This is a genomic window from Streptomyces sp. NRRL F-5126 (genome assembly GCF_000721265.1).
Taxonomy (GTDB): domain Bacteria; phylum Actinomycetota; class Actinomycetes; order Streptomycetales; family Streptomycetaceae; genus Streptomyces.
Genome location: NZ_JOFZ01000015.1, coordinates 173,015 through 230,685, shown reverse-complemented (window position 1 = coordinate 230,685; position 57,671 = coordinate 173,015). Strand labels below are relative to the sequence as shown.

At 72.1% G+C, this 57,671-nt stretch carries 44 protein-coding genes, 1 tRNA gene and 4 pseudogenes (2 of these 49 running past the window's edge); 17 read left to right on the top strand and 32 right to left on the bottom strand.

Annotated elements, in window-relative coordinates; translation table 11 throughout:
• The 5 genes from IH48_RS0130460 to IH48_RS0130440 form a co-directional block, all read right to left on the bottom strand.
• Window positions 1-1,529, bottom strand: partial view of a glycoside hydrolase domain-containing protein gene (locus IH48_RS0130460; RefSeq protein ID WP_158710376.1) — the 5' portion only. 811 nt of this gene lie to the left of the window's left edge; the window shows 1,529 of its 2,340 coding nt (coding positions 1-1,529); its start codon is at window positions 1,527-1,529; its stop codon lies beyond the left edge, outside the window.
• Window positions 1,530-1,729: 200 nt separating this feature from the next.
• Entirely contained in the window at window positions 1,730-2,095 is a 366-nt protein-coding gene (locus IH48_RS0130455; RefSeq protein ID WP_158710375.1) for a hypothetical protein, read from the bottom strand.
• A 210-nt stretch (window positions 2,096-2,305) separates the two neighbouring features.
• Window positions 2,306-3,169, bottom strand: coding sequence for a hypothetical protein (locus IH48_RS36425; protein ID WP_051840892.1), 864 nt, complete (start codon window positions 3,167-3,169; stop codon window positions 2,306-2,308).
• A 70-nt stretch (window positions 3,170-3,239) separates the two neighbouring features.
• The gene (locus IH48_RS0130445) at window positions 3,240-3,860 is read right to left on the bottom strand and encodes an RNA polymerase sigma factor (protein ID WP_030911849.1); all 621 of its coding nucleotides are present in this window, start codon (window positions 3,858-3,860) and stop codon (window positions 3,240-3,242) included.
• 55 nt (window positions 3,861-3,915) lie between these two features.
• The gene (locus IH48_RS0130440) at window positions 3,916-4,482 is read right to left on the bottom strand and encodes a TetR/AcrR family transcriptional regulator (protein WP_199810033.1); all 567 of its coding nucleotides are present in this window, start codon (window positions 4,480-4,482) and stop codon (window positions 3,916-3,918) included.
• A gap of 100 nt (window positions 4,483-4,582) precedes the next feature.
• On the opposite strand from IH48_RS0130440, the gene IH48_RS0130435 reads away from it, so the two are divergent.
• Complete coding sequence (locus tag IH48_RS0130435) at window positions 4,583-5,632, top strand: zinc-binding dehydrogenase (RefSeq protein ID WP_030911843.1); 1,050 nt, start codon at window positions 4,583-4,585, stop codon at window positions 5,630-5,632.
• Window positions 5,633-5,694: 62 nt separating this feature from the next.
• On the opposite strand, the gene IH48_RS37230 is transcribed toward IH48_RS0130435, so the two are convergent.
• Together IH48_RS37230 and IH48_RS0130430 are read right to left on the bottom strand one after the other, a co-directional pair.
• Window positions 5,695-6,033, bottom strand: coding sequence for a GNAT family N-acetyltransferase (locus IH48_RS37230; RefSeq protein WP_234434439.1), 339 nt, complete (start codon window positions 6,031-6,033; stop codon window positions 5,695-5,697).
• Window positions 6,034-6,057: 24 nt separating this feature from the next.
• Window positions 6,058-7,038 (bottom strand): annotated as a pseudogene (locus IH48_RS0130430) (pirin family protein); the annotation flags it as partial.
• Window positions 7,039-7,182: 144 nt separating this feature from the next.
• On the opposite strand from IH48_RS0130430, the gene IH48_RS0130425 reads away from it, so the two are divergent.
• Window positions 7,183-7,743, top strand: a complete 561-nt coding sequence (locus tag IH48_RS0130425) for a hypothetical protein (protein ID WP_030911836.1) — start codon at window positions 7,183-7,185, stop codon at window positions 7,741-7,743.
• A gap of 23 nt (window positions 7,744-7,766) precedes the next feature.
• On the opposite strand, the gene IH48_RS0130420 is transcribed toward IH48_RS0130425, so the two are convergent.
• From IH48_RS0130420 to IH48_RS0130350, 15 genes are all read right to left on the bottom strand, one after another.
• Window positions 7,767-8,774 carry a sugar phosphate isomerase/epimerase family protein gene (locus tag IH48_RS0130420; RefSeq protein WP_030911834.1) on the bottom strand — a complete coding sequence of 336 codons (1,008 nt, stop codon included), beginning with the start codon at window positions 8,772-8,774 and terminating at the stop codon, window positions 7,767-7,769.
• A gap of 31 nt (window positions 8,775-8,805) precedes the next feature.
• Window positions 8,806-10,212 carry an alkaline phosphatase family protein gene (locus tag IH48_RS0130415; protein WP_030911831.1) on the bottom strand — a complete coding sequence of 469 codons (1,407 nt, stop codon included), beginning with the start codon at window positions 10,210-10,212 and terminating at the stop codon, window positions 8,806-8,808.
• Window positions 10,209-11,375 carry a metabolite traffic protein EboE gene (gene eboE / locus IH48_RS0130410; protein WP_030911828.1) on the bottom strand — a complete coding sequence of 389 codons (1,167 nt, stop codon included), beginning with the start codon at window positions 11,373-11,375 and terminating at the stop codon, window positions 10,209-10,211. The genes IH48_RS0130415 and eboE overlap by 4 nt, the downstream gene beginning before the upstream one ends.
• Before the next feature lie 2 nt (window positions 11,376-11,377).
• The gene (locus IH48_RS0130405; protein ID WP_030911825.1) at window positions 11,378-12,250 is read right to left on the bottom strand and encodes a TatD family hydrolase; all 873 of its coding nucleotides are present in this window, start codon (window positions 12,248-12,250) and stop codon (window positions 11,378-11,380) included.
• Window positions 12,250-12,945 carry an EboA domain-containing protein gene (locus IH48_RS0130400; RefSeq protein ID WP_030911823.1) on the bottom strand — a complete coding sequence of 232 codons (696 nt, stop codon included), beginning with the start codon at window positions 12,943-12,945 and terminating at the stop codon, window positions 12,250-12,252. The genes IH48_RS0130405 and IH48_RS0130400 overlap by 1 nt, the downstream gene beginning before the upstream one ends.
• The gene (locus tag IH48_RS0130395; RefSeq protein WP_051840889.1) at window positions 12,942-13,865 is read right to left on the bottom strand and encodes a sugar phosphate isomerase/epimerase family protein; all 924 of its coding nucleotides are present in this window, start codon (window positions 13,863-13,865) and stop codon (window positions 12,942-12,944) included. Before IH48_RS0130395 ends, IH48_RS0130400 begins: the two co-directional genes overlap by 4 nt.
• Entirely contained in the window at window positions 13,862-14,815 is a 954-nt protein-coding gene (locus tag IH48_RS0130390; RefSeq protein ID WP_051840887.1) for an SCO3242 family prenyltransferase, read from the bottom strand. Before IH48_RS0130390 ends, IH48_RS0130395 begins: the two co-directional genes overlap by 4 nt.
• Window positions 14,812-15,987: an inositol-3-phosphate synthase gene (locus tag IH48_RS0130385; protein ID WP_030911813.1), complete on the bottom strand. Its 1,176-nt coding sequence runs from the start codon at window positions 15,985-15,987 to the stop codon at window positions 14,812-14,814. Before IH48_RS0130385 ends, IH48_RS0130390 begins: the two co-directional genes overlap by 4 nt.
• A gap of 123 nt (window positions 15,988-16,110) precedes the next feature.
• Window positions 16,111-16,914, bottom strand: a complete 804-nt coding sequence (locus IH48_RS0130380; protein ID WP_051840884.1) for a ThuA domain-containing protein — start codon at window positions 16,912-16,914, stop codon at window positions 16,111-16,113.
• A 41-nt stretch (window positions 16,915-16,955) separates the two neighbouring features.
• Entirely contained in the window at window positions 16,956-18,023 is a 1,068-nt protein-coding gene (locus IH48_RS0130375) for a substrate-binding domain-containing protein (RefSeq protein WP_030911807.1), read from the bottom strand.
• Window positions 18,024-18,049: 26 nt separating this feature from the next.
• Complete coding sequence (locus IH48_RS0130370) at window positions 18,050-19,111, bottom strand: ABC transporter permease (protein ID WP_030911804.1); 1,062 nt, start codon at window positions 19,109-19,111, stop codon at window positions 18,050-18,052.
• On the bottom strand, window positions 19,108-20,670 hold the full coding sequence (locus IH48_RS0130365; RefSeq protein WP_078850142.1) for a sugar ABC transporter ATP-binding protein: 1,563 nt from the start codon (window positions 20,668-20,670) through the stop codon (window positions 19,108-19,110). The genes IH48_RS0130370 and IH48_RS0130365 overlap by 4 nt, the downstream gene beginning before the upstream one ends.
• Window positions 20,671-21,056: 386 nt before the next feature.
• The gene (locus IH48_RS0130360) at window positions 21,057-22,313 is read right to left on the bottom strand and encodes a Gfo/Idh/MocA family protein (RefSeq protein WP_051840882.1); all 1,257 of its coding nucleotides are present in this window, start codon (window positions 22,311-22,313) and stop codon (window positions 21,057-21,059) included.
• A gap of 87 nt (window positions 22,314-22,400) precedes the next feature.
• Window positions 22,401-23,582, bottom strand: a complete 1,182-nt coding sequence (locus IH48_RS0130355) for an ROK family protein (protein WP_030911796.1) — start codon at window positions 23,580-23,582, stop codon at window positions 22,401-22,403.
• Between the two features lie 233 nt (window positions 23,583-23,815).
• Window positions 23,816-25,666 (bottom strand): OmpL47-type beta-barrel domain-containing protein, encoded by a 1,851-nt coding sequence (locus IH48_RS0130350; RefSeq protein WP_051840880.1) that lies wholly within the window; start codon window positions 25,664-25,666, stop codon window positions 23,816-23,818.
• Between the two features lie 492 nt (window positions 25,667-26,158).
• On the opposite strand from IH48_RS0130350, the gene IH48_RS0130345 reads away from it, so the two are divergent.
• From IH48_RS0130345 to IH48_RS0130335, 5 genes and pseudogenes are all read left to right on the top strand, one after another.
• The gene (locus tag IH48_RS0130345) at window positions 26,159-27,148 is read left to right on the top strand and encodes a multicopper oxidase domain-containing protein (protein ID WP_030911790.1); all 990 of its coding nucleotides are present in this window, start codon (window positions 26,159-26,161) and stop codon (window positions 27,146-27,148) included.
• 85 nt (window positions 27,149-27,233) lie between these two features.
• Window positions 27,234-28,163, top strand: a pseudogene (locus IH48_RS37550) (ThuA domain-containing protein); the annotation flags it as partial.
• A gap of 18 nt (window positions 28,164-28,181) precedes the next feature.
• Window positions 28,182-30,359, top strand: a pseudogene (locus IH48_RS0130340) (ThuA domain-containing protein); the annotation flags it as partial.
• Window positions 30,360-30,368: 9 nt separating this feature from the next.
• Window positions 30,369-31,283 (top strand): 3-keto-disaccharide hydrolase, encoded by a 915-nt coding sequence (locus IH48_RS37225; RefSeq protein ID WP_267885334.1) that lies wholly within the window; start codon window positions 30,369-30,371, stop codon window positions 31,281-31,283.
• Window positions 31,284-31,543: 260 nt separating this feature from the next.
• A complete protein-coding gene (locus IH48_RS0130335; protein ID WP_234434432.1) occupies window positions 31,544-31,783 on the top strand; it encodes a LuxR C-terminal-related transcriptional regulator in 240 nt (79 codons plus the stop codon).
• A gap of 92 nt (window positions 31,784-31,875) precedes the next feature.
• Here the strand turns inward: IH48_RS0130335 and IH48_RS0130330 are convergent, their stop codons facing one another.
• A complete protein-coding gene (locus tag IH48_RS0130330; RefSeq protein WP_234434431.1) occupies window positions 31,876-32,871 on the bottom strand; it encodes a sugar phosphate isomerase/epimerase family protein in 996 nt (331 codons plus the stop codon).
• A 425-nt stretch (window positions 32,872-33,296) separates the two neighbouring features.
• Here IH48_RS0130330 and IH48_RS0130325 point away from each other — a divergent pair, with 425 nt between their 5' ends.
• On the top strand, window positions 33,297-35,723 hold the full coding sequence (locus tag IH48_RS0130325) for a PQQ-dependent sugar dehydrogenase (protein WP_051840878.1): 2,427 nt from the start codon (window positions 33,297-33,299) through the stop codon (window positions 35,721-35,723).
• 91 nt (window positions 35,724-35,814) lie between these two features.
• Here the strand turns inward: IH48_RS0130325 and IH48_RS0130320 are convergent, their stop codons facing one another.
• The 7 genes from IH48_RS0130320 to IH48_RS0130290 all read right to left on the bottom strand — a co-directional run bounded on the left by IH48_RS0130320 (window position 35,815) and on the right by IH48_RS0130290 (window position 43,561).
• Window positions 35,815-38,379 (bottom strand): ABC transporter permease, encoded by a 2,565-nt coding sequence (locus IH48_RS0130320; protein ID WP_030911776.1) that lies wholly within the window; start codon window positions 38,377-38,379, stop codon window positions 35,815-35,817.
• On the bottom strand, window positions 38,376-39,230 hold the full coding sequence (locus IH48_RS0130315) for an ABC transporter ATP-binding protein (RefSeq protein WP_030911773.1): 855 nt from the start codon (window positions 39,228-39,230) through the stop codon (window positions 38,376-38,378). Before IH48_RS0130315 ends, IH48_RS0130320 begins: the two co-directional genes overlap by 4 nt.
• A gap of 129 nt (window positions 39,231-39,359) precedes the next feature.
• A complete protein-coding gene (locus IH48_RS0130310; protein ID WP_030911770.1) occupies window positions 39,360-40,037 on the bottom strand; it encodes a response regulator in 678 nt (225 codons plus the stop codon).
• Window positions 40,034-41,350: a sensor histidine kinase gene (locus IH48_RS0130305; protein WP_078850153.1), complete on the bottom strand. Its 1,317-nt coding sequence runs from the start codon at window positions 41,348-41,350 to the stop codon at window positions 40,034-40,036. The genes IH48_RS0130310 and IH48_RS0130305 overlap by 4 nt, the downstream gene beginning before the upstream one ends.
• Before the next feature lie 171 nt (window positions 41,351-41,521).
• A complete protein-coding gene (locus tag IH48_RS0130300) occupies window positions 41,522-42,811 on the bottom strand; it encodes a M48 family metalloprotease (protein ID WP_030911765.1) in 1,290 nt (429 codons plus the stop codon).
• A gap of 1 nt (window position 42,812) precedes the next feature.
• Window positions 42,813-43,292 carry a hypothetical protein gene (locus IH48_RS0130295; RefSeq protein ID WP_158710373.1) on the bottom strand — a complete coding sequence of 160 codons (480 nt, stop codon included), beginning with the start codon at window positions 43,290-43,292 and terminating at the stop codon, window positions 42,813-42,815.
• A gap of 196 nt (window positions 43,293-43,488) precedes the next feature.
• Window positions 43,489-43,561: transfer RNA gene (locus tag IH48_RS0130290), tRNA-Arg, on the bottom strand.
• 319 nt (window positions 43,562-43,880) lie between these two features.
• On the opposite strand from IH48_RS0130290, the gene IH48_RS0130285 reads away from it, so the two are divergent.
• From IH48_RS0130285 to IH48_RS0130245, 9 genes and pseudogenes are all read left to right on the top strand, one after another.
• Window positions 43,881-45,476 carry a dynamin family protein gene (locus tag IH48_RS0130285; protein WP_030911761.1) on the top strand — a complete coding sequence of 532 codons (1,596 nt, stop codon included), beginning with the start codon at window positions 43,881-43,883 and terminating at the stop codon, window positions 45,474-45,476.
• Between the two features lie 5 nt (window positions 45,477-45,481).
• The gene (locus IH48_RS0130280) at window positions 45,482-47,722 is read left to right on the top strand and encodes a GTPase (protein ID WP_420705555.1); all 2,241 of its coding nucleotides are present in this window, start codon (window positions 45,482-45,484) and stop codon (window positions 47,720-47,722) included.
• Between the two features lie 245 nt (window positions 47,723-47,967).
• Window positions 47,968-48,334: pseudogene (locus IH48_RS37705) on the top strand (single-stranded DNA-binding protein); the annotation flags it as partial.
• A 652-nt stretch (window positions 48,335-48,986) separates the two neighbouring features.
• On the top strand, window positions 48,987-50,405 hold the full coding sequence (locus IH48_RS0130270) for a Cys-Gln thioester bond-forming surface protein (protein WP_037843714.1): 1,419 nt from the start codon (window positions 48,987-48,989) through the stop codon (window positions 50,403-50,405).
• Window positions 50,406-50,554: 149 nt separating this feature from the next.
• A complete protein-coding gene (gene ettA, locus IH48_RS0130265) occupies window positions 50,555-52,219 on the top strand; it encodes an energy-dependent translational throttle protein EttA (protein ID WP_030911752.1) in 1,665 nt (554 codons plus the stop codon).
• A 2-nt stretch (window positions 52,220-52,221) separates the two neighbouring features.
• Complete coding sequence (locus IH48_RS0130260; RefSeq protein WP_030911749.1) at window positions 52,222-52,674, top strand: acyl-CoA thioesterase; 453 nt, start codon at window positions 52,222-52,224, stop codon at window positions 52,672-52,674.
• Complete coding sequence (locus tag IH48_RS0130255) at window positions 52,664-53,410, top strand: hypothetical protein (RefSeq protein WP_234434430.1); 747 nt, start codon at window positions 52,664-52,666, stop codon at window positions 53,408-53,410. Before IH48_RS0130260 ends, IH48_RS0130255 begins: the two co-directional genes overlap by 11 nt.
• Window positions 53,411-53,491: 81 nt before the next feature.
• Entirely contained in the window at window positions 53,492-54,400 is a 909-nt protein-coding gene (locus tag IH48_RS0130250) for a hypothetical protein (RefSeq protein WP_030911743.1), read from the top strand.
• On the top strand, window positions 54,397-55,164 hold the full coding sequence (locus tag IH48_RS0130245; protein WP_030911740.1) for a hypothetical protein: 768 nt from the start codon (window positions 54,397-54,399) through the stop codon (window positions 55,162-55,164). Before IH48_RS0130250 ends, IH48_RS0130245 begins: the two co-directional genes overlap by 4 nt.
• A 33-nt stretch (window positions 55,165-55,197) precedes the next feature.
• Here IH48_RS0130245 and IH48_RS0130240 read toward each other — a convergent pair whose 3' ends face one another.
• Window positions 55,198-56,160, bottom strand: coding sequence for an ABC transporter ATP-binding protein (locus tag IH48_RS0130240; RefSeq protein ID WP_030911737.1), 963 nt, complete (start codon window positions 56,158-56,160; stop codon window positions 55,198-55,200).
• Window positions 56,157-57,671, bottom strand: partial view of an FtsX-like permease family protein gene (locus tag IH48_RS0130235; RefSeq protein WP_051840875.1) — the 3' portion only. 1,299 nt of this gene lie beyond the right edge of the window; 1,515 of the gene's 2,814 nt are visible here — the last part of the coding sequence; its start codon lies off the right edge, out of view; it ends in the stop codon at window positions 56,157-56,159. Before IH48_RS0130235 ends, IH48_RS0130240 begins: the two co-directional genes overlap by 4 nt.

The window sequence follows — 57,671 nt, the reverse complement described above, 5'->3', positions numbered from 1 at the left end:
AAGCCGTCGTTGGGGTCGCGCGGCCGGGTCACGCTGTCGAGACCGAGGTCCCGGCCGGAGGCGATGTCGTTGTCGATCTCCACCGCGCCGCTGGTGCCGGAGGCCAGGGTGAAGTCCTTGATCTGGTCGAAGGCCCAGTTGTCCGGGAGCGGGTAGCCGAGGTTGCCGCTGTAGCCGGTGGACATACCGCTGACGAAACTGCGGTTGGTGAGGCCGGCGTCCGAGAGGCGGCTGCAGACGTTGCGGCACCCGTACACGCCGATCGTGTACGTCCCGATGATGGGCATTCCGTCGTTGACGCCCTTGAAGTGCGGGATGATCGCGCTGTCGATGTCCGCGTCGGTGGCGTCGAAGTCCACGGAGAAGTAGATGACCGTACCGGCCGGGATGCCGAAGCTCTCGGCAGCCTGGTACGCGGCCTGTGCGGCCGCTTTGCCCTTGTCGTAGCCGAAGTCGCTCAGCTGGTTGCCCTCCTCCTGGTAGATCGGGAAGAAGGACATGCCGTTGTCGAAGATGAGCGCGATCTCGGAGTTGGTCAGCACCTTGCTGGTGCCGCCGGTGAGGTAGCGGCCGGCGATCGAGTACCCGTTGCCCTTCACCGTCTTGATCGTCGTGGGGTTCAGCGGGTACATGCAGTCGAACGCGATGCCCTTGCGGTCCGGGTCGCCGGTCGACACCAGCAGCGACATCCACGTGTCGTAGTCGCCCGTGCCGTTGGCGGTGAGCGCGCTGAACTTCTGGAAGGCCGTCACCGTGGCGGCCAGATCGGAGCCGTACGTCCCGCCGTTGTCCCCCCAGTGGTTGTCGTAGCCGTTGAAGGCGACAGCGCACTGGAAGAGCTGGACCCAGTTGCCCGTCGAGCCGTTGGAGACGTACGCGGTCGTCTTCAGCGCCCCTTCGGTGGCGGGTCCGATGGTGCCGGTCACCTGGGAGTCCGTCAGGCCCATCTGGTACTGGATGCCCAGGACCAGGGACTGCTGGACATTGCGGGAGAAGTGCCCGTCACACGGGCCGACGAAGAACTGGCCCCTGCTGTAGTACGCGTCGTTCAGCCACCGCTGGCAGGTCTGGATCATGTCCGAGCCGCCGTACGTCTGCACGTAGGCGTCCATGGACATCAGGGCCCTGAAGACCTTCGGATCCGCGTTGGCGACCAGGCTGCCGTAGTGCGACGCGATGCCCATGTCCGAGATCAGCGAGCCCAGTCCGCCGCAGGTGTCCAGGCCGAAGGCGCCGTCGATCTCGCCGCCGCTGTAGCCCTTGCAGTAGAGGGCGGCCTCCACGATGGTCCGCATGTTCATGTTGCTGGAACTCGCGCCGACCGGGCCGTAGGCCTGTAGGTCCGCCCAGGTCGTCGGGCCGAAGTTGTCGGACAGGGCGGTGATGCCGAGCTCGTGCTGGAGCGCCCGGATGAGGCTGTAGATCGTGTCCCAGCCGGTCATCCCGTTCTCGGTGCACGGGTTGTACTCCGGCACACCGGCGTACGTCGCGTTGACCCACTGCTGGGCCTTGAGCACCATCTGATCCATGAAGCGGTACTCCCCCCGTTGCCGGCTCGGGCCGCATCCAGGCGGACCGATCGCCGGTTCGGCGCTGACTGTAAGGCATTTCCGCGCCGCGTACATCCCCACGAATACACACTTTGGTGGAACAAGTCACGCTAAAACAAGAGGAGTTGGTGTCTGACGGAAACTCGCGGCCGGGACTGCGGACGGGGTGCTCCACGTCCTCATCCGTCCGCGGGGCCGTCCTCCCGGTCCTCGCGGTCCTCCCGGTCCGCCCGCCAGATCCTGATCGCCTCGCCCACCAGCGTCAGGATCAGCAGGACGAGGCAGCACCCGGCACCGAGCAGTCCGGCCGCGAGCAGGTAGAGCGGACGCGCGTCCACGCACTCGATGGCCGGTGAACAGCCGACGGTCCGCGGGTCGGCGGACGGCCCCATCGCATGCAGGCCGAAGGCGACGCAGAGCACGGAGACGACGGCCGCGGCCGACAGCAGGATCCACCGGACCCGCCGGGACCCCCACCACGACAGGATCCATGCCGCGATGATCACCACGGGCAGGATGAACACATAATCAGGGACTACGCTCACGCTGAATCGCTCCGCGACATCGAAGTACGGCCGGTCTGCCGCCGGGTGATGCGGTCGCCTGGGCCGATCGATCCTAACCGTTGCGTGTTCGACGCCGGCAGGCGCAGGCGAGTTGAGTCCACCGCAGGATGCTCGGGCCCGCCCCCGCGTTCAGGGATGCGGCCCGCGCCGGCTCGCCCGGGCGCCCGGTGGCCGACCTTCCCCGGCCGGTCACCGGGCGCCGGGACCTCCGCCGCGCGACACCCCGGCTCCCTGCCCCTGCGGAGAATGGCTCGGCGCCGTGCTCGCCGCCGAGTTGCCGTGGCCCTCCTGCTTCGCCTGCCCGGGCTTCTCGCTCGCCGGCGTGCTCTTCGGCTCCGCCTTCGTCCTCCCCTTGCCGTCCTGCTGCTTCCCGGAGCCGGAGCCGGGCAGCACTTGTGCACAGTAGGCGGACACATGGTCCTCGCCGCCGGCGGCCGCGATGAACCGCTGCCAGCCCGCCGAGTCCAGTGCCTTGCCGTTCCCCTTGACCGACGCGTACGCGCGGCAGTGGGCCTGGACGTCCTCGGCCGTCGGCGGGCGGCCCTCGGACCGCGGGCCAACGGCGGTGCCGGCGGAGCCGGAGGGCGAGGCACTGCCCGGCCCTGCCGTGGTCGCCGTGCCCGAGTGTGTGGGCGGGGAGGGTTTTGAGGATGCGGAGGGTCCGGGGCCTGACGGCCTCGGACCCTCGTGGTGTGTTCCACCGGAAGACCCGGGCAACTCGATCGCGGCGAACGCCGCGCCACCCAGGGCCAGGCTCGCGAGCAACACGGCCACGGCGATCCTCACCGAGCGCCGCACCGTTGTGCGCGGCGAGCGCCAGTCGTCACTCGTGCGCGTGCGTGCCTGCGTGTGCAGGCCCGCGTCGCGGGCCGCGCGGTAGGCGGCGACGGCCTGCTGCTGCGCGTGTGCGTCCAGCGTCTCGTCGCACATGGCGCTGCCGAGTGCCGCCTCCAGGTCGGCGGGGGTGGTCGGTTCGGCTGGTTCGGGCCTTGGGCCGGTCGGGCCAGCGGAATGACGGGCGTACGTTCCGCCCTCGCTGTCGTGGGTGCCCATGCCTGCTGCCGTCCGTCCTCGTGTGATTCCCGCACTCGCCTGTTGTCCTACGCGCTGGGCGTCGCGCCGCTCATATCGACCGCCTCAGCGTAAGGGGTTGTGCTCTCGTCTCCTCGGCGCCGCCGAGTTGGCGCGCCAGCCGCTTCAGCCCGCGGGAGGTGGCACTGCGTACGGCGCCGGGACGCTTGCCGAGCACACGCGCGGCGGACGGGCCGTCGAGGCCGACGACGACGCGCAGCAGCACAGCCTCGGCCTGGTCGCGAGGCAGGGTGCGGACCAGCCTGAGCGCGCGCTCGGTGGACAGGCCCTCGAAGGCCTGGTCGTACACGTCGTCCGGTCCCGGAACGTCCAGGAGGTCCGGATCGAGCGCGCTGGTGACGGGGCGGCTGCGACGCCGCCGCAGGTGGTCGAGCGCCCGATGGCGTGCGATGGTCGCGCTCCAGCCGCGAAAGCCCGCGCCGTCACCCTTGAACCGGCCCAGATCGCGGGCGATCTCCAGCCAGGCATCCGACGCCACGTCCTCCGCCTCATTGCCGACGAGCCCGCGCAGATAGCCCAGCAGCCTGGGGTGCACCATCCGGTACACGACCTCGAAAGCGGCGTCATCGCCGCCTTGCGCCCGCGCGACGGCGTCCCCCAACTCCCCGTCCCACCGCTCCGTCCCGCCGCGTGGCCCGCCTGCCTCGCCCACACTCATCCTTGTCCGTACCGTTCGTCGCGACACAGCCCATGCACAGTACTTCGCGTCATCGCAGGCGGCCAGGGGTGCCAAGTGCGCCTTCGACCAGGGCTCTGGCGAGGGCCGTGGTGCCGGTGAGGGTGTCGAGGGGGAGGGGCCGCGCGGCCAGGGCGCCCTCGTGCAGGACCAGGAGGCGGGTGGCGAGCGCGGCCGGGTGGGCGCAGCCCGCCGTCGTGGCGAGGTCTTCGAAGAGGTCGCGCAGCCACAGCTTCTGGCTCGCGGCGATGCGGTGACCGGGGTGCGCGGGATCCGGGAGTTCGGCCAGGGCGTTGATGAACGCGCAGCCCCGCGTGTTCGTCCCGCACCAGGTGCGCAGCGCCTCGAAGGGGGCGGTGACGGCGTCGGCGGCGCCGTCACAGGCGTCGATGGTGGCGCGGACCAGTGAGCGCCAGCGCTCGTCGCGTTGCGTGAGGTAGGCCGCCACCAGGTGGTCTTTCGAGCCGAACCGGTTGTACAACGTCCGCTTCGTGACCCCCGAGTGCTCGGCGATCAGGTCCACGCCCACGGCCGTGATCCCCCGGTTGTAGAACAGCTCCTCGGCTGCGTCCACGATGCGGTGGCCTGCCGGTGTCATGGGCCGCGGTTCCTGCATGATGTGCGCCCTTCACTGATCGGTGTACCGTGGTGTCGAGCAGAAGGTTCACAGATCAGTATAGTTGCGAGGAGGTCGGACGATGGCGGTGCCCGAGACCATGCGCGCGGTGCGCATCACGCGGCACGGGGGGCCCGAGGTCCTTGAGGCGGCCGAGGTGTCCGTGCCCGCGCCGCGGGCGGGAGAGGTGCTGGTGCGGGTCGGCGCGGTGGCGCTGAACAACACCGACCTGTGGACCCGCGAGGGTGCCTATGGCCGCCCGGGTGCGCCCAAGACGCTGTCGGGCTGGCGAGGGCCCATCGACTTCCCGCGCATCCAGGGCGCCGACGTGGCCGGCCGGGTCGCGGCAGTCGGCGCCGGTGTCGCGGAGAGCCTCGCCGGCCGCCGCGTGGTCGTCGACCCCGCGATCTACGACGGTGACGGGCCCGACGCCAACCCGGTGGGCCTGATGGGGAGCGAACGCGACGGCGGGTACGCCGAGTACGTGACCGCGCCGGTGGAGCGCGTGCACGACATGACCGGCTCCCCGCTCGCGGACGACCAGCTCGCCGCGTTGCCGACCGCGTACGGCACGGCGCTCGGCATGATCGCGCGCGGCCGGCTGCGGGAGGGGGAGACGGCGCTCGTCTCGGGCGCGTCCGGCGGTGTCGGCCTCGCGCTGGTGCAGATCGCCCGGGCCCGCGGCGCGCGGGTGGTCGCCGTCAGCAGCGGGGTCAAGATCGGCGCGGTGCACGACGCCGGCGCCCATGCCGTCGTCGACCGGGCGCGGGACGTCGCCGAGCAGGTGCGCGCCGCCGCCCCTGACGGGATCGACGTCGCGCTCGACGTCGTGGCCGGCGAGCTGGTGGGAGAAGGCCTCCCGCTGCTGCGCGAAGGGGGCCGCTGGGTCGTCGCCGGGGCGCTCGGCGGGTACGACCTGCGGTTCGATGTGCGCCGCCTCTACCTGCACAACGCGCAGGTGATCGGGTCGGCGATGCACACACCGACCCACTTCGGCCTGCTCATGGACCTGGCGCGCCGGGGCGCGGTACGGCCCGTCATCGCCGGCACGTTCCCACTGGAGCGGGCGGCCGACGCGCAGCAGGAGCTGGCACGCAGGGGACATGTGGGAAAGATCGTCCTGCGTCCGTGAGCGACGCGGTTGGCAACCGGTGAACTTCGGTCACGACGGCGGACGTTGAGACGCGAGGCCGGTCAGTCCCCGAGGACGGAACCGATCCACGTCAGCACGTCTTCGGTGACCGGATCGGTGACGTCGGCGAATTCATCGTGTTTCCGGATGAACCTCGCCACATAGGGGCAGACGGGCACGATGCGCTTGCCGGCGTTCCGCGCGTCGGTCAGGGCCTGCTGCACGAGATGGGAGGCGAGGCCCTGCCCGGCGTGGGCGTCGTCGATCTCGGTGTGATGGAAAACCCGCTGCGCGTCGCGGTCGCGGAACGCGGCGAACCCGGCGAGTTCCCCGTCGACGAGGATTTCGTAGCGGTGCTTGTCATCCACTCGTTCGACCACACGGCTGCTGGACTGCGTCATCGGGGACCTTCCACGAGGTTGGGAGCGAGGGTTCTTGCGTGGGGTGATGGTGGCATTCGGCAGGGCAGGCGCAAGAAGGCGGTCTCCCTCGTAGCCATCGACGTGGCCGAAGCGGTCGGCCGCGCTCTGCCACGCGTCCCTGGCCTGGACGATCTCGTCGTGGCTGCGTGCGACGAAGTTCCACCACATCACGCTCTGCTCCTCGAACGGCGCCCCTCCGAGCAGGATCATGCGGGCCGCACGATCGGTGGGGTTCTTGAGGGTCAGCGTTGCGCCGCCCGGCGCGAGGTAGCCGAGCTCCGACGGGCGTAGCGGCGTCCCCGCCATGAGTACGTCCCCGTGGTCGACGAGCAGGCCGTGCTCGAACCCGGGATCGATGGCCAAGGTCGTCTCGGCCCGCGGTTCCAGAGTGAGTTCGGCGCCGAGAAGCGGGCTGAAGGTGGGGACTGGTGAGGTGCCGCCCGCGAGGGAGCCGAGAAACACCCTTGCTTCGCCCCCGTCGAATGGGATCGCGCTCGGAACGTGGTGCTCGAACTTGCCGGCGGTGGCCCGATGCCCTTCGGGAAGCGCCAGCCAGAGTTGTACGCCGTGCAGGACGGTGGTGCCGGCGGTGGAGACCTCCGAGTGGCTGATGCCGTACCCGCCTGTCATGAGGTTCAGCTCCCCGGGCACCACGAAGGCATGGGTCCCGAGACTGTCCCGGTGCTCGATCTCGCCACTGAACAGCCAGCTGACCGTCTGCAGACCCGTGTGGGGGTGAGGGGCCACGTCCATGCCGCCGGTCCTGGCGACGTCGTCGGGGCCGTAGTGGTCGGCGAAGCACCAGGCCCCGATCAAGGTACGGGCTCGCTGCGGCAACGTACGCCGTACGGTCATCGCCCGTGGGCCGCCCAGCGGCACGTCCCTCGCCGAGAGGACCTCCACCTGGGATCCGCCCCTCGCGGACTCCTCCTCGGACACTGTCCCGCAACGCAGCTCGGTGAAATCGATCTCGGTATTGCTCACCGTGCGCCGCCTCCGCCCGCCATGTCGTTTGTGATTCAACAAGAGTAGGCGCTGACGCCGCGACGTGCATGACGGTCACCTCAACGAGGTCGGCCAGGACCTTGCGCGGTAGCCTCCGTGGAGCGATCACATCCGGGGGGATCCATGGACACCGCACGAACCGTGCGCCGCATGGCGCCGATACTGCTCGCGGCGTCGCTGCTCACGGCCTGCTCGGCCGGGCACGGCGGGACGTCGTCACCGGCCGCGGACGCCACCACCTCGCCCGCCGCGGTCCGCGCGCCCGCCTCGGCCGCGCCGATCGTCGCCGGTGACAGCGGCGCCACGGGTTCCGGCTCCCCGAGCCCCTCGGGGACGGCGGGCTATCCGACGACGGAACGCGCGCCCGGTTCGCAGGTGCCGGCGGTGCGTGACTCCTTCGCCGTACTCCAGGCCACCTACAACGACGGCTGCACGACCCCGGGGAACTGCGAGTACTTCCTCACCCGCCTGGTGAACAACCTCGACGACCTCTACGACTCGATGAAGGCGAGCCCGAAGGGCCACGCGCACTTCGCCGCGCCGATCGCCCGGATCCGGGCGATGCAGCACGACTTCAAAGGGGACTTCTCCTTCCCCAGCCTCAAGCAGCACAAGCAGCTGCTGACCGCCACACGGGACAAGGTCAACGCCTGGATGCAGGGACACCCGGAGGACTACCGGTAGCCCCGATCGCCGCGCGGTGTACCTCAGTTGCCGGAGGAGAACGCCGAGTCGAAGGACCGTTCCGACGGCTCGATCGCGGTGAGCCTGCGGATGAACCTCAGCGCGTCGGGCGCGCCGACCAGGCGGTCCATGCCCGCGTCCTCCCACTCCACCGAGATCGGTCCTTCGTAGCCGATGGAGTTGAGCACACGGAAGCACGCCTCCCACGGGACGTCCCCGTGCCCGGTGGACACGAAGTCCCAGCCTCGGCGCGGGTCCGCCCACGGCAGGTGGGAGCCGAGCCGCCCGTTGCGGCCGTTGAAGCGTTTGACCGACTCCTTGCAGTCCACGTGGTAGATGCGGTCCCTGAAGTCCCACAGGAAGCCGGCCGGGTCCAGGTCCTGCCAGACGAAGTGTGACGGGTCGAAGTTGAGGCCGAACGCCTCCCGGTGGCCGATCGCCTCCAGGGTGCGCACCGTCGTCCAGTAGTCGTAGGCGATCTCCGAGGGGTGCACCTCGTGCGCGAAGCGCACGCCGACCTCGTCGAAGACGTCCAGGATGGGGTTCCAGCGGTCGGCGAAGTCCGCATAGCCGCGTTCGATCATCTCCGGCGGTACGGGCGGGAACATCGCCACCGTGTGCCAGATCGACGAGCCCGTGAAGCCGATGACCGTCTTCACACCGAAGGCGGCCGCGGCCCGGGCGGTGTCCTTGATCTCCTGCGCGGCGCGCTGCCTTACGCCCTCCGGCTCGCCGTCGCCCCAGATACGGGCGGGGAGGATGCCCTTGTGGCGCTCGTCGATGGGGTGGTCGCACACGGCCTGGCCCGTCAGGTGGCAGGAGAGCGCCCAGCACCGCAGGTTGTACTTCTCCAGCAGGGCGCGGCGGCGCGGGATGTAGTCCTCGTCGGCAAGAGCCTTGCCGACCTCGAAGTGGTCGCCCCAGCAGGCGATCTCCAGCCCGTCGTACCCCCACTTCGACGCGAGCCGGCACACCTCCTCGAACGGCATGTCGGCCCACTGGCCGGTGAACAGGGTGATGGGGCGTGGCATCTGGGTTCCTCCCGGTGGTTCATCGGTTCTGTCACGCTGTACGGTGCCGTCGCACCGGCCCGTGCCCCATCTCCGCCAGGCGCAGCAGCAGGTCCTTGACCTCGGTGGCGTCGTAGTGGTCGCGGGCCTCGGCGGGACGGGAGCACAGCAGTACGGGGCCGTCCTCGGGGCGGCCGGGCAGCCGGCCGTGGCTGCCGCGCACCGGGGACGGGTCCAGCGGGACGACGCTCATGCGGTAGCGCATGCCCAGCTTCTTGCGGGCGAGCGCCGCGGCGGCGCGCAGCTTGACCTTGGGGTCCTTCGGGTCCATGAACAGCTCCGCCGGGTCGTATCCCGGCTTGCGGTGGATCTCGACGAGGCGGGCGAAGTCGGGCGCGCGGTCGTCGTCGAGCCAGTAGTAGTACGTGAACCACGCGTCGGGTTCGGCGACGGCGACGAGGTCGCCGGCGCGCGGGTGGTCGATGCCGTGGGCCTTCTTGCCGGCCTCGGTGAGCACGTCCGCCACGCCCTGTGTACCGGCCAGGAGTTCGCGCACGCGCTCCGTGTCGGCGGGGTCGGCGACGTAGACGTGGGCGACCTGGTGGTCGGCGACGGCGAAGGCGGACGACGTCCACGGGTCGAGGTACTCCATGCCGTCCTGGGTGTGGACGTGCAGGAGCCCGGCCCTGCGCAGCACGCGGTTGATGTCCACGGCCCTCGACACGTTGGTGATGCCGTACTCGGAGAGGGCGACGACGGTGACGGAGCGTGCGGCGGCGGCGTCGAGCAGCGGGGCGAGTACGCGGTCGACGTCGGCCGCCGCGGCTGCCGCGCGCGGGTCGTCGGGGCCGTAGCGCTGGAGGTCGTAGTCGAGGTGGGGGATGTAGGCGAGGACCAGGTCGGGTGCCTCGGTGGTCAGGACGTGCCGGGCCGCGTCGGCGATCCAGCGCGAGGACGTGAGGGAGGCCGTCGGGCCCCAGTAGGTGAACAGGGGGAACGTGCCGAGTTTCGCGGTGAGTTCGTCGTGCAGCTGCGGGGGATACGTGTAGCAGTCAGGCTCCTTGCGGCCGTCGGAGTAGTAGACGGGTCGCGGTGTGACGGTCAGGTCGACGTCTGCCCCCATGGCGTACCACCAGCAGATGTTGGCGACGCGGTAGCCGGGGTGCGAGCGCCGCGCCGCCTCCCACACCTTCTCGCCGCCGACGAGGGCGTTGTGCTGCCGCCACAGCATCACTTCGCCCAGCTCGCGGAAGTACCAGCCGTTGCCGACGATGCCGTGGCCGGTCGCGGGCTGCCCGGTGAGCAGGGTGGACTGCACGGTGCAGGTGACGGCGGGGAACGCGGTGTCCAGGCGGGCGGTGAAGCCCGTCTCGCCCAGGGCGCGCAGCCGCGGCATGTGGGCGAGCAGCCGGGGGGTGAGGCCGACGACGTCGAGTACGAGCAGTGGCGCGGGGCTCATGCGGCGGCCTCCTTCAGGCCGAGGGAGAGCAAGTGGTCACGGGTGAAGGCGAGTTCGGCGGCAATGCCGTCGGCGAGCGCGCCGGGCCCGTGCGGCCGGCGGTCCTCGGGGAGCACGCCCCAGGTGTACGTCTCGGCCTCCACATGCGCGGTGCGGGCGGTGTCCCCGCCGAGGAGGGCGGCGAGGGTCGCCTCAAGTTCGGGCCGTGTCGTGGTCAGCGGGGGTTCCGGGTCGGCGTGCAGCGGCACGTGGAAGTGGACGCGCCAGGCGTCCTGGCCGGGCAACTCGCCGGCCAGGGCGGCGTCGAGGTCGTCCACGGCCAGGGGCGCGGGGCCGCGCTCGCGCACCTGGTGCAGGAAGCGGGGTTCGGCGAAGGCGGCCAGCGCGTCACGAGCCGCCGGGTCGGAGGGATCGCCGGCCTGCAAGGCGCAGGACGCCTGCGCCTTGACCACCCGCAGCGCCGCCGCGTCCAGGCGGGCGAGGGCGGCGGCGGGTTCCTCGAAGGCGACGGCGAGGTGGCAGGCGTCCAGGCAGACGCCGATGCGGTCGGTGTCCACGCCGGCCAGGTGGCGGGCGGCCTGGGCCGTGGTCTCGACGACGCATCCGGGCTCGGGCTCCAGGCCGACCCCGACCGTACGGCCGGTCTCGGTTTCGAGGGCCGCGAGCCCGGCGGCCAGCTTGTCCAGGGCCCTGGCCGCCTCGTCCGCCTGCCCGGCCGTCCACGGGGTCCGCCAGCCCAGCGGCACGGTGGAGACGCTGCCGTGGGCCGCGTCGTCGGGGAGCAGGGCGGAGAGCACACGGGCGAGGTCGAGTGTGTAGTGCAGCCGGTCCCGTGTGGTCCAGTCGGGCCGGTAGACGGCGTGCTTGACGACGGGGTCGTGGAAGCCGCGGTAGGGGAAGCCGTTCAGTGTGACGACCTCCAGGCCGCGCGCGTCGAGCTCCCGGCGGAGCCTGCCGACCGCGCTGCCGTCGGCCGCGAGTGCCGCCGCTGCGTCGCGCGCGAGCCACAGCCCCAGGCCGAGTACCGGTACGTCGAGCCGTTCGCGTACGGGCTCGGCGTGGAAGGCCAGTTGGGCGAGGACGCCGTCTAGGTCCTCGGCGGGGTGCACGTTGGTGCAGTACGCCAGGTGGACGAGTGTGCCGTCGGGATGCAGCAGACGCACGGTCACACCTCCGCTCGGACGCCGCGCAGCACGGAGTTGCCCTCGAAGGTGGCGCCGCCACTGGCAGCCCCGAGTGGGGGTTCGTCGAGCTCCAGCTTGCCGCTCTGGCCGTAGAAGGTGACCGGATTGCGCCACAGGACAGCGTCCACCTCGTCGTCGGTGAAGCCGGCGGCGAGCATGGCGTCCCCGGTCCTGCGCGTCTTGAGCGGGTCGCTGCGCCCCCAGTCCGCCGCCGAGTTGACGAGGATCCGCTCGGTGCCGAACTCGCGCAGGACGGCGACCATGCGGCGCTCGTCCATCTTGGTGTCCGGGTAGATGGAGAAGCCCATCCAGCAGCCTGTATCGGCGACTTGGCGCACGGTCACCTCGTTGAGGTGGTCGACGACGACGCGTTCGGGGGCGAGCCCCGACTCCTTCACCACGGCGAGTGTGCGCTCGACGCCCGCGGCCTTGTCGCGGTGCGGGGTGTGGACCAGCGCGGGCAGGTCGTGGGCGACGGCGAGCTGGAGCTGTGCGGCGAACGCCTCGTCCTCCTCGGGCGTCATCGAGTCGTAGCCGACCTCGCCGACGGCGACCACCCCGTCCTTGGGCAGGTAGCGCGGCAACTCACCCAGCACCTCGGCGCAGCGCGGGTCGTTGGCCTCCTTGGGGTTGAGCGCGATGGTGCAGTGGTGCCGGATGCCGAACTGTGCGGCACGGAAGGGCTCCCAGCCGATCAGGGAGTCGAAGTGGTCGAGGAAGCTGCCCACGGAGGTGCGCGGCTGGCCGAGCCAGAACGCGGGTTCCACCAGGGCGCGCACGCCGGCGGCGTGCATCGCCTCGTAGTCGTCGGTGGTGCGCGAGGACATGTGGATGTGCGGGTCGAAGATGCGCATCACGCCTCCCGGGAGCTGCGGGGTTCGGTGGCCGACGTGGGAACGTCAGCGGGGCGGTCCTGGCCGCCGGGGGCCGTGGCCTCGGGGAAGCGTGCCAGGATCGGCCGGATGTCGGCGGGTGTCTCGCGCCCGGCGGCGGCCCGCTCAAGGGCGAACGCGCCCATCATGCGGGCCAGCCGGGCGTCTTCCCGTGCGGGCAGGCCGGGCACCGCGGCCAGCGGGATGCCGGTGAAGACACACTTGAGCACGGCCTGCCGGTAGGCCTCCGCGTCCAGGTGGGCCGTCGCGTAGTCGCCGAGCGCGGCGGCGATCAGGCGGGTGTCGTTGGTGCGCAGCGCGTCGCGTACCAGGGGCAGCGCGCCGTCACCGACGGGCAGCAGCGGCAACGCCCGCAGTACGGCGCGCCGTTCCGCGGCGTCGCCCGTGCGGTACAGCCCGCCGATCTCGTCGAGCAGCCGACCGCCGGTCAACGGCAGCGCGGTGAGCAGCAGGGCGCGGGCCGCGTCGTCCACGCTCCAGCCGTGCGGGTCTGCGGGGTCCAGCGGGCCGCGTCCGCAGCGGCGTCCGGCTGGCGGGAACAGGGAGCGGACGGTCTCGGGGTCGGCTGCCGCGGCGGCGCACGCGCCCGCGAGCCACGCGGAGCCCTGCGCGGTCATCCGTCCTGCCAAGGCGGCTCTGAGGCGGTCGGGGGTCATGCCGTCTCCTCCTCTCGGCGGGCCGTGCGGCGGGCCGCAGGGTGGGCCGCCGGGTCGCACGACCGCAGGAAGTCCAGGGAGCGGCGGGCCGTCCCCGGCGCGTCGTGGCTGTGCCTGGGCAGTTCGACGGCGACGAGGCCGCGGTAGCCGACCTCGTCCAGGGCGTCGAGCACCGGCGGGAAGTCGATCTCCCCGGTGCCGAACTCCAGGTGCTCGTGGGTGCCACGGCGCATGTCGTCGATCTGCACGTTCACCAGCCGGCCCCCGGCACGGCGCACGCACTCGGGCACCGGGTACGGCTCCAGGCAGCGGCAGTGGCCGATGTCGAGGGTCAGGCCGAACGGGGCGGGGTCGCCGAGCGCCGCCGCGAGCCTGCCGTACCCGTCGAGGCTCTCCACGAGCATCCCGGGCTCGGGCTCGAAGCCCAGCGTGACGCCCGCCCGGGCCGCGGTGTCGACGACCTCGGCGCACCCGGCGACCAGCCGGTCCCATGCCGTGCGCGGGTCGAGCTCCGGGGGCCTGACCCCGGCCCAGAAGGAGACGGCCTGCGCGCCGAGGTCGGCGCCGACCGCCACCGCACGGCGCAGGAACTCGACGCGCAGTTCCCGGCCTTCGGACGCGAGCAGGGTCGGCTCGTGCTTGTGCCAGGGGTCGAGCAGGTAGCGGGCCCCGGTCTCGATGATGACGCCGAGACCGAGCCGGTCGAGCCACCGTGCGAGCGCGGCCGTACGGGCGGCGAGGCCGGGCGCGAACGGGTCGAGGTGGTGGTGGTCGAGGGTGAGCGCCACGCCGTCGTAGCCGAGTTCGGCGATGACGGTGAGCGCGTCCTCAAGGCGGTGGTTGGCGAAGCCGTTGGTGCCGAACCCGTAGCGCAGGAGGGGCTCGTCCGGCGCGCGGCCGGCGTCGCGTGGCGCGGTCATGTCGGCGACACCCGCCTCGACAGGGCGCGGGCGGGCGCGAAGACGGCGGCCAGCGCGAGCGCGGGGCGCCGCGCGCCCGCGGACGCGGCGAGCGCGGCCTGCAGCGGGATCAGGCCGAGTATGCCCGCGCCGACGGCCCCGCGCACCCTGCCCGGGGAGGGATCGGCGACGGCGCGGGCCTGCGCGAGGCCCGCGGTGGCACCGTACGCGGCGAGCCCGCAGGCGACGGCCGGCCGGGCAGCGCGGCCCGCGCGCTGCCCGGCCCGCATCGTCCCCGCTGCACCCGCTGCACCCGCTGCCCGTGCGCCGCGCAGCGCCACCGCGGCCGTGACGGCCCCGGTGGCGGCGAGCGCCGCCCCCGGCAGCCACGGGTCGGCGCCGCTGACCTCCGCACGGCTGAGCGCGGTGACGGCCAGGGTGTGTCCCGCGATGGTCGCGGCCGCCGGCAGGGCGGGCCGTGTGCGGCCGACGCCCGCGCCGAGCAGCACGTCGAGACCGCGGGCGGCCGCCATCACCGCGGGCCCCGCCGCGCGCGGCTTGGCCCACAGGTCGTAGGCCCACACCGTCGCCGCGAGCGGCACACCGACCGTCATCGCGCGGCGGCCCTCCGCGGCCGCGGCGAGCCCCAGGGCCGCGGCGGTGAGGCCCACGGCGGTGGACAGCGCGACCGGCGCCGTCACACGGCCGGAGGGGATCGGCCGCTCGGGGCGCTCGACGGCGTCCAGATCGCGGTCGGCCCAGTCGTTGAGCGCCATCCCGGCCCAGTAAAGGCAGACCGACGAGGCGGCGAGGCCGGCCACCGGCAGGCCGGGGCTGCGGCCCGCGGCGGCCGCCCCTGCCAGTACGTCGCCCGGCACGGTGAGCGCGGCCGGTGCGCGCACCAGCTCGGCGAGGTCACGCAGACGCCGGGCGGCACCCGCGCCGGGTCGGGGCGCGGACCGGCGGGTCACCGATCGCCCCCGACGTCCCCGAGCCCGGAGGCGAAGGCACGCAGCGTCTCGTACTGGGCCATCACCGCGTGCTCGTCCGTGCCGATCGGGTCCTTGAAGAAGAAGCCCAACTCGCCCAGCGGGCCCGACACCTCGCGCTCGTGGGCGCGAGCGGTCAGCCGGGCGAGGTCGATCACCAGGGGCGCGGCCAGCGCCGAGTCGCAGCCGACCCAGGTGAACTGCAGGTTCATCCGCACGCCGAGGAACCCGTCGAACGCCACGTGGTCCCAGGCGGTCTTCCAGTCGCCGAGCGCGGGCACGTAGTCGATGTGGACCTCGCCCTCCACGGGGTGCCCCAGCGTCCGGCCGAGCACGTGCTGCTTGGAGACCTCCTTGCTGGCGCTCGCCGCCGGGTCGGCGAGCGTCTCGCCGTCGCCGCCGCCCAGCAGGTTGGTGCCCGACCAGGCCCTCACCCGCAGGCCCCGGGCGGCGAACATCGGCCCGAGTGTGGCCTTGAGCAGGGTCTCACCCGTCTTGCCGTCGTTGCCCGCGTACGGCACGCCGGCCTCCTCAGCCAGCTCGCGCAGCGCGGGGATCCGCATGCCGGGCGACGGCGTGAAGTCGACGTGCGCGCACCCGGCCGTGATCGCGGCGAGCGCGTAGAGGGAACTGGGCGGCAGCACGTCCTCACCGGCGGCGAGGGCCGCGCGCAGGGCCGCGGCCGAGTCGTGCGCGGGGTGCGAAGCGAGCACCGGTTCCGTCGACGACACGTTGACGACGACGACCCGCGCGAGGCCGTGCCGCTCGCGGAAGGCAACGATGTCATCGCGTATCGCCGCGACGGCGTCCCCCTGGCTCGTGGCGCCGTCGGGGAGCGGAGCCTGGCGTATCTCCGCGTCGGCGGCGGCCAGGTCGTCCTGGATGCCCGCAGGCAGCCCGTGCGGCAGCACGCCCGCCTCGACGAGCTGCTCGGCCCGCTTCGGAAGCGGCGTGCAGGCCACGTCGTGGCCCCCGAAGACCAGGTCGGACAGTGCGGGCAGCCCGGCGTCCGGAAAGTCCGGCTGCTCGGTGACACACCCCGCCGTCCCGGCAAGACCCGCACGCAGGGCCGCGGTGCCGGCGACGACCGTGGTGGCCACCGATCCGCGCGCCCCCACCAACCAGACACCCGTACGACTGCGCTGACCTGGCATATCGTCACCTCCATCGGGCCGGGGCGCACTCGCGCCCCGGCCGTCTCGTTCGTCGCCGTCGATGTCGCTGTCCCGTGTGATCCGAGTGATCCGTGTGACCCGTGTGATCCGTGTGTTTTCGGATCAGCCGGTGTGCTCCGGATCGCAGTTGAACTTCGCCGCACCGGCCGTCATCTCGATGCCGCCGAGGATGTGCGAGAGGAACAGCGGGTCGGTGTAGCTCTCCTTGGTGTGGCCCATGCCCGTGTAGAAGGCGCGGCCACCGTCGTACGGATGGCACCAGGCGATCGGGTGGTCCGCGCCCATCGAGCCGCCGTTGTAGCCGACCGGGTCGTACGTCCGCTCGTCAAGGGTGGCCAGTACCCGCACGTTCTCGCGCGGGTTGGAGCGGTAGTTGTACCACTCGTCGGTGCGCTTCCAGCGGTTCGGCAGGCCCCTGGTGGCCGCGGTGCCCCTGCCCACGACGTCGACCGTCGCCGGCTGGGGCGACGGGTGGTCGTTGAAGTACGCGCCGACCAGGCCGCCGTACCAGGACCAGGTGTAGCCGGAGTCGGCGGCGGCGTGGATGCCGACGTAGCCGCCGCCCTGCTCGATGTAGCGCTGGAAGGCGTCCTTCTCGGCCTGCTGGTCCAGTGGGTCGCCCGTGGTGGACAGGAACACGACCGACTGGTACTTCGCCAGGCCGGTGTCGTTGAACACCGTGGCGTCCTCGGTCGTGTCGACGTTGAAGTGGTGTTCCCGGCCGAGCTTCTGGATGGCCGCGACGCCGTCGGGGATGGAGTCGTGGCGGAATCCGGTGGTCTTCGAGAACACCAGCACGTTGTACGCCGGTGTGCCCGCCTGCGCGGTGGCGGCGCTTGTGGCCGCCAGCGGCAGGGCCAGAGCGGCCGCCGAGAGCAGCGCGAAGATGTTTCTACGGGACATCATCAACCTTTCGTGACCTGGTTTCCGAAACGGTGTGCGCCGGATCAGCTGAAGGCGCCGGGCAGGTACTGGTCGACGTTGTCCTTGGTGACGGTCGCCGAGTACAGGGTCACCGAGGACGGCAGGTCCTGCCCGACGAGGTCGCCGATGGCCTTGTGCTGGGCCATGAGCCTGGCGAGCCTGATGGCCGACGCGGACATGTTCGAGGGGTAGACGACCGTGGCCTTGACCACGGAGTTGTCCGCCTTGATCTCCTGCATCACGTGCTTGGAGCCTGCGCCGCCGACCATGAAGAACTCGCTGCGTCCGGCCTGCTTGATGGCCGCCTCCACGCCGATGCCCTGGTCGTCGTCGTGGTTCCACACCGCGTCGAGGTGGGAGCGTGCCTGCAGCACGTTGCTCATCACCTGCTGTCCCGAGTCCGCGGTGAAGTCGGCGGCCTGCCGGATGCCGACGGTGAAGCCGTACTTGGCCAGGCCCTTCTTGAGTCCTGCGCTGCGCTGCTTGGTGAGTTCCAGGTTGTCGATGCCGGCGATCTCGCCGATCACGGGCTTGGAGACGCCCTTCGCCTTGAGGGTCTTGCCGATGTAGAGGCCGGCGTTGAGGCCCATGCCGAAGTTGTCGCCGCCGATCCACGTCCGGTACGCGAGCGGCGTGTCGAAGACTCGGTCGACGTTGACGACGGGGATGCCCGCGTCCATCGCCTGCTGGGCCACGGCCGTCAGCGCCTTGCCGTCGAAGGGCAGGATTACCAGGATGTCGACCTTCTTGCCGATCAGCGTCTGGACCTGGCTGATCTGGGCGTTGACGTCGTTGGTGCCCTCGACGACCTCCAGGTGCACGTCGGAGTACTGCTTGGCCTGTGCCGAGGCGTTCTTGGAGATGGCGGCCATCCAGCCGTGGTCGGCCGCGGGGGCCGAGAAGCCGATGGTGACCTGCTTGCCCGGCTTGTCGTTGTCGGTGCCGGCCTTGGCCGCCGCGTTCAGGTTGCCCGAGGAGTCGTCGGGGCTCTTGTTGCTCGTGCAGCCGGCGACCAGGGCTCCGCCGCCGAGTGCCGCACCGCTGAACAGGAGGCTTCTGCGGTCGAGGCCGCCGCGTCCGCGCTTGTCCATCTCGCTCGTCCTTCCAGTCACGGGGTCTATGGGGTGGCGCCTTTGCGGCCGCGTCGCTGGATCAGCACGGCGGCGACGATGATCAGGCCCTTGGCGATCTGCTGGATGTCGGTCGTCAGGTTGTTCAGGACGAAGATGTTGGTGATCGTGGTGAACACCAGAACGCCCAGGATCGAGCCGACGAGCGAGCCGCGGCCGCCGGTCAGCAGCGTGCCGCCGATGATCACCGCGGCGATCGAGTCCAGTTCGTACAGGTTGCCGAGGTTGCTGGCGCCCGAGGTGGTACGGGCGGTCAGCATGACCGCGGCGATGCCGCAGCACAGCCCTGACAGGACGTACAGCAGCAGGGTGTGGCGCCGCACGCCGAGTCCTGCGAGGCGCGCCGCCTCCTGGTTGCCGCCGATGGCGAACGTCCTGCGGCCGAAGGTGGTGCGGTTGAGCAGCACCCACCCGGCGGCCACGGCGACCGCCAGGATGTAGACCAGCAGCGGGATGCCGAGGAACCTGGTCGACGCGATCGAGTTGAACGACTGGACCGTGACGACCTGCGACTGCCGGTCGGAGATACGTTCCGCCAGCCCGCGTGCGCTCGCCATCATGGCGATCGTCGTGATGAACGCGACGATGCGGCCGTAGGCGATGATCACGCCGTTGACGAGGCCCACGACGGCGCCCACCACCAGCGCGCAGAGGATCATCCCGCCGAGCCCGTAGGACTGCGTGGCCACCGTGGTGCACCACACGGACGCGAGCGCCACGATCGCGCCGACGGACAGGTCGATGCCGCCGCCGATGATGACGAAGGACTGGCCGATCGTGATGACGCCGATGACGGCCGCGCTGCTGAGGATGACCAGGGCGTTCTGGCTGGTCGCGAAGTTGTCCGAGGTCAGCGCGCCGACGACGCAGAGCAGGACGAGCACCGCGAACAGGCCGAGGTTGCGCACCCTGCCCATGTGGCCGAGGAACGCGGGCCCGCCCGGTCCGCCCGGTGACGAGCCGGTTTTCCCGGCGGATCCGGGCGCGGCTTTCTGGGCGGCCGCGGGCAGCGGACCGCTCCCGCCGGGGGGACTGGTCTGCCGGCTCATGCGGAGCTCCCTTCCATCACGAGGTCGAGCACGATCGATTCGTCGAGGTCACGCGCCGCGGCCTCAGTGACCACCCGCCCCTCGCGCAGGACGAGTACGCGGTCCGAGAGACCCAGGACCTCGGGCACCTCGCTGGAGACGAGGAGCACGCCGACCCCGGCATCCGCGAGGCGCCTGATCAGCGCGTACAACTCGGCCCGCGCCCCGACGTCCACGCCGCGCGTGGGCTCGTCGAGCAGCAGGAGCCGGCAGTCCGTGAGCAGCCACCTGGCGACGACGGCCTTCTGCTGGTTGCCGCCGGAGAGCGTGCGCACCGGCCGGGTCGGGTCGGGCGGCCGCAGGTCGAGCTTGCGTACGGCATCCGCCGTGGCCTCCAGTTCGGTGCGCGCGTCCATGAACCCGGCGTGGGCGAACCGCCGCAGCGAGGACATGGACACGTTGTGGGCGATGGAGGAGTGCAGGAACAGCGCCTGGCTCTTGCGCTCCTCCGGCGCGAGGCCGACGCCTGCCCGGACAGCGGCGGCGATGGAGCCGGGCCGCAGCGCGGTGCCGGCCACGCTGACGCGCCCCGAGGCCGGGCGCCGTGCGCCGTAGACCGTTTCGAGGATCTCCGAGCGCCCCGAGCCGACCAGGCCCGCGAGCCCGACGATCTCGCCGGCCCCGACCGTGAGGGAGACGTCCTCGAACTTCCCCGGGAGGCTGAGGTGTTCGACGTCCAGGAGCACCTGGCGCTCCTCGGACCCTTCGCCGCCGCCGCGCCGCGGCGGGAAGACGGACTCGACGGTGCGTCCGGTCATCAGCGCGACGAGCTCGGACGTGGGGGTGGTGCGCGCGGGCAGCCCCCTGGCGACGGTGCGGCCGTCCTTGAGGACGGTGACGCGGTCGCCGATGCGGCGGATCTCCTCCATGCGGTGGGAGATGTAGACCACGGCGACGCCCGCGGCGGTGAGGTCGGCGATGATCCGGAAGAGGTTGTCCACCTCGTCGTGGGCGAGCACCGCGGACGGCTCGTCCATGATGATGAGCCGGGCCTGGTGGGAGAGCGCGCGCGCCATGGACACGAGTTGCTTGCCGGCGGCGGACAGTTCGCCGACCTCGCGGGTGGCGGGGATCTCCGGATGGCCGAGCCGGCGCAGGAGCCGCCGGGTCGCCTCGTGCATCCGCGAGCGCTGGGTGAAGCCCATGCGGGCCTGCTCGTGGCCCAGGTAGATGTTCTCCGCCACGGACAGGCCGTCGGCCAGGTCGAGTTCCTGGTAGATGGTGGCGATGCCGTGCCTCATGGCGGCGGTCGGGCTCGTCAGGGCCACCGGCTCGCCCTCCCAGGCGATGCGTCCCTCGTCGGTCCTGTGGGCGCCCGCGAGGACTTTGATGAGGGTCGATTTGCCGGCGCCGTTCTGGCCCAGCAGGCAGTGCACCTCTCCGGCGACCACGTCGAGGTCGACGCCGTCGAGGGCCCGGACGCCGGGGAACTCCTTGACGACGCCTTGCATCTCGAGCAGCGGGGCACTCATGGGTCTCCCTGTGTGATGCGGTGTCCGCGGGCCCTGTGCGGGCGCCATGGCGGTTCGTCGACTTGTCGATCTCGCTGATCGGAAACAGGCCGCTCACGGCCGCCTGTCGAGCTGAGAGGAAGGTAGTATTTGAAGCGTTGTTTGAAAAGGGTTCGCGAGCCTTTGGTTGCATTCCTGGCCGGAAGCGGCAACTCCTGTAACGGTTCGCGGCAATCGGTTTCGGCGCACACCCCGCCCGCACGTCGTCGACCTGGGAACTCCGACCTCGTGCGTACGGGACGGCGGCGGCGCGGCCGATTACGGGACTTCGGCCGTGAATGATTGGCGAAACCCGTTCCGGGGCAGGGCGGTATTGCGTTCCGCCCTCCCCCGCCGGCGAATACGAATTGTTCGGCGAGCGGATACTCGCGAGTATTTCTTGAAGTCCTCCTGTTTCAGGGAGCGACCGTGACAGGGGTGTCGGTCCTGGGCGGTGGCGGCGGGCCGTCCGGCGCTGTGCCCGTGTGATCGACGGGCGTCCAGGCGCTGCCGTTCGCGGCGCTGTCCTCCACCGCGGCCAGCACCCGCTGCACCCGCAGGCCGTCCGCGAAGGACGGCTCCGGGTCGCGGTCCTCGCCGATGGCGTGGATCAGGTCGCGCATCTGGTGCACGAAGGTGTGGTCGTAGCCGAGTCCGTGGCCCGGCGGCCACCACCCTTCGAGGTAGGGGTGGTCGGGTTCGGTGGCGAGGATCCGGCGGAAGCCCGCCGTCGCGGCCGGCTCCGTGTGGTCGTGGAACTCCAGCTCGTTCATGCGTTCCATGTCGAAGGCGAGGCTGCCCCGGTCTCCGTTGATCTCGATGCGCAGCGCGTTCTTCCGGCCGGAGGCGACCCTGGTGGCCTCGAACGAGGCGACCGCGCCGCCGGGGAACCTGCCGAGGAACAGCGCCGCGTCGTCCACCGTCACGGGCCCGCGCGCGGCCGTCCCGTCGGGGGTGGCCGCGAGTCCCGCCGAGGCAGCGGGCAGCGGGCGTTCGCGTACGAACGTCTCCGTCAGGGCTGCGACACCCGAAAGCGGCTCGCCGACGAGGAACTGGGCCAGGTCGACGATGTGGGCGCCGAGGTCGCCGAGCGCGCCGGAGCCGGCGTGCTCGCGTTTCAGCCGCCACACCAGCGGGAATTCGGGATCGACGATCCAGTCCTGGAGGTACTGGGTGCGTACGTGCCGCAGGGTGCCGAGGCGGCCGTCGGCGATCAGCCGGCGGGCGAACGCGAGCGCCGGTGCGCGCCGGTAGCTGAACCCCACCATCGAGCGCACACCGCGGCGTGCGGCCGAGGCCGCGGCGGCCGCCATGGCCTCCGCCTCCTCGACGGTGTTGGCGAGCGGCTTCTCGCACAACACGTGCTTGCCCGCCTCCAGCGCCGCGATGGCGATCTCGGCGTGGCTCGAACCCGGGGTGCAGATGTCCACGAGCGCAACGTCGGGGCGTGCGATCAGGGCGCGCCAGTCGGTCTCGGTCGCGGCCCAGCCCAGACGCGCGGCCGCTTGCTGAAGTGCCGCCTGCTCGCGCCCTCCGAGGGCGGCCATGACCGGGCGCATGGGCAGGTCGAAGGCGGAGGCGACGGTGCGCCAGGCATGAGAGTGCGCCTGGCCCATGAATGCGTATCCGACCATGCCCACCCCGATCTCGGGCGGGCGGTGCTGACTGTCCATAGGCGCTCCTGGTCTTGTGGGCGCGGGTGACGGACGCGGGAACGCGTCCGTTCGCGGGGGAACGGGATCCGGCCGCGCTCGGGGGCGTCAGGCCGGCGAGAAGACGTGGTCGCTGATGAGACGGGTGGCGCCGACGACGCCGGCGATCTGGCCGAGTTCGCCGAGGACGATCGGCAGGTTGCCGGTCGCCAGCGGCAGGGACTGCCGGTAGACCTGGGTGCGGATGGCGGCGAGCAGAGTGTGGCCGAGCCCCGTGAGGCCGCCCCCGATGACCACGAGTCCGGGGTTGAAGAAGCTGACGAGGCCCGCGATGACCTGTCCGGTGCGGGTGCCGCCGGCCCGGATCATCTCCAGGGCCGCCGTGTCACCTGCGCCGGCGGCCGCCGCCACGTCCTGCGGGATCAGCCGCCCGGCCGCTTCGAGCCGCGCCGCCAGCTCCGCGGAACGGCCCGACTCGGCGAGCGCGGTCGCGTCGCGCACGAGGGCGTGGCCGCCGAAGTGTGCTTCGAGGCAGCCGACGTTGCCGCAGGCACACTGCGGGCCGTTCGGGTCCACCTGGATGTGCCCGATGTCGCCCGCGCTGCCGGTGACACCGCGGTGGACCGCGCCGCCGACGACGATGCCGCAGCCGATGCCGGTGCCGACCTTGACGCACAGGAAGTCGCGCGCGGACCGTGCGACACCGGCCTGCTGCTCGCCGAGCGCCATCAGGTTCACGTCGTTGTCGACGAGGACGGGGCAGCCGAGCTCCTGGCTCAGCGCCTCGCGGACGGGGAACCCGTCCCACCCCGGCATGATCGGCGGTGCGACCGGGACGCCCTCGGGAAACCTGACGGGCCCGGGCAGCCCGATGCCGGCGCCGTCGAAGTGCTCGGCGAGGCCGGCCTCGCGCAACTTGGCGGCCAGGGCGAGCACCCGCTCGAAAACGACGACCGGGCCCTCGCGCACGTCGAGGGGTTCGGACAGGTGGCCGAGCACCTCGAGCTCCGCGTTGGTGACGGCGGCGTCCACCGAGGTGGCGCCGATGTCCACGCCGAGGAAGCGCAGCGACGGGGCGATCCTGACGTTGTGCGAGCGGCGGCCGCCGCGGGAGGCGGCGAGGCCGTCCTGGACGGCGAGGCCCGTCTCAAGCAGCCGGTCGATCTCGACCGCGAGCTTGGAGCGCGACAGTTCGACCTGGTTGCCCAGGGCGACTCGGGACTGCGGACCGAGGTCGCGCAGCAGGCGCAGCAGCCTGGCCTGATGGACATTGGCCGGTCGAGCCGTCATTCGCCTCACGCCGCCCTCCCGTCGTGGAAATACGCCTGCACGCCCGGCAGTTCGGGGTGCCACTTTCAAAAGGACCGTACCATCGTGGTGTCGAACACGAAAGAAGTTGTGCGGACACCGGTTGAACTTTTATCTCGCAGTGGACAAAGGCGGGTTGAAGCCCCGCCTGCCTGCTGCGTCGGTCCGTGCGGGCGCGGGGCCGCGGTGGCGCGGCCCCGCGCCCGCACCTCACCTCACCTCTGTGCGTGAGCCGCGTGCGGCTTGCCCACGTCGGAGCGTCCGGCCGCCTTCTTGATCTGAGCCGTTTCCCGCTGGTCGATGACACCCTCGTGGCGCAGTCGCGCGACGAGCTTGCCGACCTGCGAGACGAACGTGCCGTGGTTGGCCCAGGCCCGGTGGTCCTCGATCAGCTCGTTGATCGTGCAGCCGTTCGCGGTCACGCGGTTGGGGACGCCGGTGTCCACCGTGCCGGCGAACACCGTGGAACGGTCATCCGTCTCCGGGCAGTTGGTGGGCGGCTTGCTGTCGACGACGGTCAGGGAGAGCGACTTGGCGCCGGACGTGTTGCCGGCCCTGTCGGTGGCCCGGTACAGGAAGGTGTGGTCTCCCGACCTGTTGATCGCCACCGGCGCCGAGTACGGCAGGTAGGGGCCGCCGTCGAGCGAGTACTCGATGCCGGCCACGCCGGAGCCGGCGTCCGAGGCGCTCACCGCCACGCTCGCGCTGCCGACATAGTCGCCGGAGTCGTCCTTGGTGCCCGAGACGGTGGCGGAGGTGTCGGGTGCGGTCGTGTCCTGCGGCGGGGCGGCGGCCACGGTGAACGACACGGACTTGGCGTCCGAGGTGTTCCCGGCCTTGTCCGTCGCCCGGTAGGAGAACGTGTGGTCGCCCGTGTCGCTGACGAGCACGGGCGCGGTGTAGTCCGCGTAGGCACCTCCGTCGAGCGCGTACTCGATGGTGGCGACGCCCGACTCCGTGTCGGACGCGGTGACGGTCACCGTCGCGTTGGCGACGTAGGCGCCGGAGTCGTCCTTGGTGCCCGAGACGGTGGCGGAGGTGTCGGGTGCGGTCGTGTCCTCGGGCGGTGCGGCGACGACCACGGTGAACGAGACGGCCTTCGCGCCTGAGGTGTTGCCGGCCTTGTCGGTGGCCCGGTACGAGAGCGAGTGGTCGCCCGCGGTGTCCACCTGGACGGGGTCGGTGTACGGCGTGAAGGCGCCGCCGTCGAGGGCGTACTCCACCTTGGCGACGCCCGAGTCGGCGTCGGAGGCGGTGACGGTCACGGTCGCGCTGCCGACGTAGTCGCCGGCGTCGTCCTTGGTGCCTGAGACGGTGGCGGAGGTGTCGGGTGCGGTCGTGTCCTCGGGCGGTGCGGCGACGACGGTGAACGAGACGGACTTGGCGTCCGAGGTGTTGCCGGCCTTGTCGGTCGCCCGGTACGAGAGCGAGTGGTCGCCCGCGGTGTCCACCTGGACGGGGTCGGTGTACGGCGTGAAGGCGCCGCCGTCGAGCGCGTACTCCACCTTGGCGACGCCCGAGTCGGCGTCGGAGGCGGTCACGGTCACGGTCGCGCCGCCGACGTAGTCGCCATTGGCGTCCTTCGTCCCCGACACCGAGGCCGAGGCGTCGGGTGCCGTCGTGTCGTCATCGCCAGGGGCGGCCGTGACGGTCAGCTCGCCCGACATGATGTGTCCGGGCATCGTGCAGAAGTAGCGGTAGACACCGGGGGTCAGGGTGACCTCGGCCGTGTGCCTGCCACCACTGGAGTCCGACGGGCTCGCCTGGATGTTGAGGCTGACGTCGTTGTTGTAGTCGGGGTTCGAGGTGTCGAACGTCAGCGTGTGTGGCAGCCCGGTCGTGTTGCCGGTCGCCGCGCTGTTCTCGAACACGATCGTCGCCGGCCCGGCCACCGCGGTGGTGGGGGCGGACATGTATCCCAGGTAGTTGTCTCCCGCGGTCCAGGTGAGCACCTGTTCGGGCGCTGCCGTGGCCGCCTGGGCGCCGCCGCGGCTGACCGCCGCGTACGCGGCCGGCGCGGCCAGCGAGAACGCCGTGAGCAGTACGGCCACCAGCGCCACCAGCACCGGATGCCTGCTGAACGTGTGCCGTCGCGCCGAGCCTGAGGGGGGCGGATCCGTCTGGGCATGGAGCAGTCTTCTGAACACCGCTGCACCTTTCGCGAATCGCTTGTTGCGGTACCGCGCACGGATCGGCGGTTCCGCCGGGTGGATGACCAGCCGCCGGGCCGGGTGGGTGTCACGCGGAGCTCGCGCGTGACAACGTTCGGAAGCTAGCTCTCTTTTGATGGTTCGCCAAGGTCTATGCCCGCAATCCGACGAACTTTGACCTGGGTCTGGAAAAACTCGTGCGGCGCCGTTACGGTGAGGCCGTTCCTGGGTGCGGTCCGTCACCCTGACCGCGGATCCGCCCGTGCCACGCTCCGCCGGCCCCGCGGGGCCGAATGCCCGGCATGTCACTGCCAACCGCCGCGTACGGAAGCTGTGTTGCCCGAAGCGGCGCACCTCACGACCACGAAACGCCCGCAGGCGCACGCGCCTGTCGCGGATTGGAGAGCGATGACGGACTCAGGCGCGGACGCTCGACGCCCCATCTCCCGGCGGTCGTTCGCCATCGGGGCAGCGGCGGCGGCCGCCGTCCCCACCCTGCTCGGCTCCGCCGCCGCGGCCGACCCCACGGGCAACGGAAGCGGCAACGGAAACGGCAACGGCAAAGGCGGCAAGGGCGGTCAGGTACGCGACCTGACGCTGTACATGGAGAAGCTGCCGAACGGGGAGATGGGCTACGGCCTTGAGCCCGGCAAGGCGACGATCCCCGGCCCGCTCATCGAGCTGACCGAGGGCGACACCATGAACATCGAGGTGGTCAACAACCTCGACGTCGCCGCCAGCCTGCACGTGCACGGCCTGGACTACGACGTCGCGAGCGACGGCACCCTGATGAACGACAGCGTCGTCCAGCCGGGCGCCAGACGCACCTACGTCTGGCGCACCCACACACCCGGCAAGAGCCACGACGGCACCTGGCGGCCCGGCAGCGCCGGCTATTGGCACTACCACGACCACAACGTCGGTACCAGGCACGGCACCGAGGGGATCAAGCAGGGCCTGTACGGCCCCGTCGTGGTGCGGCGCAAGGGCGATGTGCTGCCCGACAAGCAGTTCACGGTCGTGTTCAACAACATGACGATCAACAACAGGATCGCCCCCGACACCCCCACCTTCAAGGCCGTGCGTGGCGAGCGGGTGGAGTTCATCATGATCACCCACGGCGACTTCTTCCACACCTTCCACGTGCACGGCCACCGCTGGGTGGACAACCGCACCGGGATACTGCAGGGCCCCAAGGACGTCAGCCGCGTCATCGACAACAAGACGACAGGACCCGCCGACTCCTTCGGCTTCCAGGTGATCGCCGGCGAAGGCGTCGGCGCCGGCATGTGGATGTACCACTGCCACGTCCAGAGCCACGCGGACATGGGGATGTACGGCACGTTCCTGGTGACCGAGGCCGACGGATCCGTCCCCGGCGGCACGCACGGCATGTGACGGGCGCGGCCCGCGAACGCCCCGTCCCCCCGCTCCACCCCCCACGACCACAACGGACGTTGTCGGATCGAGTCAAGGAGCAAGAATGGGCCGAAGAGACCGGTACGCACAGTATCGACGGAGCGGAGCACCACCGTCGCCCCGCGTGCGGACCCACCGCAACGCACGGCCATGGCGCCGTGCGGTCGTCCTGCTGTCCAGCTCGGCGCTGGCACTGGGGCTGGCCGCGCTGCCGACCATGCAGGCACAAGCGCAGCCCAGGACCGCGAAGGCCGAAGGCCGGAGCACCGCCGCCGCGTCCTCGGTGAAGGTCCTGGTCTTCCACGGTCCTGCCGCTAAGCAGGACGACCCCGTCAAGGCCGCCGCCTCGGCGGTCGAGGAGCTCGGGCAGAAGAACGGCTTCTCCGTCGACGAGTCGGACGACCCGTCCGTCTTCACCGCCGACAGCCTGGCCAAGTACCGGGGCGTCGTCTTCCTGTCCGCCAAGGGCGTGTCCCTCACCTCCGACGAGGAGTCCGCGTTCCAGGCGTACGTCAAGGGCGGCGGCGGCTTCGTCGGCGTCCACGACGCCGCGCGCGCGGACGCCGACTCCAACTGGTTCACCGGCCTGATCGGCACGCGCCCGGCCGCCGGCCTCCCCGCGTCCGAGAAGGTCGCGGAGGTCACGGCCAGCGACGACAACCCGCCGAACGAGACCAAGGCCAAGCTGTTCGACGGCAGCAACTCCACCAAGTGGCTGGCCCACGACAGGACCGGCTGGGTCACGGCGAAGATGGACCACGCCGTCGCCGTGTCCCAGTACGCGCTGACGTCGGGCAACGACTACCCGGGCCGAGACCCCAAGGACTGGAGTCTCCAGGGCTCGCAGGACGGGAAGTCCTGGAAGACCCTGGACACCGAGACCGGCCAGAGCTTCCCCGACCGCGCCCAGACCAAGCAGTACAAGTTCACCAACACCACGGCCTACCCGTACTACCGGCTGGACATCACCGCCAACTCCGGTGAGCCGCTCATCCAGTTGGCCGAGCTGCGGCTGTTCGGCGCCGACCCGGCGCCCGCGCCGGAGACGAAGGTGCAGAAGGCGGTCGTGGACGTCACCGACCGGCAGCACCCGGCGAACAAGGGCCTGCCGCTGAAGTGGGAACGGTCCGACCAGTGGATGAACTGGGACCCGAACCCGAACGGCGAGGTGCAGACCGTCGCCCAGGTGGAGGAGAACTCCTACGACCCGGGCCCGGCGGGCAACGGCCCGTTCCACCCGATCTCCTGGTGCCGTGACTACGACGGCGGCCGGTCCTTCTACACCGGTATGGGCCGCACCGAGGACAGCTACACCTCGGACACCAAGTTCCAGAGCCATCTGCTCGGCGCCATCGAGTGGACGACCGGCATGGTGCGCGGCGACTGCCAGGCGACCATTGCCTCGAACTACTCGGTCGAACGGCTCACCGCCAAGAACCAGCCGGGGCAGCTCGACCAGATCGGTGAGCCGCACGGCCTGACGGTCGCCCCCGACGGCAAGGTCCTCTACATCGGCAAGGCGGCCTGCCCGAGCGGCCCGATCCCCGACTGGAGCGACCCGAAGGTGGGGCTCGGCTGCGGCACGATCCACCAGTGGGACCCCAAGACCAAGAAGGTCAAGCTGCTCACCACGCTCGACGTGATGGGCAACCGGGGCAGCGGCGACGAGCTGGTCAAGAACGAGGAGGGCCTGGTCGGCATCACGCTGGACCCCAAGTTCGAGCAGAACGGCTGGATCTACGTCTACTGGATGCCGCACGAGTCGATCGACCGGGACAAGCAGACGGGCCAGAGAACCGTCTCGCGGCTGACTTACGACGCCAAGAAGCAGTCGATCGACCAGTCCACCCGCAAGGACCTGCTGCACTGGACCGCGCAGATCCACAGCTGCTGCCACGCCGGCGGCGGCATGACGTTCGACAACAAGGGCAACCTCTACATCGGCGTCGGTGACAACAACTCCTCGCTGGGCGCGGGCGCCGGCTACTCCGGCAACAACTGGACCAAGGACTACAAGGGCCTGTCGTTCCAGGACGCACGCCGCACGGCCGGCAACACCAACAACCTCAACGGCAAGATCCTGCGGATCCACCCCGAGGCCGACGGCACGTACACGATCCCCGAGGGCAACCTCTTCACCGGCAAGGAGGAGGGCGGCGGCAAGACCCGCCCGGAGATCTACGTGATGGGCGTGCGCAACATCGCCCGGATCGCCTGGGACAAGAAGAACAACTGGCTCACCGCGGGCTGGGTCGGTCCCGACGCGCCGACTCCCGACCCGGAGCTCGGCCCGGCCAAGTACGAGACGGCGACCGTCATCACCTCGGCGGGCAACCAGGGCTGGCCGTACTGCATGGGCAACAAGCAGCCGTACCGCGACCGCAGCAACACCGACGCGAGCGTGCTGACGGGCTGGTACGACTGCGACCACCCGAAGAACACCTCGCCGCGCAACACCGGCCTCGTGGACCTGCCGCCCATCAGCAAGAACATGATCTGGTACTCGCCCCAGGGCGGCGGTGTGGTCTACCCGAAGCGCGACGACGGCAGCGGGCTGCCCACGTACGTGCAGAGCGACGAGAAGTACACCGAGCCGTACCTCAAGGGCGGCGGCCAGGCCATCATGGACGGCCCCACCTACCACCGCTCGGAGGTCGACACCAGCAGTGGCGTCGCCTGGCCCGCGTACTGGGACAACAAGTGGTTCATCGGTGACGAGTCCAACGCGAACAACCGTGTCGCGGTCACCGTCACCCCCGACCAGGTCAAGGACCACTCCCAGCCGGCCTTCGGCGAGGACCTGCGCAAGATCCTCCCCGGCGGGGTGGGCGACAACAAGGTCCAGAGCTGGATGGACGCGAAGTTCGGGCCCGACGGCGCGCTCTACCTGCTCGACTACGCCGGCGGCTTCTTCAGCCTCGACCCGAACCAGAAGCTGGTCCGCGTCGCCTACCACGGCGGCCCGGCCACGCCGAACCCGAGCGACGCGGCGGGCCGTGTCGTCAAGCAGACGCAGCCGCGGACGGTCCAGTTCTCGGCCGCGAAGGCGGGCGGCGTCGCCTGGGAGTGGGACTTCGGTGACGGCAGCCGGCCGTCGCACGAGGCCGACCCGGTGCACACGTACGCCTCGTACGGCACCTACCACGCCACCCTGAAGGTGATGTACGCCAACGGCGAGCAGTCCACCGGCAAGATCGACGTGACGGCGGGCTGCACGGCGCCCGACGCCCGCGCCACGGTGCACCTGCTCGACAGCGACACGGGCGTGGCCAACCACAAGGCCGGCGGCGGGTGCACGATCAACGACCTGGTCGACGACGAGTCCACCTGGTCGAGCCACGGCGCGTTCGTCAGCCACCTGAACGGCCTCGTGAACCAGTTCCGCAAGGACGGCGTTCTCGACAACAAGGAAGCGGCGACGCTCAAGAAGGACGCCGCCCGATCGCCCATCGGCAAGACCGCGGGATACCGGCCCGTCTTCGACGGGTCGGCGAAGAGTCTGGCCGGCTGGAGCCAGGCGGGCGCGGGGAGCTTCTCGCTCCTGCCCGACGGCACCCTGCACAGCTCCGGCGGCATGGGCATGCTCTGGTACAGCAAGCAGCCGTTCAAGGACTACTCGATCAGGCTGCAGTTCCGGGACGCCGCTCCGGGCGACAACCGGGCCAACAGCGGTGTCTTCGTGAGGTTCCCCGACCCGCGCACGCCACTGGACCAGCGGCCCGAGGGCTGCAGCACGACGGGAGCAGCCCGCTCGGCCCCCGAGTGGGTGGCGATCTACTGCGGGAACGAGATCCAGATCTACGACGGCACCGGCAGCGAGCCGCAGAAGACGGGCTCGGTGTACAACTTCGACCCACTCGGCCTCGACCAGGCGAGGGTGACCCCGAAGGGCCAGTGGAACGACTACGAGATCCGGGTCGTCGGACAGCACTACACGATCATCCGCAACGGCGTGGTGATCAACGAGTTCGACAACACCCCCGGCAAGTCGTCGTCGCGTGCGGGCGATCCGCCCACGGACCTGCGTCAGTTCTTCAGCGGCTACGTGGGGCTGCAGAACCACAGTGACAACGACCTGATCGAATTCCGCAACATCCGGGTGCGGGACCTGTAGAGGGAGGCGGTCGGCGCCGGGCTCGGGGCGGCAGCCCCGGGCCCGGCTCTGCACGAGCCGGACAGGCCGGAAGATTTGGTGCCGACGAGGACGTACTCGGATCAATCGGCGGAGTCACTCTTGACCGTGTGCATGCGAAAGGTTTACTTGAAACGATTTTAAGCGTTGGACGACCCTGCGGTCGATCACGGGTCCAGGCCTCCGAGCGGTGGCCTTCCCCGCGTTCCCGGCCCGGCCGCACACGGCGAAGGAGGACTGAAGTGTCCGCGCTCAGCTACCAGACAGACCGGCGGCCCCAGACCGGCGACGAGTACCTGCACAGCGACGAGGTGCGTCTGCTGTCGCTGCTGGCGACAGGCCTGCCGGTCGAGTCCGTCGCCCGGCGGCTCAACGTCTGCCCCCGCACGGTGCGCCGGCGGTGCCGCGGCGTGTGCGACAAGATCGGCGTCAGCAGCGTCATCGAGGCCGTCGCCTGGGCCGCGCGGCGCAGGCTGATCTGACGCGAGCCCGCTCGGGGCATGCGAAACCCCGTCTCCCCTTCTCCCCGGCAAGAGCGGGGGAGAAAGGGAGACGGGGCGCCGGGCGCAGCGGGTCAGGAGAGCAGGTCCGCGAGCGCGGTGTAGCTGTGCTGAGCCGCACCGAGCGAGCCGGGCGGGTCCGGCTGGGTACCGGGTGCGTTGTCCTGCTCCCAGATCCCGTGGTGGTTGCCGAAGGGGCCGATCGCGTGGATGAAGCGCTGGTAGCGCATGTCTCCGGCGCCGAATTCGGTCATGTCGTAACCGTCGGCCGCGTTCGGGTCGGACGTGCCGTCCTTCATGTGGAACAGCGTGTACCGGTAGGGGTGCCTGCGGACGTACGCGGCCGGATCGAAGCCCGGGTAGCGGAACTGGCCGACGAAGGCCCAGTACACGTCCATCTCCAGGTAGACGTGGGCCGGGTCGGTGTTGTCCATGAAGACGTCGTAGAGGCGCACCTCGGGCCGGTCGGAGGCGAAGGCCCACTCGGCCCAGTGGTTGTGCTGGTAGAGCTTGAGCCCGCGCGCCGTGGCGGCCTCGCCCCAGCCGTTGAACTCCTCAGCGGCGGCCTTGTAGCCCGCGACCGTCGGGGTGTCCGAAGGGGCGTTGGGCGTACCGATGTTCGGCATGCCGAGGATCTCGGCGTTGTCCAGTTCCTGCTGCAGGTTGCTGCGGAAGGCGCCGATCCCGATGTGGCTGCCGATGGCGCGCAACCCGTTGTCGTCGAGCAGTGTGCGGATCTCGGGCACGGTGATCTGCCGGCCGAGTATGGAGGTGTCCTGCGTGTAGCCGGCGAACTCGACCTCCTTGTACCCCATCCGCGACAGCTCCTCGAAGACGGCGCGGAAGCCGAGTCGGCCGACCTTGTCGCGCACGCTGTAGAGCTGGATGCCGATGGCGTCCTTGGGGATGGTCAGGCAGGCGCCGCGTGAAGCGGCGTCGGTGGCGGGCTTCTGGGCAGCCGCCGCGGGCACGGCGCCCGCGAAGGTGGCCGCGCCGATGGCCACGGTGCCTGCGGCTGCCGCGCGCAGGAAACCTCTGCGATCGAAGTCATGGGCGAACTGACCCATCATCACTCCTCACTGGTGGAGCACTGGGCCGCGGTGGACCGCGGCGGGCCGTGATGGATGGGGGAGGCGTCCTCGACGCCCTCACCCCGGGTGTCGGGCCTCAGGCGGGACGACTAATGCCCAGGGCCATCGATAGTTCACCACGCATCACCGTGGCTTTTCACCGTACGAGCAAAAGATATGGCCACTTGAGGCCATGAAACGCTGCTACCGGGCAGTACCTGGTTGACAGTCCATGGTCAGGGCGCAACGCTCGTGACACTTCATCAAGGGACGGGCCCCTCTCGGAGCCCCCGCTTCCCACCCCCCGTTCCCGCTGTTCCCGCGCGACGCGACCGCTCGCGCGATGTCCGTCGCAGCGTCCCAAGAGAGGCAGGAAGTACGTGCGTACACCAGTGAGACGGCTACTCACCGCCACGTTGAGCGCCATGCTCGGCGTGGGGGTCGCGGTGGCCGGATCGTCGTCCGCGCAGGCACACTCCCAGGCACCCGGCCCCTCGGCCGCTGCCGCGCCGAGCGCCGCGACGTCCGACTTCCAGCAGGTCACCCTCGCCAAGGGGCCCGACCAGGTGGGTGAGCCCATGGGGCTCGCGGTGCTGCCCGACGGGAGCGCACTGCACACCTCCCGCGACGGCACCGTCTACCACACGACCCTCGACGGTCTCACCGACGTGGCGGCGAAGCTGTCGGTGTACACCCACGACGAGGACGGGCTGCAGACCATCGTGCTCGACCCGCACTTCGCCAAGAACCACTGGGTGTACGTCTACTACGCGCCGAGGCTCGACACGCCGATGTCCGACGCCCCGGAGAGCGGCACCGCCGCCGACTTCGCGCCGTACAAGGGCTACAACCAGGTGTCCCGGTTCACCTTCACCGGCGGCAAGCTCGACATGTCGAGCGAGAAGAAGGTCCTCCAGGTCGACACCGACCGCGGGCAGTGCTGCCACGTCGCCGGCGACATGCACTTCGACGGCCACGGCAACCTGCTGCTGAGCACCGGCGACGACTCCAACCCGTTCGAGTCCGACGGCTACGCCCCCATCGACCGGCGGCCGGACCGCAACCCCGTCTTCGACAACGAGCGTTCCACGGCCAACACCAACGACCTGCGGGGCAAGCTGCTGCGGATCAAGGTGCACAACAACGGCACCTACACGATCCCGAAGGGCAACCTGTTCCCCAAGGGCACACCGAAGACCCGCCCCGAGATCTACGCGATGGGCTTCCGCAACCCCTTCAGGTTCCACGTCGACAAGAAGACCGACGTCGTCTACCTCGCCGACTACGGCCCGGACGCCGGCAGTGCGGACCCGAAGCGCGGTCCCGAGAACACCGTCGAGTACAACCGCATCACCAAGCCCGGCTACTTCGGCTGGCCGTACTGCATAGGCGACAACACACCGTACGTGCAGTACGACTTCGCCACGGGCAAGTCGGGGCAGCCCTTCGACTGCGCACACCCGGTGAACGACGCCCCGCTGAACACCGGCCTGAAGAACCTGCCACCGGCCCAGCCGGCCTGGATCTGGAACCACTACGCCGGCAACCCGCTCTTCCCCGAACTCGGCGGCCAGGGCGCGCCGATGGGCGGACCGGTCTACGACTACGACCCGGGGCTGAAGTCCGCGGCCAAGTTCCCCGAGAGCTATGACGGGAAGTTCTTCGCCTACGAGTTCGGCGCCCACTGGATCAAGCCGATCGCCTCCGACAGCAGCGGGAAGATCCAGTCGATCGACACGCTGACCGACGGCAACGACTGGGCCCACCTGGTCGAGCCCATCGACACGCAGTTCGGGCCCGACGGCTCGCTCTACGTGCTCGACTACGGCAGCGCCTGGTTCGGCGGCTCACTCGACGCCGGGCTCTACAAGATCGAGTACGCGCCGGGCGACAAGGCGCCGACCGCGGCCATCAAGACCGACGTCACCTCGGGCACGACACCGCTGACCGTCACGTTCGACGGCACGGGTTCGACCGACCCGGAGAACGACCGGCTCACCTACGCGTGGGACTTCGACAACGACGGTACGACCGACTCCACCAGCGCCACCCCGTCGTTCACCTACGCCGCCGACGGCCAGTACCACGCCAGGCTGACGGTGTCCGACCCGAGCGGCAGAACGGGTGTCGCCGCCGTCCTGATCACGGTGGGCAACTCCGCGCCCGTCCTGTCGTTCTCCCAGCCGCCGAACGGGCTGACGTTCAAGGACGGCGACCAGGTCGCGTGGAAGATCGACGCGACCGACCCGGACGGCACCCCGGTGGACTGCTCCAAGGTCCAGGTCAACTACTCGCTGGGCCACGACATGCACTCCCACAACCTCTCCCAGGCCACGGGGTGCGGCGGCACGTTCACCATGACGACGGCGGGCCACACCGACGCCGACGACTTCTACGGCATCTTCACCGCGAGCTACACCGACACCTCCCCGACGGCGGGGGTCCCGGCCCTCACCGGCACGACGCAGATCGTGCTGCAGCCCAAGGGCAGGCAGGCGGAGTTCTTCCGCTCGCAGTCCGGCGTCGAGACGGCGTCGGGCAACGGCGCGCAGGGCACGGCGGTCACGTCGATCAGCGATGGTGACTGGATCGAGTTCGACCCGTACGACCTCCAGGGGGTCAGCGGGATCGACTTCCGGGCGGCGTCGAGCGGCGCGGGCGGCACCATCGAGGTGCACACCGACGCGCCGGACGGCCCGCTGGCCGGCACGGCGACGGTCGGTGACACCGGCGGCGCCTACCAGAGCGTCAGCGCACCGGTGACCGACCCGGGCGGGACACACAAGCTGTACTTCGTCTTCAAGGGAGGCAGCGGCGACCTGTTCGACCTGGACGCGTTCACGATGAGCTGACGCGCCCGCAACACCCACCGGCCCGCCCCGGCCGTCACCACGACCGGGGCGGGCCGGTGCGTCCTGCACCCGGCCTCCTGCAACCGGCCTCCTACGCCCGGCGGCGCAGTGCCGCACGCGCGGGCAGTGTGACCGCGAGCAGCGCCAGGCCGCCGGCAGCGGCCGCGAAGGCCCCGTACTCCAGCGGCGGCACGTACGGTGCCTCGCCCGTCGTGCCGCGCATCATCGGGATGAGCGTCGCCGCGGCGATCGCCGTGCCGAGCACCACACCGGCCGCTGCCGCCAGCAGCCCCTCCCCATGCAGCATCCGCAGCACCTGGCGCCGTGTGGTGCCGACGAGGCGCAGCGTGCGCAGCTCGCGCCGGCGGTCGAGCACCGTCATCACCAGGGTGTTGACGGCGGCGACGGCGGCGAAGCCGCCGAGCACCGCGGCCATCGTGTAGTTGGACCAGGCGCCCAGCCTGTCGTCGAGGCTCCGCTGCGTGGCGTAGCCGGATGCGTCGGTGACCTTGCCGAGGGCGGAGAGCGAGGTCACCGATCCGCCGTTCACCAGCAGGGTGTCGTCGAAACCCGAGGTGACGTGCCCGGCCAGGGACGCCCGGTCCATGGTCACCGCGGCCAGGCCGAGCCCGCGCCCGTAGACCGCGACGACCTCCGGGGCCGCCTTCGTGCCGTCCGGCAGGTAGAGCGGCAGCCGGTCGCCGACGCCCGCGTGCGACGAGTCGGCCAGGGTCTCGCCGATGGCGACACGGCCCTTGCCCAGCCGGTCGAGGCTGCCCGCGCGCACGTCCAGGTCCTGCACCTGCGCGAGTTCGGCGCCCGGGGCGGCGACACCCTGCGTCGGCGCACCCAGCAGCGACTTGAACTCGCCGGAGCCGACAGGCACAAGCACCTGCGTGTCCAGCAGGCCGACGGCCGCGTCCACGCCGGGCGTCCGGGCGGCTTGCGCCGCCGCGTCCACCGGGAGCCCGGCCGGGCCCGTGACCACATGGTCCGCGGTGATGCCCGCGCGCAGCTGCTCGCCCGCGGCGTGGTCCTCGCTGGTGTGCATGAAGACGAGCGTCGAGGAGAAGGCCATGGCGAGCACGATCGGGGTGACCACGGAGGCGAGGCGGCGCGCGTTGGCACGGGAGTTGGCGGCGGCGAGCCGGCCGGCCGGGCCGGCGGCCCGCAGCGGCAGGCCGAAGAGGCCCGCGCACGCCCGCGCCACCAGCGGCCCGAGCAGCCCGACGGCGAGCATGAAGCACAGGACGACGCCGAGGGCCGCGCCGGCCGCGTCGTCCCCCGTGGAACGGGCGGCGAGGCCGGTCAGGAACGAGCCGCCGACGATGGCGCCGACGCCCAGCACCGTACGCACCACGCCCGGCCGGAGCCGCTCGAACGACGCATCGGCGAGCGCCTGCCCCGGCTTGGTCCTCGCGGGCCTGCGCCCGGCCGCCCAGCCGGCGCCGAGCGCGGTGAGCAGCCCGATGGCGACGGCGGCGAGCAGCGGGAGCCCCGACACGTGCACGCGCACGCCCTGCGGGATCGCGCCACGGTCCTGCAACTGCCCGAACCACCAGTGCGCGAGCCCGATGCCGGGCAGGCAGCCGGCGATCCCGGCGAGCGGCGCGACGAGCAGCGCCTCCGAGGCGACCGCGCGGCGGATCTGCCGCGGGGTGGCGCCGACGGCGCGCAGCAGCGCGAACTCGCGGGCGCGCTGGGACACGGAGAGGGCCACGGTCCCGGCCGCGGTGAAGACCGCGACGATGGCGGCGATCCCGCCGAAGGAGCCGCCGAGCGCGAAGAGCGTCTGCTTGGCGTAGCCGAGTCCCGGCGCCTCGACGGCGCCGCGGCCGTCGCCGGTGTGCACCTCGGCGCCCGAGCCGGCCAGGGCCTTCTTCACGGCAGCGGCGAGGGCGCCCGTATCCGCGCCCCGGTCGGCCGTCACGGCGATGGCGTCCGCCTTGCCGGGGTGGCCGGCGAGCACGGGGGACTGCGCGTCGGAGAACCAGGCGAGCGAGCCCGTGCCGCCGCCGTCCCGTGCCGTGTCACCGGGCCCGGCCTCGGCGATGCCCGCGACGCGGAAGTCCCGCCGCCCGGCGGCGGTGCCCAGTGCGACGGTGTCGCCGACGCCGGCCTTCGCCGCGCGTGCCGTGCCCGCGTCGAGCACGACCTCGCCCTGGTGCGGCGCCGATCCGCTGGTCAGCGCGGTACCGGTGAAGACGTGGGAGCCCCAGCCGTGCGCGGTGAGTGCGCCGCCCTGGACGCGCGGCGTGCGGGCGGCCGAGCCCGCGGCCGCGCCTGTGTCCGGCGCGCCCGCGTCCGCCGCGCGCACGGGGAACGTGAAGTCCGGGACGGCGCCTGCCGCGCCCGGCGCCTTCGCGGCCTTCGCCGCGAGAGCGGTGTCCACCCGTGCGGTGTCCGGCAGCGGGGTCGCCTCCTTCTCGCGGTCCTCGCCGCTGCCCGTGACGGTGTACTCGTACTGGTCCGCCGCGGCGACGACCGGCACGCCCGCGTACCGCTCGGGCGGCACCGACGCGCGCAGGCTCGTTTCGAGCAGCACACCGCAGGCCGTGACGATCAGCGCGGACATCATCAGCGCGACGAAGGTCCCGGCGAACGACGCGGGTTTGAAGCGGACGGCCGCGCGGGCGAGCCCGTTGGGGCGCCTCATGCCACTGCCCCCGTCCCCGCCGTCGCGCGCGCACCGGCGGAACGGGCGGTGAGCGCCGCCATCCGCGCCGCGATGCGCTCCGCCGACCCCCGCTCCAGGCGGTCGGCGAAGGCGCCGTCGGCGAGGAACAGCACGCGATCGGCCCAGGCGGCCGCGGCCGGGTCGTGGGTGACCATGACGACGGTCGCGCCGAGCGCGTCGACAGCGTGCCGCAGCAGGCCGAGCACCTCGGCGGCCGTGCCGGTGTCGAGCGCGCCGGTGGGCTCGTCGGCGAAGACCACGTCAGGGGCGGTGACCAGGGCGCGGGCGACGGCCACCCGCTGCTGCTGCCCGCCGGAGAGCTCCGCCGGCCGGCGCCGCGCCATGCCGGCGAGCCCGACCTGGGCGAGTACCGCGGACGCCCGGCCGTGGCCCCCGCGCCGCCCGGCGAGGCGCATGGGCAGCAGGACGTTCTGCTCCACGGTCAGCGACGGCAGCAGGTTGAACGCCTGGAAGACGAAGCCGAGGCGGTCGCGGCGCAGTTCGGTGAGCTCGTTCTCGCGCATGCCGGTGATCTCCGTGCCGCCGAGGCGCACGGACCCCGCAGTCGGCCGGTCGAGCCCGGCGGCGCACTGCAGGAAGGTGGACTTGCCGGACCCCGACGGGCCCATGACCGCGGTGAACGTGGCGCGCGGCAGCGCCAGGTCGACGCCCGCGAGGGCGTGCACGGCGCCCGCCCCGCGCCCGTACCGCCGCTGGACACCGCGCAGTTCGACGGCGGGACCGGATGCGGCGGCCGTCGTGTCCGGCCGGTCGTCCGGGCGGCCATCCCCGCGTTCCGCACCGCGCCGCTTGCCGCTGCGTAGCCTCATGTTCCACTCCTCCGTGATCCGTTCCTGGTGACGCGGTGGAGTGTGCGGGGGCGGCTTCGCGCCGGGCGTCATACCGCGGAGCCAAGGTGGACGTGCTACCCCGGTAGGGGGTGGGCGGCCGGGGCTGTCCTACTCGCCCGGGGCCACAAGACCGGATTCGTAGGCGAAGACGACGGCCTGGGCGCGATCGCGCAGGTCGAGCTTGGTGAGGACACGGCTCACGTGCGTCTTCACCGTCTGCTCGGCCAGCACCAGCGTGCGCGCGATCTCCGCGTTGGACAGGCCGCGCGCCACCAGCGTGAGGACCTCGGTCTCGCGCTGCGTCAGGGCCTTCAGCCGCAGCGCGGGCTTGCCGCGGCCGGCGGGGCGCTGGCGGGCGAAGTCGGCGACGAGGCGGCGCGTGACGGACGGCGCGAGCAGCGCGTCGCCCGCCGCCACGACGCGTACCGCCGAGACGAGGTCGGCCGGCGGCGCGTCCTTCAGCAGGAACCCGCTGGCGCCGGCGCGCAGCGCCTCGTACACGTAGTCGTCGACGTCGAACGTGGTGAGCATCAGCACGCGCGGCCGGTGCTGCCGACCGTCCGGCGGGGGCGCGAGGATGCGGCGTGCGGCCTCAAGACCGTCCATCTCGGGCATGCGGACGTCCATCAGCACGACGTCGGGGTGGGTGCGCCCGCTCAGCTCGACGCCCTGCGCGCCGTCCGGTGCCTCGCCCACCACGTCGATGTCGCTCTGCGCGGCGAGCAGCGCGGCGAAGCCGGCCCGCACCATGGCCTGGTCGTCGACGATGATGACCCGGATCGTCATGCCGTCCCCTCGCTGTCGTCGCCGGAACCGGTCCCGGCCCCCGCTTCGGTCCCGGCCCCCGCTTCGGTCTCTGTCCCCGCTTCGGTCCCTGTCCCCGCCACCGGCAGCCGTGCCGCCACCCGGAAGCCGCCGTCGGGCAGCGGCCCGGCGTCCAGTTCGCCGCCCACCAGCCGTACCCGTTCGCGCATGCCGACGAGGCCGTGCCCGGTGCTGCCGCTGTCCTCCAGGGGAGCGGTGGGCGGCCGCGGCGGGGGCCCGTTGACGACGAGGACGATGAGCCGCGCACTGCCCGGCGCACCCGCCTCGGACACCGACACCCGCGTCGGCGCACCCGGCGCGTGCCGCACGACGTTCGCGAGCGCCTCCTGGACGATGCGGTACGCGGACAGGCCCACGGCCTCGCCCACCTCGGCATCGCAGCCGGTGAACTCGACGGGCACGCCCGCACGCACCGTCGCCTCCACGAGCTGCCCGATCCGCGTCAGGCCCGGCTGGGGCGCGAGCTCGCCGCGCGCCTCCTCGTTGCGCAGGACGCCCAGCAGGCGCCGCATCTCGCCGAGCGACTCGCGCGCGGTGGCCGCGATGGACGTGAACTCCTCGCGGACCCTCGGCGGCAACCCGTCGAGCCGGTACGCCGCCGTGTCCGCCTGCACCGTGATGATCGACATGTGGTGCGCCACCACGTCGTGCAGCTCGCGCGCGATGCGCGCACGCTCCTCGAGCAGCGTGCGCCGGCCGCGCTCGGCCTCGCTGATCGTCTCCTGCTCGGCCAGCCTGCGCTGCGCCTCGTACCGCTCGCGCAGCGCGCCGCCGAGCACGAGTGCTGCGCCGCCGAGGATGGTGAGCAGCACGCTCATGCCGCTCGCGCCGTGGGGCGCGGCGAACACCAGGCCGACGTTCGCGCCCGCCGTCGCCAGCCACACGAGCAGCAGCGTGCGGCGCCGCTCGCGCAGGCCGAGCGCGAGGCACAGGCCGACGTACCCGACGATCTCCATGGGTGGGAAAGGCCACAGGCGCTGCGCCGGGAAGTCGACGGTGAGCAGGGCGATCGCCCCGGCCACGTCCGCCGCGAAGACCACGTACCAGGCCTGCAGCGGCCGGACGACGGCGAGCAGCAGCGGCGCCGTCTGGGCGACGGCCAGCGCGCTCGCGACCCCGCCGTTCAGCCCGTAGTCGGCGGTGAGGACCTGGATGGTGGTCGGCAGCAGCGCGACGCACAGCACGAACGCCACGCCCCACGGCAGCAGCCGTACCCACCGGCGCGACGCCCCCGCCAGCAGCGCGCGCGGTGGACCGGCCTCCACTGAGATCATGGACACCAACCTAGGCCTCCGTCCGTCCGAGATGACGGAGAGCAACGTAGGGAGGCGGCGCCGGGCAGGTCGTCACACCAGAGAGCCAATCCGAGGGTGATACCCCGGTAGGGGGCAGTGCGCCGGGGCGGCGCGGGACCGGTTCACGCGCCGGGGCGGCGCGGGACCGGTTCACCGCGGCCCGTTCTCTCGTCGTCTCTTTCGTCGTCGCTCTTTCCGCTCGACGGCGTCGTCGAAAGCGCGGGTGACCCGCTCGCGGACGGCTGCGACGAGCGCCGGGTCCAGCCGCGGCTTGGCCGCGTACGCCGTCGCCCAGATCAGCACGAACGCGATCAACGAGAGGGGCCCGTCCAGCGGCCACGAAAAACCGAGCTGCCGGCTCTCGTCCAGTGCGTACACCAGGCTGAGGATTCCGCTTACGGCGAGGACGGTGGCCGTGAGGTTGCCAAGCCACGGCCGCTCCAGGGACCTGGCCCGCAGCGGCCGGCCCGGGTGAGTGCGCCAGGGCAGCGAGATCCAGTGCGCCGGCCTCAGCAGCGGTGAGCCGGCCCGCCGGGCCGCGGTCCGTGCCGCTGCCCGCCACACCTCGGGGTCGGCGCCCCATCCGACCGCCTCCTTGTCCGCGAAGAGTTCACGGTGTCTGAGGATGTCGGCACGAGCCCACTGGACCTGGAACACCAGCATGACCGCGAACAGCAGATCCTTTGCCTTGGGCGACTGTTCCGCCGAGAGCGGCGCGGTCGAGCCCGGCACGTGGCCTCGCGACAGGAGCCAGCACTCGAAGAAGAGGTAGGGCAGCAGCACCGCGATCAGGAAGACACGGCCCAGCGCGACACTCGCGTAACCCAGCCCGGCATCGGCGTTGGCGACGTGCGCGAGTTCGTGCAGGACCACCGCCTCGAACTGGCGCGGGTCGGAGCTCCGCCTCACCAGCAGTCCGGCGTGCAGGCACACCGTCGCCCGCCTGCCCGTGCCGAATACCGCAGCCCCCGCCGAGAGCGCGCGTGGATCGACGGCGAATCGCGGACGGCGTGTGAGCCCGGCGCGTTCGCACAGTCGGCAGAGGTCGTCGTGCAGCTCGGTTTCCGCCACCGGGCTCACCGTGCGCAGACGGCTGCCGCGCCACCGCCATCGCGGAATCATGCGGTAAAGGACAAAGGTGGCGAGCAGGACCAGTATCGTGCCGCCGAGTGCCTGGAGGAACGCCGGGTACAGCAGTGCGTGCTCGCACGCTTCGGCGCGGTGGCCGAAGGCGAGCACCTCGGCGTCGCCGGAAAACGGCGCCTTGCCGTCGGGCCCGGTGACGGCAGCGCTCATGCAGTGCCGGTAGCCCGTACGGTCGCGCCATTGCGAGGCCACCTCGTACAGCAGGGAATAGCTGGACACGACCAGCAGGAAGATCAGGAGCAGGAAGCGCCGGGTGGTGCCGTCGCCGAGCCTCCGCTCCTTCTCCCCGGCCATCTCAGCCGCCCGGCTCCGGTTCTGACCCCTGTCTCCCGCCGGCTGCGGGGCGCGTATCCGGTGTGCCGCCCAGCTCACGCGCCAGCCGGGAGACGACCGCGTCGGCCAGTGCCTCTGCCTGGGGCCTGCCGACGGACGAGGCACCCGCCAGCTCCCGCACGCGGCGATGCACCGCGGACAGCTGATCCGCCGTCAACGGCGGTACGGGAGGCGGGTCCTGAGGCGCTCTGCCCGACATGCGGCGCAGGCCTGCGGAGACTCGCCGAACGAATGAGTCGGCCACGGCTCCCACCGCACGGCGGGCCGTCTCGTCCACGGCCATCCACACCACGGGGGTAACGAGGGCGGAGACCTCGTCGATCCCGAACCCGAGCAGGTCCGCGCGCCGGCCCGGTCTCGCGAAGAACTGCGTCACACGGCCCTCGTCGAGATCCGACAACCCGTCGAGGAGGGGGAGTTCCTGCGGCGCCACAGCGGTCACCACATCCCGCACCACGTCACGTACCGCCGCCCCCACCGCGTTCCCCCGTCCCGCGCGAACCGTCGCACCGCGCCATGCCGACCATGCCCGGAACAGTACGCACACAGTCGTACGGCTGTGACAAGGCCTGGCGCCGGTACGCCGTGGGCCCACGCCGGACCCGGGGCCTCGGCCGCGCGCGAGGCGGAGCCGTCTGTGCCCCCGGCAGGACTCGAACCTGCGGCCAAGCGCTTAGAAGGCGCCTGCTCTATCCACTGAGCTACGGGGGCCGGGTGGTGCCGGCGCCGGTCCTGGGACCGGCCGGGACAAGGATAGGGGTCCGATCACCCTGGCCCGTTTGCTTCACCTCCATGGCATGTTGTGGAGGTTCGGTGAAGCGAACCGATACTCGCAGGCGAGTTCCGATCCCGCAGCGGTTTTTTCCCTCCGCGCGCCGGGTGTTGTGCACTCGTTATGCCTGCGCCCCACTCGTCCCATCTGTCCGGTCGGATCTTCCGAACGGTACCCAGTCGGATCTTATCGGCGCGCAGAAGTGGCTATACGCTTCAAAAAACGCATCAAATTGGGCATTCTTCGCATGTGGTGACCTTGGATGTACGGCCTGAGCTGATCGACGCACTCTCCGCGCTGCGCGACCGTGTCGCTGCCGTGCGTCTGCCGCTGCCCCTGCCGGGCGCCCCCCGCGCGCGGCAGAGCCGGGGGGAGCTGCTCGCGCAACTGGACGACTACCTGCTGCCCCGCCTCAAGGACCCCGATGCACCGCTGCTGGCCGTGGTGGGCGGCTCCACCGGCGGCGGCAAGTCCACGCTCGTCAATTCGCTGGTGGGGCGTCAGGTCACCGAGGCGGGCGTGCTGCGGCCCACCACGCGTACGCCCGTGCTGGTCTGCCATCCGGAGGACCACCACTGGTTCGCGGGAACGCGCGTCCTGCCCGGCTTCACCCGCGTGTGGCTGCCCCAGGACCGCGAGCAGATCCCCGCGCCGTCACGCGGGACCGACGGACGCGGCGTGCTCGTCGTCGAGACCGAGGTCGGGCTGCCCCGCGGGCTCGCCCTCCTGGACGCGCCGGACGTCGACTCGCTCGTCGTGGAGAACCGGCTGCTCGCGGCCGAGTTGATCTGCGCCGCGGACGTCTGGGTGATGGTCACCACCGCGTCCAGGTACGCCGACGCGATCCCCTGGCACCTGCTGCGCGCCGCCAAGGAGTACGACGCGACCCTCGTGACCGTGCTCGACCGGGTGCCGCACCAGATGGTCGACGAGGTCTCCCGGCAGTACGGCGCCCTGCTCAAGCGGGCCGGTCTCGGCGAGGTGCCGCGGTTCACCATCCCCGAACTGCCGGAATCCACGGCCGGCGGCAGCGGACTGCTGCCGACCACGGCCGTCGCGCCGCTGCTCGGCTGGCTCGCGCACCGCGCGTACGACCCGGCCGCCCGGCAGCAGACGGTCGTCCGCACGGCGAGCGGTGTCGTCCGCTCGCTCGGCGCGCGCATGTCGGAGCTGGCAGCCGCCGTCGCCTGCCAGCACGCGGCGTCCGGGCGTCTGATGAGCGCCGTGGACGAGGCGTACGCCGCCGAGAACGACCGCGTGCGCCGGCGGCTGCAGAAGGGCGCCGTGCTCGCGGGCGACGCCCGTACGCGCTGGCGCGGCTACCCGCGCCACAGCTCGGCGCGTGAACTGCTCGACTCGCTGGAGGAGAGCCTCGGCGCGCTGCTCCAGTGCGCCGTGGCCGCCGCCGACGAGCGGGTGGCGCAGGTGTGGGAGGGCGAACCCGCGGCGCGGGCCCTGACCGCGGCGGGCAAGGACGCCGAGACCTCGGAGCGCGTCGGGATGCGCGTACGGCGCTGGCGCCGCGAGCTCGACGAGCTCGCCGAGGAGGAGGTGCGCGAGCTCGACCGCAATGCCGCCCCCGAGTCGGAGACCGTGTCCGCGCTGCTCGCCGCCTCGCTCCTGGGCGGGCGCCGCACGCGCGTGTCGGGCGAGCGGCTCGCGGAGCTGCTCGGTGCGCAGGGCGCGCTGCGGCTGCGCGACGCGGGGTCCGAGCTCCTGGCGGCGTACATCGACCGTGTGCTGCACGGGGAGCGCGACCGGCGGCTCGCGCCGCTCGAGGCGCTGGGCGTCGCGCCCGAGCCGCAGGCGGAACTGATCGCCGCGCTGTCCGTACTGCAGAAGGAAACGAGGTGACTCCCGTGAGTGATGTGGTGGATGTGGCGGGTGCCGGCGCCGGACGGTGTACGGGTACGGGTGCGGGTACGGACGCGGCCCCCGGCCCGGAGACGGCGGCAGGCCCCGAGAAGACCGCCGGCGCCGGCGGGGCCTCCCTCACCGCACCCGGAGGCGCCGGGCGCGCCGGTTCCGGGGCGCCCGGGGGCGGCCGGGCCCGCGCCGACCGCGGTGCGGGCGCCGCGCCACCGGCGTCGCGGGCCGCCGACGCGGCCGACGCCGGTGACGCGACCAAGGCCGGGGACGGCGCCACCGGCCGCGGCAGCGACGCCGGCCGCCCGGACGGCGGCGGCTCAGGCGCCGGCGGCGCGACAGGCGGCGCGACCGGCAGCGCGACCAGCGGCGGGGCCGGACGCTCGCCGCGGCCCGGCCTCGCCTCCGCCGGCTGGGACGACGGGCTCATCGCGCGGCGCGCGCGCCAGAGGACCGAAGGGGACGGCCCGGAGTCCCTGCTCACGGGCGGCGGCGCGCACACGCCCATCGGGAGCGCCTACGCCGGCCCCCTGCGCGCACGTCTCGACGCGCTCGGCGAGCTCGTCGGCCTTTCCCGCACCCGCGTCGACGCCGCCGTGCTCGCCGAGGCCGGTCAGGTGCTCGACGAGGCATCCACGCGCCAGCGCCTCTCCTCGCGCCACACCGTCGTCGGGATCGCGGGCGCCACGGGCAGCGGGAAGTCCACGCTGTTCAACGCGCTCGCGGGCGTGCCCATCTCGGAGACGGGCCTGCGCAGGCCGACCACGTCGGCGCCCATCGCGTGCGTCTGGTCCGACGGTGCCGCGGGCCTGCTCGACCGGCTCGCCATCCCGGGCAGACTGCGCCGCAAGCCACTCGCCGGCGGCGACGGGGACGAGGAGTTGCACGGCCTCGTCCTCGTCGACCTGCCCGACCACGACTCCGCCGTCACCGCCCACCGTGACCAGGTCGACCGCGTGCTCGGGCTGGTGGACGCGGTGATCTGGGTCGTCGACCCGGAGAAGTACGCGGACGCCGCGCTCCACGAGCGCTACCTGCGCCCACTCGCGGGACACGCCGAGGTCACCTTCGTCGTGCTCAACCAGGTCGACCGGCTGCCGGGCGAGGCCGCCGAGCAGGTGCTCGACGACCTGCGCAGGCTGCTGGACGAGGACGGGATGGCGCTCGGCGAGTACGACGAGCCCGGCGCGACGGTGCTCGCCGTGTCCGCGCTCGGCGGGCAGGGCGTCGGCGAACTGCGCGAACTGCTCGGCCGATTCGTGCAGGAGCGCACGGCCGCCGAGCGCCGGCTGTCCGCCGACGTCGCCGCGGCGGCGCGGCGGCTGCGGCCCGCGTACATGGCGGAGGGGCGCTCAGGACTCGGCGAGCGCTCGCGCGAGCAGTTCGCCGACCGGCTGGCCTGGGCGGTCGGCGCCGTCGCGGCCGGTGAGACGGCCGAGCGCGAGTGGCGCAGGAACGCGGGACGCGCCTGCGGCACGCCCTGGCTCAGGCTGTGGCGCTGGTACCAGAGCACGCGCACACCGGGCGCGGAAGTGGCCGAGGAGCCGCTGGTCGTCGAGGAGGAGGCAACGGCGCGCCAACGGGTCGAACAGGCGGTGCGCACAGTCGCGGACGAGGCGTCCGACGGGCTGCCCGCGCCGTGGGCGCAGGCGGTGCGCGAGGCGGCGGTACGGGGCTCGGCAGGGCTGCCCGAGGCGCTCGACGACCTGGCGGGCACGGCGGCGGCGCCGAGCAGCCGCCCACCGCGGCCCGCGTGGTGGCCGGCCGCGGTGCTGGTGCAGGCGTCGATGACGCTGCTGCAGATCTTCGGCGCGCTGTGGCTGCTGGGGCAGATCTTCGCAGTGGTGCCGCCTGGGCTGCTGCCGCCCGCCATGGTGATGCTCGCGGGCATCGTCGGCGGTCCGGTCGTGGAGTGGGCGTGCGCGGCGGCGGCGAGGGGGCCGGCACGCAGGTACGGGCAGGACGTCGAGCGGCGGCTGCGCGAGACGGCCGCGGGATGCGGGCGGGCGAAGGTGCTCGACCCGATCGCGGCCGAGCTGATGCGCTACCGGGAGGTCCGCGAGCAGTACGCGGCGGTGTCGGGGACGGCGTCGGGCGCGGCCGTGCTGACGGCGGGAGGCGGCGGCGTGCAGGGGTACGGGGGCGCGGGGAGGGCCGGTACGGGCCCGGTGACCAGGGGCGGTACCGGTTCCGGTTTGGCGCGGCGGAGGACGGGCCGCGCAGGGACAGCTTGAGCGGTAGAGGCCGTTCGAGCCGTGGAAGCGCCGGGGAGTCGCTCGGCCGGGTGACGAGGTTTTCCACAGTCGAAGGCTCTCCGCCCCTCTTCCGGCGGTGCCGCGGGCCACTTGTCCACAGGGCTCAGCAGGATCCGCGCGACTCGGTCACCCTGGTGCCACGAGCGGTGAGCGCGGCGGGCGTACGCGGCGGGCATACGCGGCGGATGGCGCCTGGCGCGCGCCGGAAACGGGGGAGAGGCGTAATGACGGACACCGTGGTGACGCTGGTCGGAAATGTCGCGACCGGCGTGGAATTCAAGGATTCGCCGACGGGCGGAGTGGCCCGTTTCCGGTTCGCCGTGCCCGTACGGCGGTGGGACAGGGCGGCGGCCGACTGGACGGACGGGCCGACGAGTTTCTACACGGTCTGGGCGTGGCGCGCGCTGGCGGCGAATCTCGCAGCCTCCGTGTCCGTGGGCGAACCCCTGGTGGTGCAGGGCAGGTTGCGGGTACGCGAGGAGGAGAGGGAAGGCAGGCGCAGGACGTTCGTGGACATCGAGGCCTCGGCCGCGGGCCACGACCTCAGCCGCGGGACGTCCGCGTTCCGGCGGGTGGCGCGGGTACCCGCAAGCCGTGGCGCGCTCAGCCAGGGCGAGGCGGTCGCGGGGCTGCTGGCGAAGGCGGGCGCCGGCCACCGTCCGGTGCGTGAGCGGGCGCCGGACGGCGGGCAGGGGCAGTTGTGGGAGTCCGGGCCGCCCGAACGGCCCGGTGGACGCGACGGCGGGCCCGCGCGGGCAGGCCGCCCTGCGGAGGACGCGGCCGAGCCGGTGGAGAGCGCGGGCGGCGGGCGGTCCGCAGCGCGCAACGGATGAGCGGGCGGGGCCGGCCGGCCCCCGGCCGGGCCAGGGCGGCACACCAGTGCAGGGCGGCACAGGGGGTGGAGATGGGAGAGCCGGGCCGCGGGAACCATGAACTGACGGGCGGTCACGCGGGTTCGAGGCGAGCCGACAAGTCGACAGGAGGCATCTTCTCCCGTGGAGTCACTCCTGTGCCGCGCTGTACGGCCGATAACGATTCCGATGCGTTACGGCCGCCCGGACACGAGAAAGGCCGTCGGCCACAGCGGTCCTCCCTAGGATTCCGACTGTCCAAGGGGCTCCGCACGAAAGTGCCCCTGGCGAAAGGGAATTCGGTGCTTTCTGTGATATCGGTCTCAAGTGGGCGGCGGAGGGCTGGTTCCGTACGTGCCAGGGGGCGCGTCCGCGCGGCAGGGCTCGGCGCCATGCGCCTCGCCTCGGCGGCCGTCGTCTCCGGTCTGCTGGTGGCCGGCCTGGCCGCCGGGGCCGGTACGGCCGCGGCCGACGACCTCGCCGACGGGCAGCAGGACGGCGCGACGGCCGTCCTCGACGGCCTCGATGTGCACGGCACGGCCGTCCTGCACAAGAAGGACGCCCACGGCCGGACCACGGACGAGCAGCTGGACGCGGGCCTGTTCGAGATGAACGTCGACGGCGGCGGCAAGCTCAAGACGTACTGCGTCGACATCGACAACCCCGTTCAGGACGACGCCAGATACGCGGAGACACCCTGGGCCCAGAGCTCGCTCGGAAGCAACAGGAACGCGGGCAGGATCCTGTGGATACTGCGCCACTCGTACCCGCAGGTCGACGACCTCGCCGCGCTCGCCCGTACCGCACACTCCGGCGCCCTGACGGCGCAGAGTGCGGCGGCGGGCACGCAGGTGGCCATCTGGCGGCTGTCGGACGGCGCCGACGTGGACGCGACGGACCCGCATGCGGAGCGGCTGGCGGACTGGCTGGGCGCGCACGCCCGCTCGGAGCGGGAGCCGCGCGCCTCGCTGAGCCTCACGCCGTCCGCGGTGTCCGGGAAGGCGGGCGAGCGGATCGGCCCGATCAGGGTCAGTACGGACGCGGACAGCGTCACGGTGGTGCCTCCGGCCGACGCGGCCGAGAGCGGGGTCAGGGTCACCGACGCCCAGGGCAAGCCGGTGACCAAGGCGAAGAACGGCACCGAGCTGTACTTCGCCCCGCCGCTCGACGGCCGGCCGGGCCAGGCGAAGGCGGGCACGGCGGAGCTGGGCGTGCAGGCCACGACGTCCGTGCCGGTCGGGCGGGTCTTCGCCGGGATCAGCAGGAGCCAGACGCAGATCCTGGCCGGGTCGAGCGACTCGACGGTCTCCGCGTCGGCGTCAGGCACCTGGGCGCCGGACGCGGCGACGGCGACGCTCACGGCGCGGAAGGACTGCGCGAAGAGCGGCCTGGACGTCACGGCCACCAACCGGGGCGAAGGCGCGTTCTCGTTCGAGATGGGGCAGGAGCGCGAGACCGTCGCGGCGGGCAAGGCCAAGACGGTGACGCTGCCGGTCGCGGAGGACCAGCGCTACGACGTCACGGTCACCGGCGACCACGGCTTCGAGCAGGAATTCTCCGGCACCCTCGACTGCCTCACCGCCGGCGCGGCGCCACGCTCCGGCCAGGGCGTCAGCAACCTGAGCGCGGCCTCCGCCGGGGGCACCGCGGGCGGCGGCACGACCGACCTGGCGAGCAGCGGCCTCGCCGAGACGGGCTCGTCGAGCGCCACCCCCCTGATGGCGGGGATCGCCATCGCGCTCGTGGTGGTGGGCGGCGGCGTGATCTTCCTCGTGCGCACCAGGAAGAAGGCCCCGCGGGCCGGCCGGTGACGGTGCCGGCGGGCCGGGCGGACGCCTCGCGGGCCCCGGCGGAGCCCACTGGTTTCCGCCGGGGGGCGGCAGGCTGGCAAGATGGGCTGTATCTGCCCTCACGCGGCGGAGCCGCACCTTGACCCTTCTCGATTGCCGGACGGTTTCTCTTGGCTGAGTACATCTACACGATGCGCAAGACACGTAAGGCGCACGGCGACAAGGTCATCCTCGATGACGTGACGCTGAGCTTCCTGCCGGGCGCGAAGATCGGTGTGGTCGGCCCGAACGGCGCGGGCAAGTCCACCGTCCTCAAGATCATGGCCGGCCTCGAGCAGCCGTCCAACGGCGACGCGTTCCTGTCGCCCGGCTACACCGTCGGCATGCTCCTCCAGGAGCCTCCGCTGGACGATTCGAAGACAGTCCTGGAGAACGTGCAGATGGGTGCCGCCGAGATCATCGGCAAGCTCAAGCGGTTCAACGAGGTCGCCGAGCTGATGGCGACGGACTACTCCGACGCCCTCATGGAGGAGATGGGGCAGCTCCAGGAGGACCTGGACCACGCGAACGCGTGGGACCTGGACACCCAGCTGGAACAGGCCATGGACGCGCTGGGCTGCCCGCCGGGCGACTGGCCCGTCACCAACCTCTCCGGCGGCGAGCGCCGCCGCGTCGCCCTGTGCAAGCTTCTCCTCGAAGCGCCCGACCTGCTCCTCCTCGACGAGCCCACCAACCACCTGGACGCCGAGTCCGTGCAGTGGCTCGAACAGCACCTCGCCAAGTACCCGGGCACCGTCGTCGCCGTCACCCACGACCGGTACTTCCTCGACAACGTCGCCGGCTGGATCATGGAGCTCGACCGAGGCCGCGCCATCGGCTACGAGGGCAACTACTCCACGTACCTGGAGACGAAGCAGACCCGCCTCAAGGTGGAGGGCCAGAAGGACGCCAAGCGCGCCAAGCGGCTCAAGGAAGAGCTGGAGTGGGTCCGCTCCAACGCCAAGGGCCGCCAGGCCAAGTCGAAGGCCCGTCTCGCCCGGTACGAGGAGATGGCCGCCGAGGCGGACAAGATGCGCAAGCTGGACTTCGAGGAGATCCAGATCCCGCCGGGCCCGCGCCTCGGCAGCGTCGTCGTCGAGGTGGAGCACCTGTCGAAGTCCTTCGGCGACAAGTTCCTCATCGACGACCTGTCGTTCACGCTCCCGCGCAACGGCATCGTCGGCGTGATCGGCCCCAACGGCGCGGGCAAGACCACGCTGTTCAAGATGATCCAGGGCTTCGAGCAGCCCGACACGGGCTCGATCAAGATCGGCGACACGGTCAGGATCAGCTACGTCGACCAGGGCCGCGAGAACATCGACCCGAAGAAGACGCTGTGGGCGGTCGTCTCCGACGAACTCGACTACATCAACGTCGGCCAGGTCGAGATGCCGTCGCGCGCCTACGTGTCCGCCTTCGGATTCAAGGGCCCCGACCAGCAGAAGCCGGCCGGCGTGCTGTCCGGCGGTGAGCGCAACCGGCTGAACCTCGCGCTCACGCTGAAGCAGGGCGGCAACCTGCTGCTCCTCGACGAGCCGACCAACGACCTCGACGTCGAGACGCTGTCCTCGCTGGAGAACGCGCTCCTCGACTTCCCGGGCTGCGCCGTGGTCGTCTCCCACGACCGGTGGTTCCTCGACCGGGTCGCGACGCACATCCTCGCCTACGAGGGCAACTCGAAGTGGTTCTGGTTCGAGGGCAACTTCGAGGCGTACGAGAAGAACAAGGTCGAGCGCCTCGGCGCCGACGCGGCGCGGCCGCACCGCGCCACGTACAGGAAGCTCACGCGCGACTGACCATGGCCAGATTCCTCTACCGCTGCCCGCTGCGCTGGGCGGACATGGACGCGTTCGGCCACGTCAACAACGTGGTCTTCCTCCGCTACCTGGAGGAGGCGCGCATCGACTTCATGTTCCGCCTGGCGCCGGGCGACGGCTCGGCGTCGTTCTCCGGCGGGTCCGTCGTGGCGCGCCACGAGATCGACTACAAGCTGCCGCTCGTCCACCGCTACGAGCCGGTGCCGATCGAGCTGTGGGTGACGGAGGTCAAAGCGGCCTCCCTGACGGTCGCGTACGAGGTGAAGGACATGGCGACCGCGGAGCTGCCCGAGCGCGTGTACGTCCGCGCGTCGACGGTCGTCGTGCCCTACGACCTCGAAGCGCAGCGGCCGCGCCGCATCACCGCGGAGGAGAGGTTCTTCCTCCAGAAGTACCTGGAGAACGCTGTCGACGACGTCGAGGGTGACCAGTAGGAACAGGGTGGGGGTCCTCGTGGAACTGCCGGGCTCGCTGCGCCTCGCCGACGCGGGGGAGGCGGCCGACCTCGCCGCCTTCCTCGGCCGGCTGCTGCACTACGACCGCGCGGCCGCCGTACGACTGCAGGCGGGCGGCGGCGTGCTCGCCGTCTTCGGCCGCCCGCCGTCCTTCGAGGTGATCGCGATCCGCTCCGTACGGCTGCGCGAGGCAGGTGCCGCGTTCGACGTCACCGTGTCAGCGGGCGACCTCCTTGAGGGCGTCGCGGAGGACCGCGCCGAGATGGCCGTACCGCCTGCCGTCACGGGGCCTCCGTGGGCCGGGGTGCTGCCGCCGCGCGGCGGCTGGCGGCCCGTCGAGGGGCTGCCCGAAGTCCCGGAGATGGCAAGGGCGGTGGCCGCCGCCGTCGCCGAGTTCCGGCGGCGCGACGAGGAGTTGCCCGAGGAGCGCCGCACCCGCGCCGAGCGCGACCGCATCGGCCGCGACATCTGGTCGCGCACGCTCGGCGCGACGGGCCTGCCGCTGCGTGTGGTGCACGCGGCCCGCTCGGTCGGCTTCCTGCGTCCGCCGGGTGCCGCGCCGGGCGCGGGCGAGGCGGCGCTCTTCGCCGCCGGGTCGTGGCTGCGGCTGCGCACGGCGTACGGGTCGATCGTGGTCCGCGTGGGCGGCACCGGCCTCGGCGGGCTGCCGGGGCTCAGCGTCCTTGGCGGAGAGGCGAACAGCCCGAACGGGTGACCCGTGGCGGGGCGCACGCGGCGGCCGACACGGGCGCGGCCCGCCGGTGCGGGCTGCCGGGCGCCATGTTGTACTGGCCGGATGGAGCGCAAGCACGCCCTCGGGCTCGGCAGGTACGTCGGCCGGTCCGGCGGTGCCGCCCGCGACGGCGAGAGCGCCAGGCGCGCCGAGAAGGTGCGCGACAGGGTGCGCCTGCTGATCGAGATCACCGCCAGGTCGGGCGCCTACCGCAAGGGCCTGGTCGCCGCCGCCGCGCACCTCAGCGCCGAGGAGGCCGCGATCCTCACCGACCTGGAACGGCACGGCCTCCAGGTCCCGCAACTGCACGACGTGCTGTGCGGCGGACATGTCCTGGTGGACGACGTCGCGCTGTACGACAGGTGGAACTTCGCGAAGGTCAGCCACCCGCGCCTGTCCAGCCACCACCGCGACATCGACAAGAACCGCTACCCGGACATCGGGATGCGCGGACGCGTCGTGCGGGAGAAGCTGCACGGGCGGACCGTCCAGGGCACCTGGGTGCAGCTGGAGAAGACACCCGCGGCCTTCGGCGGGCGGAAACTGCCCAGCATCGACGACCTGCGCCACCTCGTGGACTATCTGGTGTACCGCTTCACCCACAGCAACGTCGGCCCCTGGGGCCTGTCGCGCAGGACGGAGCGGCGCCCGATGTACCTGTCGCCGATGCTGGCCGTGCCCACGTCCCTGACGCCCCCGGTGGCACGGTCGCTGGCGCGCACGCTGCGCCGGATCGAGGCGGACGACGACGTCACCTCGGTCTCGGGCGACCTGGCGTCCAGGTTCCCGCCGCCGGACCGGGCGGACCTGTCGAAGGAGCTCGGCCGGTCGCTCTCCGGCAGGGCGGGACGCGGCCTGTTCGGCAGTTCGGAGGTGTGGGTCACCGAGACGCCGTCACGCGGCGCCGCGGCCGTCCTGCGCGAGAGCAGCCTGCCGTCCCCCGGCGGATGGCAGACGGAAGGAGATTCATGAGCGACGAGCGCCCCGCGTCGGGAGGCCCGTCCCGCGCCCCGAACCCGTCCGACCCGGGTGAGGCGGCGGTTCCCGAAGGGCTCGTCACGGCCGTGGTGAACCTCGTGCACACGGGCCCGGTGGCGCTCGGCGCGTACACCATCGCCGAACTCACCGCCGTGGACGCGATCGTGGACTTCCTGGAGGCCCGGCCCTCGGACGAGGTGCTTGCCGAGGCCGTGCGGTCCCTGGCCGCCCGCCAGCTGCTGCTTGCCGGTCCCAGCGGCGAGGAGATCCAGGTCCGGGGCGACCTGGGCATCGCCGTCGCGCTCCAGCAGCGGTCGCGGAAAGTACTCGACGCCCGCACGACCGGGACGGGCCCCGGGGAGCCGTGGCGGATCCTGCTGCTGCCGCAGCCCGAGCCGATCTGCCTCGTGGTGCGCATCGACGCGCTCGGGGTGCACCAGCTCGGCCTCTACACGTCCGAGGAGGCGTTCCGCCTGCTGACCGACTGGCTGCCGCGCGGCACGTCCGCCGGCGCCGGTGCCGGGGACGCCGACAGCGTGCTCGCCGCGGCGGAGCGCTCGGCGCTGGTCACCGTCACGCACTACACCGCGAACGGATCCGCCGAGGTCGCGGGCGCCAGCACCGACCTGGTACTCGCCCGAGCCGACGGCCGCCTGCACGCCTTCTCCCGCGACGCGCAGGCGCGCGGTGAGTTGGTGGCGAGCCCGCTGGATGGCAGGGACGGCGTGCACGACAGGCTCGTCGAGCTGCTGGCGTAGGTCCCGTAGGGCCACCGGCCTGGACGCGGGCGCTCACGCTCCCGAGGTGTCGTCCGGGCGCACCTCTATGTGGTCGGGTTCGAGGTCGAGCGCCACCCGGTGCTCCATGCCGAGCGCCTCCGTGTACTCCTTCGGGAGCTGGAGGCGGCCCGCACGGTCCAGCGTCGCGTACTCGCGGGCGACCAGGCTCTCCTGGCCCGTCGCCGCGTCCACCTCCGTGCGGCGCAGCACCTCGGAGGACGTGCGGCCGTCGCGGATCGCCACCGTGCGGCTGACCTCGGACGCCACCTTCTGGTCGTGCGTGACGATCACGATCGTCGTCCCGAGCCGCTCGTTGGCCGCGCGGAACGCGGCGAAGATCTGCTCGCCCGTCGCCGAGTCGAGCTCGCCCGTGGGCTCGTCCGCGAGCAGCACCGACGGCTCGTTCGCGAGGGCCACCGCGATCGCCACCCGCTGCTGCTGGCCGCCCGACATCTGGCGCGGCTCGCGGTCCGCGCAGTCCGCGACCTCCAGGATGTCCAGCAGCATCGCGGCACGCTCGGCGCGCTCCGCGCGGGCACGCCTGCCGCGTCCGCCGCCCTTCAGCTGCATCGGCAGCGCGACGTTCTGCGACGCCGTCAGGAACGGCATGAGGTTGCGCGCGGTCTGCTGCCAGACGAAGCCGACGATCTCGCGCCGGTAGGCGAGCCGCTCCTTGGCGCCCATCGCCAGCAGGTCGCGGCCTGCGACCCGCGCCGCGCCTGCCGTCGGCTCGTCGAGGCCCGCCAGGATGTTCATCAGCGTCGACTTGCCGCTGCCCGACGCGCCGACCAGCGCCATCAACTCGCCCTGCGTGACGAGCAGGTCGAGGCCCTGCAGCGCCTGCACCTCCACGCCGTCGGTCGTGAAGACGCGCACCAGCCGATCGCAGGTGATGAGCGCGTCGTGCCCGTACGCGGGGCGCTGCCCGCGCTCCGTCGCCCGTCGCTCAAGCTCTTCCAGGGACGTGTCACTCATCTCGGGCCTCCCGCCCTCAGCTCGATCGTCGCCCTGCGGCGCGTGGACAGCCAGGCCTGCACCGCGGCCACCCCGGCCGCGAGCACCACCACAGCCGCCGCGGGCAGCAGCAGTGACCACGGGTCGGTCACCAGACGCACGGGGGTGCCGGCGCCCTGGTCGGGCAGTGCGAGCGGTGCCAGGTCGAGGCCCGGCGCCAGCAGCCTGATCGCGGCCCAGCCGACGAGCGCTCCGCCGAGGCCGGCGAGCACCGCCTGCGGCAGCGACTCCAGCACCAGCAGGCGTCTGCCCTGACGTCGCGTCATGCCCAGTGTCCGCAGCCGCGCCAGCAGCGCCACGCGTTCGGGCGCGGCCTGTGCCACCGCGAGCAGCAGGGCGAGCACGGCGTACCCGGCGCCCGCCGCCACCGCGACCGTGTAGACGCGCTCGGCGCCCGACTGCAGGGGCGAGTCCGTCAGGGCGGCCCGCACCTCGGCGAGCACCTGCACGTCCGTGCCGTGCCCGGCGGCCCGCACGGTCGCGCGCAGCGCCTTGGCGTCCAGGGAGGCGCCCGTCACCAGCAGGCCCGTGTCCGCGTGCTGCGGCACGTACGCGGCGTCGACCAGCAGGAAATCACCGCCGGCGAGCGCAGGCGTCTCGTCCCGTACGGCGGCCACGCGTACCCGCAGCGACCGGTTCGTCTCCTCGATCCGCTCGGCGCCGGAGCCGAGCTGCTTTGCCACGGCGGGCGAGGCGATGGCCGGCAGCGTGGCCGTGTCCCCCGCGGAGCCGGCGGAGCCGTGGCGGGTCAGCAGGCCTGCGTCGAAGGCGCCACGGCCCGTGCGGGCGGCGAGGCGCGCGTACGACGCGGGGTCGACGGCCACGAGCGTCACCACGGAGCCCTGGCCGGGCGCCGCCGTGGAGCCGGGCAACTGGACGTCACGGCGCTGCTCGACGGCCGTCATGTCCGTGACGCCCGGTATATTCCGCACGGAGCGGGCAAGGCCCGCGGGCAGCTTTTCCGCGGCGGTCACCGAGGCGTCCGCGCCCACGGCCGTCAGCGCCGCGCCGTCGCGTGCGTGCGTCACACCGGCGAGCACGGAGCCGCCGAAGCCGGCCGTCGTCAGCGCGATCAGCAGCGCGAGCAGCGGCAGCGCCGCCGTCACGGGCGTGCGCCCGGCGCGCGCGAGCGAGAGGAAACCGGTCACCCCGCGCCGCCGTGCCACCGGCAGCGCCGCGAGCCGCAGCGGCAGCGGATACAGCCGGCCGAGCACCAGTGCGGCGATCACGCCGACGAGTACGGGCGCGAGGCTGACGAGCTGGTCCACCCCGCCCGAGGCGTCGGCGCCGCGCCTGCGCAGCGCGACGACGGCGCCCACCGCGAGGACCAGTACGGTCAGTTCCGCGACCGTGCGCCGCCGCGACGGCCTGGCACGTACGAGGTCGGCGCGGCCCTCGTGCGTGCGCGCCGAGCGGTGCGCGAGCACGGCACGCACCGGAAGCGTGCCGCAGGCGAGCACGGCGACGGCGGC

Excerpts from the sequence above, each read along its gene's own strand:
- IH48_RS36425 (WP_051840892.1), bottom strand. The coding sequence starts at position 3,169 with ATGGGCACCCACGACAGCGAGGGCGGAACGTACGCCCGTCATTCCGCT.
- IH48_RS0130440 (WP_199810033.1), bottom strand. The coding sequence starts at position 4,482 with ATGACACCGGCAGGCCACCGCATCGTGGACGCAGCCGAGGAGCTGTTC.
- IH48_RS0130435 (WP_030911843.1), top strand. The coding sequence starts at position 4,583 with ATGGCGGTGCCCGAGACCATGCGCGCGGTGCGCATCACGCGGCACGGG.
- IH48_RS37230 (WP_234434439.1), bottom strand. The coding sequence starts at position 6,033 with ATGACGCAGTCCAGCAGCCGTGTGGTCGAACGAGTGGATGACAAGCAC.
- IH48_RS0130425 (WP_030911836.1), top strand. The coding sequence starts at position 7,183 with ATGGACACCGCACGAACCGTGCGCCGCATGGCGCCGATACTGCTCGCG.
- IH48_RS0130420 (WP_030911834.1), bottom strand. The coding sequence starts at position 8,774 with ATGCCACGCCCCATCACCCTGTTCACCGGCCAGTGGGCCGACATGCCG.
- IH48_RS0130415 (WP_030911831.1), bottom strand. The coding sequence starts at position 10,212 with ATGAGCCCCGCGCCACTGCTCGTACTCGACGTCGTCGGCCTCACCCCC.
- IH48_RS0130405 (WP_030911825.1), bottom strand. The coding sequence starts at position 12,250 with ATGCGCATCTTCGACCCGCACATCCACATGTCCTCGCGCACCACCGAC.
- IH48_RS0130400 (WP_030911823.1), bottom strand. The coding sequence starts at position 12,945 with ATGACCCCCGACCGCCTCAGAGCCGCCTTGGCAGGACGGATGACCGCG.
- IH48_RS0130395 (WP_051840889.1), bottom strand. The coding sequence starts at position 13,865 with ATGACCGCGCCACGCGACGCCGGCCGCGCGCCGGACGAGCCCCTCCTG.
- IH48_RS0130385 (WP_030911813.1), bottom strand. The coding sequence starts at position 15,987 with ATGCCAGGTCAGCGCAGTCGTACGGGTGTCTGGTTGGTGGGGGCGCGC.
- IH48_RS0130380 (WP_051840884.1), bottom strand. The coding sequence starts at position 16,914 with ATGATGTCCCGTAGAAACATCTTCGCGCTGCTCTCGGCGGCCGCTCTG.
- IH48_RS0130375 (WP_030911807.1), bottom strand. The coding sequence starts at position 18,023 with ATGGACAAGCGCGGACGCGGCGGCCTCGACCGCAGAAGCCTCCTGTTC.
- IH48_RS0130370 (WP_030911804.1), bottom strand. The coding sequence starts at position 19,111 with ATGAGCCGGCAGACCAGTCCCCCCGGCGGGAGCGGTCCGCTGCCCGCG.
- IH48_RS0130365 (WP_078850142.1), bottom strand. The coding sequence starts at position 20,670 with ATGGCGCCCGCACAGGGCCCGCGGACACCGCATCACACAGGGAGACCC.
- IH48_RS0130360 (WP_051840882.1), bottom strand. The coding sequence starts at position 22,313 with ATGGACAGTCAGCACCGCCCGCCCGAGATCGGGGTGGGCATGGTCGGA.
- IH48_RS0130355 (WP_030911796.1), bottom strand. The coding sequence starts at position 23,582 with ATGACGGCTCGACCGGCCAATGTCCATCAGGCCAGGCTGCTGCGCCTG.
- IH48_RS0130345 (WP_030911790.1), top strand. The coding sequence starts at position 26,159 with ATGACGGACTCAGGCGCGGACGCTCGACGCCCCATCTCCCGGCGGTCG.
- IH48_RS0130330 (WP_234434431.1), bottom strand. The coding sequence starts at position 32,871 with ATGATGGGTCAGTTCGCCCATGACTTCGATCGCAGAGGTTTCCTGCGC.
- IH48_RS0130325 (WP_051840878.1), top strand. The coding sequence starts at position 33,297 with ATGCTCGGCGTGGGGGTCGCGGTGGCCGGATCGTCGTCCGCGCAGGCA.
- IH48_RS0130320 (WP_030911776.1), bottom strand. The coding sequence starts at position 38,379 with ATGAGGCGCCCCAACGGGCTCGCCCGCGCGGCCGTCCGCTTCAAACCC.
- IH48_RS0130315 (WP_030911773.1), bottom strand. The coding sequence starts at position 39,230 with ATGAGGCTACGCAGCGGCAAGCGGCGCGGTGCGGAACGCGGGGATGGC.
- IH48_RS0130310 (WP_030911770.1), bottom strand. The coding sequence starts at position 40,037 with ATGACGATCCGGGTCATCATCGTCGACGACCAGGCCATGGTGCGGGCC.
- IH48_RS0130305 (WP_078850153.1), bottom strand. The coding sequence starts at position 41,350 with ATGATCTCAGTGGAGGCCGGTCCACCGCGCGCGCTGCTGGCGGGGGCG.
- IH48_RS0130300 (WP_030911765.1), bottom strand. The coding sequence starts at position 42,811 with ATGGCCGGGGAGAAGGAGCGGAGGCTCGGCGACGGCACCACCCGGCGC.
- IH48_RS0130270 (WP_037843714.1), top strand. The coding sequence starts at position 48,987 with ATGCGCCTCGCCTCGGCGGCCGTCGTCTCCGGTCTGCTGGTGGCCGGC.
- IH48_RS0130260 (WP_030911749.1), top strand. The coding sequence starts at position 52,222 with ATGGCCAGATTCCTCTACCGCTGCCCGCTGCGCTGGGCGGACATGGAC.
- IH48_RS0130250 (WP_030911743.1), top strand. The coding sequence starts at position 53,492 with ATGGAGCGCAAGCACGCCCTCGGGCTCGGCAGGTACGTCGGCCGGTCC.
- IH48_RS0130245 (WP_030911740.1), top strand. The coding sequence starts at position 54,397 with ATGAGCGACGAGCGCCCCGCGTCGGGAGGCCCGTCCCGCGCCCCGAAC.
- IH48_RS0130240 (WP_030911737.1), bottom strand. The coding sequence starts at position 56,160 with ATGAGTGACACGTCCCTGGAAGAGCTTGAGCGACGGGCGACGGAGCGC.